Origin of the sequence: Streptosporangium sp. NPDC049078 (assembly GCF_040648855.1) — a bacterium.
GTDB lineage: Bacteria > Actinomycetota > Actinomycetes > Streptosporangiales > Streptosporangiaceae > Streptosporangium.
The window spans coordinates 1-54732 of record NZ_JBEZEL010000030.1 but is presented as its reverse complement, the minus strand read 5'-3'; the positions used below and the strand labels follow the sequence as shown (position 1 = coordinate 54732).

The following is a 54732-nucleotide window of genomic DNA, read 5'->3' as shown; positions in this document are numbered from 1 at the left end:
CCTGGCCGGTCGAGATCCGTCCGACCGCCCACACCTCCGACGGCGAGACCTGCCAGACCGCGCTGAGACGACCGCCTTGGACCGGCGGCGTCTCCAGGCTCTCCCACGATCCGGCGGTGCCGCGCCAGACCAGCGGGGTGCGGGTCTCGCTCGTTCCCACCGCCCAGACGTGTCCCTGCCCGGAGGTGATCGCCTCGAAGGTGCCCTGCGTGGTCAGCACGTTACGGAAACCGCCGTCCGCCCGCTCCAGGACGACCGCGCCCGAGGGGCCGTTCGCGGCGAACCACGTGCCGCCGCCTGTCGCGACGTCGGCCAGCCGGTAGTCCTCGGCCACCCCGAAGGGCCGGTGCGAGGTCCACGCCCGCCCGTTCCAGTGCGCGGCGAACGCGCTCGGGCCGTTGCCCACCACCCACACGTCGTCGGGTCCGGCCGCGCCGACCCCCTCCAGGTGGTGGACCTCGGCCTCGTCGCCCAGGGAGATCTCCCTCCAGCGGCTTCCGTTCCAGCGAAGGACGGCGGGCGTGCCCTCCCGGTCCTCCGCGCCGTCCTGGTATCCGACCGCCCAGGCGTCGCGGGGCCCGGTCGCCACCACGTCGAGCAATGCCGTCGCGCCCGACAGGTTCGCGCCCCCCACGGCCGTCCACTCGGCGGACGCGGCGACCGCCCCGGTCGCCGCCGGACTCGCCTGGCTCGCCGACGGGGCCCCTGGCGCCGGGCTCGGAGAACTCGGGGAAGGGGAGGCGGGGGCCGGCGAGGCGGTGCCGCCCGGTGCGACGGTGGGGTCGGGCGTCGCGGGGGCACCTCCGCACGCGGCGATCAGGAGCGTACCGACGACCATGACCGCCATCGGGCGCGCTTTCACCATGTCCCCATTGTTCCGCATGCCTTCGCGATCCGGTCGTGCTCCGCGTGATTAGACCCGCCTGGCCGGGGCACCGGGGACGTAAGCGGGAGAGGATGTCGATGGCGAAGGCTGAAGAGGGCGGCAGACTCCGTGTTCGAGCCGACGAACACCGTGATTTCATCGCCCTGCACGCGGTGGGGGCACTGGACTACGGGTCCTCGCCACTGCTGAAGGAACAGGCCGACGTCGCGTTGGGAGCGACGGATCACCCTCGCCTGGTGATCGATCTCACCGAGGTCACCTTCTGCGACTCCACCGGGTACGGCGTGCTCATGTACGCCCTCGACCGGGTTCGCCGGCTGGCGGGCTCGCTCGTCCTCGTCGGCCTCTCCGCCGTGATGCGGCAGCGGCTGGGGCGCCTCGGGGTGGCCGATCTGTTCGATACCTGTCGCACGGTCGAGGAGGCGGTGGAGGCGTTTCCCGAGGTGACATGAGTGGTCACGTTTCTCCGCACTAGAGCGATCCGCGCCGTATGAGACAGTTATGGTTGCTTGGGCAAAGGGTCGGTTCAGAAGGTTGGTCATGTTCGTGGGAGATGAGCCGGAGTCGGTTTTCACCGCCACATCCGGGCTGCACGGTACGACACTCGTCGTACGGGCGAGCGGAGAGCTTGATCACTACCACACGTCGGTGCTCCGCGAGGAGATGGGAAGGGCCTGGGGCTCCCTGCCCTCACCGAGGCTCATCCTCGACCTGTCCGCCCTGACCTTCTGCGACTCCTCCGGGATCGGCGAGCTGCTCCAGGTGCGTCACCAGGGGCTGAGCAGAGGGGTGCGGGTGATCCTCACCGGCGTTCAGGGCAACCTGGCCCGGCGTCTCAACCTCGCCGGCCTGACCCAGGTGTTCGAGGTGCTCCCCTCCGTGGCCGACGCGCTCGAGGTGGCCTGAGCCCTCGCGAACGGCCCCGGGGCGACGAGAAGACCGGCGCGGAGGAGCGCCGGAGGATCGGCCCGATCCCCGGCGGGTCAGACGGCGGCCTGGGTGGCGTGCTCCTGCCGCAGCCGGACACCGTCGACGCGTCCCTCGCGCTCGCGGAGGATGGTGCGGAGCACCCGCAGGCCGTCGCGGACGGCGTGCAGGTTGCTGGCGCCGTGAATGCGACTGCGCTCGTGGCTGGGAACCTCGCGGATGACGAGACCGGCCTGGGCGGCGCGGATGTTCATGAGGGTCTCGATCTCGAAGCCGTCGCAGTCGAGGTCGAGCGCGTCGAGGTGGCGGGCCCAGAAGGCGTTGTACCCGTAGCACAGGTCGGTGTAGCGGGTGCCGTACAGCAGGTTGGTCACCTTGGTCAGCATCGTGTTGCCGAGCGAGCGGATCGGGCTGATGTCGTCCGAGCCTCCGCCGGGGGCACAGCGAGACCCCTTGGCGAAGTCGGCTCCCTCGACCAGCGCGGTCACGAAGGAGTGGATCTCCCGGCCGTCGGTGGACCCGTCGGCGTCGATCATGACGATGATGTCACCGGTCGCGGCGGCGAACCCCTCGGTGAGAGCGTTGCCCTTGCCCTTGCCCGTCTGGCTGACGACGCGCAGCCCGGGCCGCAGGGTTCTGGCGACGGCGACGGTGTCATCGGTGGAGTTGCCGTCGACCAGGATCACCTCGTCGATCCAGGACGGCAGGGTCGCGAAGACGTGCGGGAGGTTCTCCGCCTCGTTCATGGCGGGGACGACCACGCTGACACTGAAAGGAAAAGGGGCGCTGTTCATGGCCACAGGGTTGAACACACCACCTGCAGAACACTTGAAAGCCTCTTGCAAGCCCTCACGTGACAGAGGATCGTGCCTTTTGACCTCCCCTTGGGGGTAGCGGGAGGGTCTCTTCGCCGACCGTTCCAAGGGGAGGCACGACCCGATGCGGATCGTGAGGGCTGTCAGAAGGGGAGCGTGCGACCCGAAGGGCTGCGCAGGTCGAGTGGCACCGGCTCACGGGGTGGACGCGGACGTTGTACGAGCAGGATCCTTTTCACGGTGCCGCTCCATTCTGGGCTTGATCACCGGGTGTTACCCACGCCAGGCCCAAGAATCACCTATCTCCGTATCACATGAAGAACACTGGCCACACGTTCCGCGGCCGTCGCGACGTCCTCCGCGTGGCCGATGCGCCCCGCCCAGGACAGCCAGAACCACCACTCGCCGTCCTCCTCGTGGGCGGCGAGCACGTCCTCGGTCCTGGCCGGGGCCATGGGGTTGATCACATGAAGTCGTGGATAAAGCCCTGCGGCCGACCTCAGGCGCACCTGAAAGGCGTGCGCCTCCAACTGGGTGGCCAACCGACGCAGGTGGTCGATACCTTCGCCGCGCTCTGTCATCATCCGGATCACTCCTGGCGGACACTGGTGACTTGCCTCTCTGCAGAGTGCGGTTTTGTGGCACTTGAGGCAATCGGTCCCTCCGCAACCCCCTCCGGGAACAGTGGAATAGACCGGAAAGTCATGGATGTTCCGTGGGGAAACCGCGAATAAACGGAATGCCGCGCACAGCTGCGTTTACGTTGAGGTGCGTGCTTGTTAATGTTGTGTAAACAGCAAGTGGGAGGGGCGCCGTGGCCCGAGGTGAGCATTCGCCGGCATGCGCGCGACGCTGGCGCGAGCAGGCGGCGTCCAGGCAGTGGACCCACTGGCAGACCGCGCAGGCCATTCACGGCTGCTGCGGGGTGAGCCTGCTCAAGGCACACCGGCTGGCCAGGGGCTGGTCGGCCAGGCAGTCCGTTCAGGAACTGGAGGAGCTCTGTGAGCGCCAGGACCTGGGCGAGGCGCGGGCCAGCATCGACCTGCTCAACGCCTGGGAGAACAACCGGGCACGGCCGCGCCCGCAGACCATCGATCTACTGGCTCGACTTTACCGTGCGAACGCCGTCAGGCTAGGCCTGGCCGGAGATTACTGCGAGGACGGCGGGGGCGCCAAGGTCGTGGTCGTCTCCGGTGGCGAGGGCCGCACGCCCTACCAGACGGAGGAGCGGGAACGGTCCGAAGACGACATCGAGCGGCGCGCGCTGTTCCACCACGCCCTGCTCGGCTCACGGTCGGTGATGACCGGCCGGCTGCTCGCCGAGGTCGAGCGGACCCGTCAGGACCTGGACCGTACGCTCGCCGTCTCCACCGTCTCCGAGGAGCAGCTCGACCGGCTCGACGAGCAGGTGCTGCGCTACCGGCGCGAATACATCAGCAGCGCGCCGGTGCCGATGCTCTACCGGCTGATGCTGGAGCTGTCGGACGTGCGGACGCTCTCGCTGGCCCGCCAGCCCGCGATGGCCCAGCGCCGCCTGCTCAACGCCACCGTGATGCTGGCGCTGCTCTCGGCCGACGCGCTGATGAAGCTCGGCGACACCCGCCAGGCCCACGCCTGGTACGGCACCGCGCGCAACGCCTCCGACGACATGGGCGACGTGCGGCTGCGCGCCCTCGTCCGGGCACAGCAGGCGATGCTCCCCTACTACTACGGCGACCTCGCCGAGACCGTGCGGCTCGCCCGCGAGGCCAGGATGCTCGCCGGCAGCGCCCCCAGCTCACCGGCGGCGCTCGGCGCGGCGGCGGAGGCGCGGGCGCTGGCACGGATGGGCGAGCACAAGGCCGCGAGGGTCGCGCTGGCCGAGGCGGAGCGCATCTTCGCCAAGATGCCTCCCGAGGGCCACGACCACCTGGCTTTCCGCTTCTCCGAGCGGCGGCTGCAGTTCTACCGGATCGGCACCCTGATCGAGCTCGGCGAGGACGTCGACTGGAACCCGGGACCCGCGGGGCCCTCGGTGCCGTACGCGATCGACCCGGTCCTCCTCCTGCTCGACCAGGCCGCGCACCTGGTCCGCGACGGCAAGGTCGAGGACGCCTGCCACCTGGCCGAGAAGGCCCTGCTCCAGGTTCCGCCGGAGCACCGCACCTCCATCGTGCTCAACCGAGCGAAGGCGCTGCTGTCGGAGGTGCCGCAGACCAGAAACAGGGCGGCGGCGGTGCGACGTCTGAACGACCTGGTCACCGGCGCGGCGCCGGTCAGCTGATGAACTCGCTCGCCGAGGAGGCGTTCACCGTCTTGCGGGAGGTCTGCGAGAACCTCGGCATCGACCACAGGGACGCGGAGCTGCTGAGGGTGCGCAGCAACGCCGTCTTCAAGCTGCGCAGTGAGATCGTGGTCAGGATCGCCACCGCTCCCAACGCGCTGACCCGGCTGCCGCTCGTCCTCGCGGTGGCCCGCTGGCTCGCCGAGCAGGGGTTCCCCGCGGTGCGCCCGGCCGACGAGATCTCCGAGCAGCCCGTGGTGCACGAGGGCAGGGTCGTCACCTTCTGGCACTACGTCCCGGCGAGCGGCCGTCCCACCACCACGGAGCTGGGCGAGATCCTGCGCAGCCTGCACCTGCTGCCGGTGCCGCCGGTGGCGTTGCGGCGTTTCGTCGACCCGCTGTGCGAGGTGCGTCGCGCCGTGGACCGCTCCGAAGAGCTCACCGCCTGCCAGCGGGCGTGGCTGCGCGACCGCATCGCGGAGCTGACGGAGCGCTGGTCGGATCTCGGCATGGACGACTCGCCGGTGCTGCTGCACGGCGACGCGTGGATCGACAACCTGCTGCGCTGCACGGACGGGCACGTGGTGCTCTGCGACTGGGACGGCGTCGCGGTCGGGCCTCGCGAGTGGGACCTGGTCCACACCTACCACGGCCAGCGGCGCTTCGGCCTGACCGCCGCCGACGTGGACGCCTTCGCCGACGCGTACGGCAGTGACCTGCGCTCCTGGCCGGGATACTCCACCCTCATGGAGGTGAGGGACATCTACGCGGTGGGAATCCACATCCGCAACGCCGCCGCCGACCCCTTCTCCCGGCGCGAGCTTCCCCGAAGACTGAATTCCCTCACCCGAGGTGAGCAACATGCCCGGTGGTACATGGCCGAACCCGTTAGTGTCTCCCAGTAAAAATCTTCAAACGGGGGCACAAGATGCCAAAGGTCACACTGCGCAACACCTTCCACGTACAGAACACCGCGGCGGCGGTCCGTGCCCACCTGAGCCAGCCGCAGAGCTACGTGGGCCTCTCGCCGATGGTGGTCGCGGTCAAGGACGTCGAGCAGGGGGAGTCGGAGACCCGCTACACCTCGGTGGAGCGGTTCAGGTTCTTCGGCCTCGTCAAGTACGACAACATGATCAAGGTGACGCTGCGGAGCACGCCGCGGACCGTCGAGGGTGAGGTCGACAGCCCCGGCGGGGTGCGCCTGGACTACCGGTTCACCCTCAGCGAGAAGAACGGGGGCACCGAGGTCGAGGACATCCTCGTGGTGCACGCCTGGGCGAGGCCGATGCTGGGCTACGCCGCGAAGAAGGCCCGCGAGGTGCAGCTCGCCCGCGCCGGGATCCTCGCCGCCCGCCTCGCCTCCGCCTCCTAGGCTCGCCTTCACGATCACCGCCGTGGGGGCGGCGGGTGAGGATCTAGGGTGGGAGACGTGAGGGCGCCCACGGTCACCGGGAAGGTCATGGCCATCCTCGGCGCGTTCCTGCCGGGAGACGTGCGGCTGACACTCACCGAGATCTGCCGTCGCGCCGAGCTGCCTCCCGCCACCGGCCACCGGCTGGTCAAGGAGCTGGCGGAGGGCGGGTTCGTGGAACGGCTCCCCGACGGCTCCTACCGGATCGGGATGCTCCTGTGGCAGATCGGCGCCCAGGCCGCGGAGCCGAGGGAGCTGCGCGAGCTCGCCCTGCCGTACATGGCGGACCTCTACGCCGCCACCCGCGAGAACGTGCAGCTCGCGGTGCTCCGCGACGACCGGGCACTGTACGTCGAGCGACTGCGCGGGCCCACCTCCGTGCCGGTCGTCTCGCGCGTGGCGGGGGAGTTGCCGCTGCACGCGACCGGGGTGGGAAAGGTGCTGCTCGCCTTCGCGGATCCGGAGACGGTGGAGCGGGTGCTCGCCGGAGGGCTCACCTCGCACGCGCCGAACACGGTGGTGGACCCGGCGCGGCTCCGCGGTGAGCTGGAGGAGGTCCGCAGGACCGGGATCGCCTGCACACAGGAGGAGATGTCGGTCGGCACCTGCTCGGTCGCGGTGCCGGTACGGGGCGCGGGCGGCCGGGTGGTGGCGGCGCTGTCGCTGGTGGCCTGGCGGCACACCGCCGATCCGCGACGGCTGGCACCGGCCGTGCTGACCGCGGCCGCCGCGCTCTCCCGCGACCTCGTCGCCGCGTTCCGCTGAGCGTCCGTCCTCGCCTCACGCCTCCCCGGTTCCCCCTCCCTCCGCCGAGTGCGGCGTTCCTCCCGCCGAGCGGAGCTTTCCTCGTCGCTTTCCGCTGAGCGGAAGGGGGCGGTATGCGCGGGCGGACGGTACGCGATGCTCGACGCATGCGAACTCAGGTCGGGATCGTCGGCGCGGGACCCGCCGGGCTGCTCCTCTCCCATCTGCTGCACCTGCGGGGCATCGACTCGGTGGTCCTGGAGGCGCGGAGCAGACAGTACGTCGAGCAGCGCGTGCGGGCCGGGGTGCTGGAGCAGGGCACGGTGGACGTGCTCAACGAGGCGGGGGTCGGCGACCGGATGCGCGCCGAAGGGCTGCCGCACCACGGCATCGAGCTGCGCTACGGCGGAGCCGGGCATCGCATCGCGTTCGAGAAGCTGGTCCCCGGCAGGGCCATCACCGTCTACGGGCAGCAGGAGGTCGTCAAGGACCTCATCGCCCGGCGGCTCGCCGACGGCGGGAAGATCCTCTTCGACGTCCCCGACGTCGCGCTGCACTCGCTGGAGAAGGACCCCTACCTCACCTTCGGGGGCGAGCGTCTCGACTGCGACGTCATCGCCGGGTGCGACGGCTTCCACGGGGTCTCACGGACGTCAATCCCCGAGGGCGTCCTGTCGGTCTTCCGGCGTGACTACCCGTTCGCCTGGCTCGGCATCCTCGCGAGGGTCCCGCCGTCGTCCGAGGAACTGATCTACTCCCGTAACGACCGGGGTTTCGCGCTGCACAGCATGCGCTCCGAGGAGATCAGCCGCTTCTACCTCCAGGTGCCGCCGGACGCCTCGCTCGACGACTGGCCGGACGAGCGGATCTGGGCCGAACTGCGGGCACGCCTGGAGACGGTACCCGGGTTCACACTCGCCGAGGGGCCGATCATCTCCAGGGACCTGTCGGCGATGCGCTCGTTCGTCGCCGAGCCGATGCGCCACGGCAACCTCTACCTCGCCGGGGACGCCGCCCACATCGTGCCGCCCACCGGGGCGAAGGGACTCAACCTGGCCGTCGCCGACGTCCGGCTGCTGACCAGGGCACTGGACGAGTTCTACACCAAAGGCTCCACCGGGCTGCTGGACACCTACTCCGCCGACTGTCTCAGGCGCGTCTGGCGTGCCCAGCACTTCTCCTGGTGGATGACGACGCTGCTGCACACCTTCGACGCCGACGACCCCTACGGGGGACGCCTGCAGACCTCCCACCTCGACTACGTCACCTCCTCGGAGGCCGCCGCGACCACGCTCGCGGAGAACTACGTCGGCCTGCCCTTCGACTCCTGAGCCGTCCGCGCCCCTCACGGATCCGCGCCGCCTCACCGCAGGTAGCCTGCTCCGTGCTCCCGCCGGTGCCCCCGACGGTGCGACCCGTCGCGGTCCGGAGGGGGAGCGGTCCCAGCGGTTCGACGTCCGCCTCCGGGGTGACGCTGAGAGGGCGTTCCCCGCCCCGGCGATCTCAGCGCTCGCCGGGGCGGACCAGGCCGTGCTCGTAGGCGTACCTGACCGCCTCGGCGCGGTCGCGCAGGGCGAGTTTGGCGAGCAGGCGGTTGACGTGGGTGCCGACCGTGGACTCGGCGACGAAGAGGGTGGCGGCGATCTCCGAGTTGTTCAGGCCGCGGCCGATCAGGGTGAGGACCTCCCGCTCCCGCCGGGTGACGGTCGGCGGAATCGGGGAGGTGCCCACGTAGCCCGCCATGACCCGGGCGGTGACGGCGGGGTCCAGTGTGCCCAGGCCACTCGCCGCCATGCGGATCGCGGTGAACAACTGCTCGGGCGGCGAGGTCTTGAGCAGGAAGCCGCTCACCCCCGCCCGCAGGGCCCCGTCGAGGTTCTCGTCGGTGTCGTACGTCGTCAGGATGAGGACCTTGGGCGGGTCCTGGCCGGCCAGGAGCTCGCGGGCCGCGGCGATGCCGGACAGGCGGGGCATCGAGATGTCGAGCAGCACCAGGTCGGGGCCGAGGCGTCTGGCCGTCTCCACGGCCTCGCGCCCGTCGGCGGCCTCGCCGATCACCCGGATGTCCGGCTGGGTGCCGAGGATGAGCCGGAGCCCTCGGCGGATCATGGCCTGATCGTCGGCGAGTACGACGGTGATGGTCATTCGGCCCTCCTTCACGGTCTCCCGCTCAACCGGCGGGTTCCTCCCCGCCGGCCCGCACCGCGAGCGGGAACGAGGCGCTGACGCTGTAACCGCCGTCCCTCAGCGGCCCGGTGGCGAGTCGCCCGTGGAAGAGCGCGACCCGCTCCCGCATGCCGATCAGGCCGTGCCCGGCGCCCTGGGGGCCGGTGTGGCCGTCTTTGGGGCCGTCGTCGACGATTTCCAGTCTGAGCGTACGCGGCAGGCGGGAGACGGTGACCGTGACGCGTGTCGGGCCCGCGTGCCTGAGCGTGTTGGTCAGCGCCTCCTGGATGATGCGGTAGGCCGACAGCTCCAGCCCCGCAGGGAGTGGCCGGGCCTCGCCCCGCACGGTCAGCTCCACCTCAAGCCCGGCGGCGCGTACCTGTTCCACCAGGTCCTCCAGCCGGGCCAGGCTGGGCTGCGGGGCCAGCCCGTCCTCGCCGGAGTCGGTGCGCAACAGGCCGAGCATGCGGCGGAGCTCCTCGACCGCCTCGCGGCCGGCCTCCTCCACGACGGTGAGCGTTTCGCGCTCGACCAGCTGGTCGGGGCGGAGCATCAGCCTGGCCGCGCCGGCCTGCATGACCATGACGCTGACGCTGTGGGCGACCACGTCGTGCAGCTCGCGGGCGATCCGCGTGCGCTCCTCGGACACGGCCCTGCGGGCGAGCAGCTCGCCGCGCTCTCGCGCCTGGACCGCGACCTGCCGGTGCCGCCACACGGCGAAGCCCGTTCCGCCGGCGATCGAGGTCATCACCACGGCCACCGCCATGTCCCCGGGGCCGGAGGGGTGGTCGACGGCCAGCATCATCGACCCGACGAAGAGCCCGGTGACCACGAGCCCGAGCACGGTCCTGGGGTCTCGCAGGGGAACCTCGCTGACCAGGGTGAACAGCAGAATGAGCTGGGTGTAGAACTGCCAGGCGGCGGCGAGGTCGCCGAAGTACGCGAAGCTCACCGCGCTCGCCAGCGAGTAGACGGTCAGGACCGTGAACGGGGCTCGGCGCCGTACGAGCACCAGGGCCGCCACGACCACCACCGCGACCAGCCACAACGGGGACTGCTCGTGGTCGAAGGCCGACGTGCGCTCACTGAGCTCCTCGGCGAGCCCGAACAGGGCCATGACCGCCGCGATCAGCCAGTCGACGGCGGTGGGCGGGAAACGGCGGCTCATGACACGGAGGGAGGGGGGTGCGGCATGGCGTGAGGGTACGGCGTGGGGAAGGAGGTTGACATCCGCCTTGGTGGTGATTGCGGGTCAAGGCAGGCCTTGACGACGATGAGCGGTGCGGTGCGTAGTTTTCCGGCCATGTTCACTCTTACCAATCCTGACGCGTTCCGTCGCGGGGTCGCGGGCGTCAGCCTGATCCTCGCCCCCCTCTGCCTGCTGCTGGGCATGATCGTCGATCCCCTGGAGTTCGGGGTCGAGGACACCCTCGGCTACGCGGAGAGTCCCGGCGCCGCCGGAGTCAGCGCGACGCTCCTGCACTACGCCTGGGTGCTCTGGGTGCCCGGCGTGGTCGGCATGGTTCACCTCGTCCGGCGCAGAGGGGTCGTCCTCGCCCACCTGGCCGGGGTGGCCGCCGTGATCGGTCTGATCAACTTCTCCTCGCTGATGATCTCCGACTTCTTCGACATCGTGCTCTACCAGCAGCTCCCCGAGGAGACGGCGACGAAAATCCTGCAGGACGCCGCACAGCCTGCGCTGATCTTCGCCTGGCAGATCCCGGGCATGGTCGGCTCGTTCCTCGGTCTGGTCCTGGTGGCCGTGGCGTACGCCCGTGCGGGCCGGGCCGGGTGGTGGTTCCCGGCCGGTGTGTTCGTCGGGCTGGTGGTCTGGGTGATCGGCGCACGGCTGTGGAATCCGCTGCTCGGCTACTCGGGCCCGCTTCTGCTGCTGGTCGTCTTCGGCGCGGTGGGCGTGGCGATGATCCGGATGAGCGACGAGGAGTGGAGTCCGTCCCGCGCGCCGGTCGTCGCGTGACCGCTTCCCCGCGTGTGGCTTCCCCGGGTGCGGCGGACCCGGACGCGGCGGGAGCGACCGCTTCCCCACGGGCGGCGTCCCCGTGGGGAAGCGGGCCTACCCCGAGGGCGCCCCTGATGAGGGCCGCCCTACCATCGCGGGTTTTCGCGCAGGTCAGGCAGGTGGCGCGGAGCCGTGCACGGGAGGAGGGCACTACCTGGCCCGGAGGTCCCTACGGGATCGTTCAGGGATGTCGGGGGGCTGTCTCCGATATTCCGTGATCTTTATCGTCGCCATCGTTGAGGCATGGGAAGTCAGGCGTTCACGGGGTCGGCGATGGTCTTCGGTGGTTACGCGGCGATCGGCGCCGGGGCCGCCGCGATGCTCGGGCTGCACGTGGTCACCGGCCTCGATCCGGTGCACACCGTGATCAGCGAGTACGCGTTCGAGGCGGACGGCTGGTTGCTGCCCCTGTCGCTCACGCTCTTCGCCGCCGCGGCGACGATCATCGGGGCGGTGCTGGCCCGGCGCGGGGAGGACCGTGCGGTGGCGCTGCTGGTCGGAGTCTGGGGCCTGTGCATGCTGCTGATCGGAGCCTTCCCCACCGACGAGCCCGGCGTGCCGCTCTCGATGTCGGGTGGCATCCACAGGTACGCGGCGTTCGTGGCCTTCCTCACCATGCCGATCGCGGGGCTGCTCCTCGCCAGGCGGTACGCGACCAGTCCGTACGCCCGCGCGGTCCGGTTGCTCAGCCTGGCCGCGATGGGGGTGCTGGTCCTGGTGGTCCTCCCGTACGCGGTACGGGTGTTCGGCGTGGACCTGACCAACGACGACATTCCCGCGGGGGTGACCCAGCGGCTGGTGGTGGGCTTCGAGGTGGCGGTGCTGGCCATGCTGGGGATGGTGGCCGGTGCCCGGCGCGGCCGCGTCCGCCGTCCGCTCCCGGCGGCCGCCCGAGCCTGATCGCGTTCCCGGTTTGTTCCCGGTTTGTCGTACGGCTGCCCTACGCTCCCGGAAAGTCGATCGATCGAGAAGGTGGAGCATGGCCGCGCGGAGCACTTACCTGGAACTGTCCGAGGACGGCGGAAGCTCGCACAAGTTCTACGAGGTCGTGGTCGACGGGACCGAGGTGACGATCAGATACGGCCGCATCGGCGAGTCCGGCCAGTCCAAGGCGTCGGCGTTCGCCAATGAGGCGAAGGCGGAGGCGGCCGCCGCGAAGAAGATCAACGAGAAGGTCCGCAGAGGATACGCCCCCGCGGTCCGGGGGGTGCGCCAGCGCCGCGCGGTCACCCGGCGCAGCGTGGAGAGCACCCGCTCCACCGCCACCCAGGCGCCGGTGCTGTGGCGCTTCGCCAGCGGCGCGGCGGCGTTCGGCATCTTCGTCGACTCCGAGCGCTGCTGGGTCGGCAACCAGCGCGGCGACGTCTACACCGTCACCCACGGCGGCACCGTCACCGGCCGCTTCAAGCTGCCGGACGGGGTCAAGTGCATCGTCGGCGACGACTTCTGGATCTACGCGGGTGCCGACGACGGCAAGGTCTACGACCTCGGAGGCAAGGTTCCCAGGGTCGCGTACGAGATCGCCGAGGACGTCGACATCTACTGGCTGGACATCCACGACGGTGTGCTCGGTGTCTCCGACCGGGCAGGGCGGATCACCACCATCGACCACGAGGACGAGTTCCAGTGGGCACGCAAGGGCAGGGGCGACTCGGCCTGGATGGTCCGCTGCGACGACGAGGCCGTCTACCACGGCCACTCCACCGGTGTGGCCCGCTACGACGCCGCCGACGGAGCGCCGGTCTGGGAGACGCCCCTCACCGGCGCGGTGCTCTTCGGCTGGCAGGAGGCCGACTCGGTCTACGCGGGAACCTCGCGCTCCACCGTGCACCGCCTGCGCAAGTCCGACGGCGCCTCCCAGGCGGTCTACCGCTGCGACGCCACCGTCTTCTCCTGTGCCACCGCCCCCGGCGGCCGGTACGTCTTCGCCGGAGACAACCACTCCTCGATCTACTGCTTCGACCAGAGCGGCGAGCGCCTGTGGAAGCTGGCCACCGGCTGCGGTTCCGCCTTCTCCATGCAGTATCTCGACGACCGCCTCTACATCGTCACCACCGACGGCACCCTGGCCTGCATCGACGCGACCGAGGAGGCGATCAGGGCGGCCCAGGACGGCACCCTCCCCGAGGCGGTCGACGTCAAGGCGTCCGCCGGGCTGGCGGTGGTGGAGCCCACCGCCGTGCTGGAGACCGTGGTGTTCGACGCCGTCCCGGACACCGGCGACGGCGTGGTGCTCGAGTGCTTCCGCGAGGGCGAGCGGCTCCGGGTGCGGGTCGTCAGCGAGGGCTACGACGTGCGGCGGAACGTGCAGTTCCCCAAGGAGGTCAGAGAGGCCGGGGCCCGCTACCTCGTGGAGGGCGTCCGCTTCTCCGAGCGGGGTGGTTTCTACCGCGCGTACGGCGACATCAGGCGCCTGCTCTGATCTTCCGTCGGGCAGGCGTTCACCACGTCGACGAGATCTTGTCATGGTGCCGTGAGGCGCCGGGCCGCCCCGGCGTATCCGGGGAGCTTCTCCCACCCGGGAATGTCGGTACCGAGCATGCCTCCCGAGGCGTCTCAAGCGGATCGGAAGGACGGGGAGAACCTGTCGCGGGCGGCCGGTGACAGCGGGACAGGCCCGGCGCGGGCCGGAACCGAGGGGGACGGTTCCGGTCCGCGCCGGAGCGGGTCAGGACGGGACGTTCCACTTCTGGTTGGCGGTGCCGCCACAGGTCCAGATCTGCAGGCGGGTGCCGTTCGCGCTGGACTGGCCGGTGGCGTCCAGGCACTTGTTGGCGGCCGGGTTCACGAGATCCCGGGCCCCGCTGTAGGTCCACCGCTGTGCCGCGGTGCCGTTGCAGTCGTACAGCTGGATGGGCGTGCCGTCGGCGGTTCCGGCGGCGGTGACGTCCAGGCACTTGCCCAGGGCGCGCACGGTGCCGTCGGTGCCCATGGTCCACTGCTGTGCGCCGGTGCCGTTGCAGTCGTAGAGCTGGATGGGGGTGCCGTTCGCGGTGTTGGCCGCGGCGACGTCGACGCACTTGCCGCCGATGCCGGTGATCTGTCCCGTACGGCCACCGCCGGTGGGCGGGGCGTAGACGCGGACGTAGTCGATGGTGAGCTGCTGGGGGAAGGTGGTCGAGGCGTCGGGCGAGCCCGGCCAGTTCCCGCCGACGGCGAGGTTGAGGATCATGAAGAACGGGTGGTCGTAGACCCAGGGGTTGCCCCGCGTGTCGGCGGGGGTCTTCCTGGAGTACTGGACGCCGTCGACGTACCAGGTCACCGCGCCGGGCTCCCAGTCGACGGTGAAGGTGTGGAAGGCGTCGGCGAAGGCCTGGCCCGCGGGGAGGTTGTAGCTGCCGCTCAGCGGGTTGCCCCCCGAGTAGCCGGGGCCGTGGAGGCTGCCGAGCACCTGCCCGGGGACGCTGCCGACGTTCTCCATGATGTCGATCTCACCGTTGGCGGGCCACTGGGCCCCTCCGGTGCCCAGCATCCAGAACGCGGGCCACATGCCCTTGCCCCTGGGGAGCTTCATCCGCGCCTCGAAGCGGCCGTAGGCGCGGGTGAAGGTCGCGGCGGTGGTCAGCTTGCCGGAGGTGTACTCGCACGAGCCGTACCAGCAGCCGTGTCCGGCGGGGTTGCCCTTGCGGGCGGTGATGACCAGGTTGCCCGCGCCGTCGTGGGCGATGTTCTCGTTGCCGGACGTGTAGTACTGCCGCTCGTTGTTGCCCCAGCCTCCGCCGCCGACGTCCCGGCGCCATTTGGCGTTGTCGGGGCCGGTGCCGGAGGCCGCGTTGAACTCGTCCGACCATACGAGGGGGCCGGGGGCCGGGGCGGCGAGGGCCTGCCGGGTGGCGGTCTGGGCGGCGGTGGCCTGTGCCCCGGCCTGGGAGGGGACGAGCGTGGCGGAGCCGAGGGCGAGGAGTGTCGCGGCGAGGAGGCCGCCGATCCGCGCGAACCGCGTCCGCGCGGGGCGAGGGCCGGTGGGGGGTGCCGGGCTGGTGACGATCATCGGCTGTTCCTTTCTAACCGGTGTCCGCTGGAGGGAGGTCACGGTCTAGAAGCCGGCCGTGATGCGGGTGAACTCCCAGTTGGGCTGGGAGATGCCGCTGCACTCGGAGGAGGCGTTGCCGCCGGGGCAGGGACGGTCGCGGTTGACCGCCCAGTAGGCGAAGCGGGTCAGCCCCTTGGACCTGGCCCAGTCGCGGATCTGGGTCCAGGCCTGGGTGGTGGTCAGCTCACCCTGGTCCGACAGGCCGTTCATGCCGGAGATGCCCATGCGGGCGTACGCCTGCGCGTCGGTCCAGCCGTTGGCTGCCTTGAGCGCGTTCTTCAAACCCTCCGAGGAACTGACGGTGGCGTTGTAGATGTTCGAGGCGCCGAAGTTGAACGGCATGATCGTGTAGTTGTCGATCGGCACGGCGAGCGCCTTGGCCTGGTTGATCAGGCGGACACCGGCCGAGGTGGGACCGTTCACCCCGGTGCCGAAGGTGACGGCGATCTTGACGTTCGGGTTGTTCTGCTTGACGATCTTCAGGCCGTTGAGGATGCGGTCCTGGACGGTGTAGTTCTCGAACTCGTCGGTGTTCTCGATGTCGAAGTCGACGACCGCGGGGCCGACGGCGTTGATCACCTGCTGCACCGCTCCGGCGTAGGCGGCCGGGGTGGAGCAGTTCGGGCCGAGCTTGTTGCCCGACCATCCGCCGAAGGAGACCTGGACGCTGCCGCCCGCGGCCTTGATCTGGTTGATCGCGGCCTGGTCGGCGCCGCCGGTGAGCGGCCTCGATCCGTCCCAGCGCGGAGTGCAGCCGCCGCCGGACAGGATGAACGCCATGGTGAAGGACTTCACCCCGGTGGTGCTCATGATCGTCGCCGGGTTGGGCGGGTTGCCCCAGCCCATGTAGAGGTAGGGGGCTCCGGCCATCTTGCCGGCCGGCGGGGGCGTGGTGCCGCCGTCGCTCGGGGCGTTCCACTTCTGGTTGGCGGTGCCGCCACAGGTCCAGATCTGCAGGCGGGTGCCGTTCGCGCTGGACTGGCCGGTGGCGTCCAGGCACTTGTTGGCGGCCGGGTTCACCAGGTCGTTCGCGGCGCTGTAGGCCCACTGCTGCGCCGCGGTGCCGTTGCAGTCGTACAGCTGGACGGGGGTGCCGTCGGCGGTTCCGGCGGCGGTGACGTCCAGGCACTTGCCCAGCGCGCGCACGGTGCCGTCGCCGTTGCGGGTCCACTGCTGTGCCGCGGTGCCGTTGCAGTCGTAGAGCTGGATGGGGGTGCCGTTCGCGGTGCCGGCCGCGGCGACGTCGACGCACTTGCCGCCGATGCCGGTGATCTGCCCGGTGGCGGCGGCGGCCGGGGACGCGGTGGTCACGCCGGCGAGGGCGAGAACGACGACGGTGAACATCCCGCCGAGAGTGGCCGGGAGCGACATGCGACGGCGCCGGGGAGGCGGCTGTCCTGTGTCCATGCGCGGATTTCCTTCCGTCTTGGGAGGCGACGTGCGGGTGACGTCACGCCCGGGCGGGGACGTGACGTGCGCGTGACGTCACGACCCGGACGAGCGGGGGCATGCGGGCGGTGCCGGACGCGGAGAGCGTGCCTTTCGCGGGCGGCCGGACGGTGTCCCCGGAACGGATCGCCATGCGGCGGCACGCGCTGCTCGGCGCGTCCTGGGCCCTGCCGCGACGGATACGGCAGGGAGAACGGGAGCCCTCACGGGCAGGAGACGGTCGGTGTGCCTCCCGCCCGTGAGGGGGTGTCGTCAGGGTGGTGGAGCGGGGCGCGGCCACCGCGCCCGCCGCCACGCGGCGTCAGGAAAGCGAGTCATGGGAGTCCCTTCACGGCAGGCTTTCGCTTGCCCGGACCTTAGGACAGACTTCGTTCCTTGGTCAATACAAGCAGTAAAAAAAGCATCACAGCGCCGGTCTCATGTTCGTGCGGACCGATGTGAGCTCGCGGAAAAAATGGAAAGTTTGTTTACGGTAGAAGCCCTGGGAGGAACGGTCCAGAGCTCGACGTTGTCAGGATGTGCTGTCAGGAAATCTCGGGTCGCTGCCGGAGGGGGGCGAGAGACCCGATGCGGCGACGCTCCGGACGGGGCAGGGCGGCGTGCGTACTCCTCCGGTGCGCTCACGGACACCCGGGGTCGCGCCCCGCGGGGCAGCCGTCCGTGAGCGGGGCCCGTGCCGGTGAGGGGCAGCCGTCCGTGAGCCGGGTCCGTGCCGGTGAGGGGCAGCCGTCCGTGAGCCGGGTCCGTGCCGGTGAGAGGCCGCCGTCCGTGAACGGAGTCGCCGTCGCCGGTCGTCGGTCTCGCGCCGGGGACACGGCGTCGCGTGCCGGTCCCCGGCGATGTACCCCGCGGGTCCGCGGGCGCGGACGTCTAGCGTTTGCCGCCTGAGCCGTCGAGTCCCGCGCGACGCAGGGCGTCGGCCATCGCGCCGCTCGGCGCGTTGCGCTGCCGGTCGCCGCGTCCCTGATCGCGTCCCTGTCCGCCGCCCTGTCCGCCGCGTCCCTGGCCGCCCCCGCGCCTGCCGCCGCCGTCACCCTGGCGCTGCCCGCCGCCACCCTGCTGGTCACGCTGGTCACGCTGGTCACGCGGCCCCCGGGGCCCCGCGGGCTTGACCTCGTCCTCCAGTCGGAGGGTGAGCGAGATGCGCTTGCGCGGGATGTCGACGTCGAGCACCTTCACCCGGACGATGTCGCCGGGCTTGACCACCTCGCGCGGGTCCTTGACGAAGCTGTGCGACAGCGCCGACACGTGGACCAGGCCGTCCTGGTGCACACCGACGTCGACGAACGCGCCGAAGGCGGCGACGTTGGTGACCACACCCTCCAGCAGCATGCCGGGCTTGAGGTCGGAGAGCTTCTCCACGCCCTCCTTGAAGGTCGCGGTCTTGAAGGCCGGACGCGGGTCGCGACCCGGCTTCTCCAGTTCGGCGAGGATGTCGGTGACGGTCGGCAGGCCGAAGGTGTCGTCCACGAACTCCTGCGGGCGCAGGGCACGCAGCGCCGTACCGTTGCCGATCAGGGACGCGAGGTCGCCGCCGGTGCTCTTCAGGATGCGCCGCACCACCGGGTACGCCTCCGGGTGCACGCTGGAGGTGTCGAGCGGGTCGTCGCCGTCGCGGATGCGCAGGAAGCCCGCGCACTGCTCGAAGGCCTTCGGACCGAGCCTCGGCACCTCCTTCAACGCCTTGCGGGAACGGAAGGGGCCGTTGGCGTCGCGGTGCTGGACGATGTTCTCCGCGAGCCCGGAGCCGATGCCGGAGACCCGGGTGAGCAGCGGCGCGGAGGCGGTGTTGACGTCGACGCCGACCGCGTTCACACAGTCTTCCACCACGGCGTCGAGAGAGCGGGAGAGCTTGGTCTCGGCGAGGTCGTGCTGGTACTGGCCGACGCCGATCGACTTGGGGTCGATCTTCACCAGCTCGGCGAGGGGGTCCTGCAGCCGCCTGGCGATCGAGACGGCGCCGCGCAGCGACACGTCCATACCGGGCAGCTCCTGGGAGGCGAACGCGGAGGCGGAGTAGACCGAGGCCCCGGCCTCGGACACCACGACCTTGGTCAGGCCGGGGACCAGCTTGACCAGCTCGCCCGCGAGTTTGTCGGTCTCGCGCGAGGCGGTGCCGTTGCCGATCGAGACGAGCTCCACGCCGTGCTTCTTCGCCAGCGTGGCGAGGGTGGCCAGCGACTGGTCCCACTGGCGGCGCGGTTCGTGGGGGTAGACGGTGTCGGTGGCCAGCACCTTGCCCGTCGCGTCGACCACCGCGACCTTCACGCCGGTGCGCAGTCCGGGGTCCAGTCCCATGGTCGCGCGGCTCCCGGCGGGCGCGGCGAGCAGCAGGTCGCGCAGGTTCGCGGCGAACACGCGTACCGCCTCCTCCTCGGCGGCCTGCCACATGCGCGTCCGCAGGTCGATGCCGAGGTGGACGAGGATGCGGGTGCGCCAGGCCCAGCGGACCGTGTCGGCCAGCCACGCGTCGGCCGGCCTTCCCCGGTCGGAGATGCCGAAGCGGTGCGCGACGCGGCCCTCGTAGGTGCCGGTGGGCTCCTGCTCCGGCTCCAGGGTGAGGGTGAGGACCTCCTCCTTCTCGCCGCGGAACATCGCGAGGATCCGGTGCGAGGGCAGCTTGGTGAACGGCTCGGCGAAGTCGAAGTAGTCGGAGAACTTGGCGCCCTCCTCCTCCTTGCCCTCGCGGACCGCCGCGACGAGGCGGCCCTTCGTCCACATCCGTTCGCGCAGCTCGCCGACGAGGTCGGCGTCCTCGCCGAACCGCTCGACCAGGATCGCGCGGGCACCGTCCAGCGCGGCGGCGGCGTCGGCCACCCCCTCGCCGACGAACGCCTCGGCCGCGGCCCGCGGATCGACCGACGGGTCCGCGAGCAGGCCGTCGGCGAGCGGTTCGAGCCCCGCCTCCCTCGCGATCTGCGCCTTGGTCCGCCGCTTGGGCTTGTACGGGAGGTAGATGTCCTCCAGGCGGGCCTTGGAGTCGGCGAGGAGGATCTGCGCGCGCAGGGCGTCGTCGAGCTTGCCCTGGGCGTCGATCGAATCCAGGATCGCGGTGCGCCGCTCCTCCAGCTCCCGCAGGTAACGCAGCCTCTCCTCCAGCGTGCGCAGCTGCGTGTCGTCGAGCATCTCGGTGGCTTCCTTGCGGTAGCGGGCGATGAACGGCACGGTGGCCCCGCCGTCGAGCAGGTCCACCGCCGCACTCACCTGTCGCTCGCGCACACCCAGCTCTTCGGCGATCCGCTGATGAATAGACGTGCTCACGATCCCTCTTCCTTTGTGACGGCAGTCCAAAGTTACCGCCTCACCCCCTGGTGGTTCGGAGAGCCGGAGGGACGGATCGCCCGAGATCGGTAGGAGAACCGCACTTTCGGTGCGGCCGCACCGAGAGCCCGATGGTCAGGGAAGCGCCTCGAATCCCTTGGAAGCGTCGAGCGGACAGGACGCCCGGCACGCGTGGTGCCGGTGCTTTCGAGCCGGGGCCCGCCGGTGGAGGGCCGCGCGCCGCCACTCGGCGTCCCCCCTCGCGCTCCCCGTGCTCGCGCTCCAGTCGTCCGAGGCGAGGGGGCGCGGGATGGGAATGCCCGGCTAATGAAAACCGTTATCATCGGCGTCGGATAATCCGCCCTCCGAGAGGAGCAGACGTGGCCAAGAACGAGATGCGACCGGTGATCAGGCTGAGGTCCACGGCGGGCACCGGCTTCACCTACGTGACCCGCAAGAGCCGGCGTAACGACCCCGACCGGCTCACCCTCGTCAAGTACGACCCGATCGTCCGCCAGCACGTCCCGTTCCGAGAGGACAGATAGTCATGAAGAAGGGCATCCACCCCGACTACCGCCCGGTCGTCTTCCGCGATCCGAGCGCGGGTGTCGCCTTCCTGACCCGTTCGACCGTCAGCAGCCGCAAGACCGTCGAGTGGGAGGACGGCGCCGTTTACCCGCTGGTCGACGTCGACGTCTCCTCGGCGAGTCACCCCTTCTACACCGGGCGCGGCCGGGTCGTCGACACGGCGGGGCGCGTCGAGCGCTTCCAGCGGCGCTACGGCAGGAGCTGACCCCAGAACCGATTCCGGCCCCGGCCTCGGCCGGGGCCGTGCTGTTTTCCGGTGGCCGGGACTCGCGTCCCCGCCTCGCCGGGACGCGCGGCACCGCTCATCGGGGCGCGGGCCACCGTGCGCAGGCCGTGGACAGGCCGGGTCGCGTCAGCCGCAGGTGATCTCGGTGAAGGTCGGGGGCGTGGTGGCGGACCCCACGAAGCCGATGTCGGTGGCGGTCGCCCCCGGCGCCAGCGACGGCTTCTCGGTGGGGGCGTGGAGCATCGCGACGGGGCCGCTCTGCATGTGGGTGCCGTTCCACGACTGGGTGAAGGTCGCCTCGCGCGGTTGCATCCACTGGATGTACCAGTCGCGTATCGGCTTGTCGGTGGTGTTGGTGATCGTCGCGGCGCCTCGGTAGCCGCCGGGCCACGACTCCACCAGGGTGACCGTCGCCTGACACCTCTTGGTGTCCGGGGCAGGGGTGTCCATGTCCTCGTGGAGGGGCGCGGAGGACGATGATGCCGGGGGGTTGCCGTCATCGGACGGGGCCGCCGGGGGGTTCCCCTGGACGGACGGGGACACCTGGGTGACGTGCTGGGAGATCGGGTGCGCCGCGGTGTGCCCGCTCTCCTGTGTCCGGCCGGCGCAGGCGCCCGCGACCAGGGCCACCGCCGCTCCGAGCGAGACGAGGCCCAGCAGTGGCGCGATCTTCGTGCTGAACGGCACGGGACTCCCTTCCGCCCTTTTCACGAGGGCGCGGCGGCCGTGGGGAGGGGCGGTGATCCGGTGCGGTTGTGGCGGCCCGGCGGTCTGCCGGTCCGCTCATCCGTCGGTCTGTCGGTCTGTGGGGACGAACGGGGTGAGGGGGGAGACGGGTCGGTCCCCGCCGGTGGCACCGGCGGGGACCGCGTTACGTCAGGGGCTGGAGCAGGTGACGCTCGGAGAGCCGCTGGTGCCCGATCCGGTGAACCCGAAGGTGGTCGAGGCGCCGGGGGCTATCGTGCGGTTCCAGTCGACGTTCTTGGCCGTGACGGTGGATCCGGACGTGGTGTGCGTGGCACTCCACAGACTGTTGATGGCGCTACCGCTGCCGAGTGTCCACGTCGCCGTCCAGCCGTTGATGGTGGCCGATCCCGAGTTGCGCACGGTCACCTCGCCCTGGTAACCGCCCGACCAGGAGCTGACGGTCTTGTAGGTGGCGGTGCACGCTCCGTTGCCGGGGGGCGGCGTCACGGTCGGGGTCGGGGTCGGGGTCACGGTCGGCGTCGGGGTCGGGGTCGGGTCCGGGTTGTTGCCCGAACGGCCGACTCCGGTCACCTGGCCGTTGCCGCCGTCGAAGACGACGTCGGAGCAGTTGTAGAACGTCTCGGCGCTGTCGGAACGCTTCCACACCGAGTAGATGATGTGACGGCCCGACTTGCCGGACGGGAGCCTGGCGTTCCAGTAGTAGTTGGCGTCGTTGGTCCCCGGGTTTCCGACGCTCTGCGGGTGGTCGGCCGTGTGGAAGGGTTCCGACTCCAGGTCATCCCAGGTCAGAGCCCGGTTGGGGTTCCAGCCGTCCTTGGTGATGTAGAGGTAGAACCAGCCGGGGTGGGCGGCCCACTTGTTGTACTTGAACTGGATGTTCGCGCCCGCGGTCAGGTGCGTCACCGGCCAGTTGGCACTCGGCAGGTCGTACCCGCTGTAGCCGGGGTTGCCGCCGCTGCACGCCTGGCCGTCGGGGATGAACCCGCGGGTTCGCCCGGCTCCGTCGGACCGCAGCAGGCTGAACCAGTTGTACAGCGAGTTCGCCCCGCTCTGGGCAACCGCCGCCGAACACGCCGAGTTGATCGGCACGATGTTCCCCTGCGGGGAGAGGCCGTCCTGCCAGCAGAAATACGTCCGGCTGCCGGGCACCATCATCGCGCCGTGCGCCGAGGCCGGCAGGGGAACGAGAACGACGGCGAGCAGCGCGGTCATGAAAGTGACCACACCGGCGACAGCCATACTTCGCCATTTACTCACAGAATTACCATCCCTTTCGAGGGGGTGACGAGGCATTGATCAATGGCGGTGAGGCGCTCACGCGAGACGGACTCTAGGTCGCAGGTTGCGGGGGTGTAAACGGAGTGCTTCTTTCACCGTGAGGGAGCCGCTTGTTGTACCAGTTCAGGGGGTTAAGGGGTGATTTCACCCAATGAAAGGTTCACGGTTGGGGTGCCCTGTGGTGAGTCTTCGCGGGAAGGGTCGCGCCAGGTGGAGAGCGAAGGACTTGCGGATCTTCGAGGTGTAGGAGAAAACGGTGGGGAAAACGAAAGACCGGCCGGAGGATTTCCGGCCGGTCTTCGGTGAAGGGACGGGTCCTGGGTGAGACGCCTTTCCCCGCGGGGCCACCGCGCCTTTCCTGCGGGCTACCGCGTTCTTCCCGCCGCGACCTTCTCCAGTGCGGGCCCCGTGAGGCGGTACCTGTCCCACTCGTCGAGCGGTTCCGCGCCGATCGTCCGGTAGAAGTCGATGGCCGGGGTGTTCCAGTCGAGCACCGACCATTCGAAGCGGCCGTAGCCGCGCTCCACGCAGATGCCCGCCAGTTCGGCGAGCAGCCTCCTGCCGTGCCCGCCGCCCCGGTGGGCCGGATGGACGAAGAGATCTTCGAGATGGATTCCGTGGGTGCCGAGCCAGGTGGAGTAGGAGACGAACCAGATCGCGAACCCCGCGATCCTCTCCCCGTCGACGGCGATGTGGCAGAACACGCTGGGGGAGGGGCAGAAGAGCGTCTCGTGGAGCATGTCGGGGGTGTTCTCGACCTTGTCCAGCGCCTTCTCGTACTCCGCGAGTCCACGGATCATGTCGATGATCGCCGGGACGTCGTCCGGCGTTGCGGGGCGAATCATGCTCGAAGTCTAGGGCGGGGCCGCGGTCGGGGACGAGTTAGAAAAGGATTTTCGATGATAAAAGGTGTTATATAGGGTCGCGTGGCTGTACGGGAGACGCCTCCCGTAAGTTGTCTGCTGATCGAAGTGCGGGTCGTTGAGAAAGGCGGGTCACCATGTCGACAGAACCCCACGGGGAGCGGCTGGCGAAGCTCAGGGAGGCGTTCGCGGCCATCGACGTCGATGGCGACGGATTCATCACGGAGCGGGAGTTCGGTGAGCACTTTCCCGCCCTGCCCGCCGAGGCCATCGGATCGCTGAACCAGAACGGCGACTCCGACGGCGACGGCCGGCTCTCGTTCGAGGAGTTCGTCCGCCTGGTTTCCCGAGACTGACCGTTCCCCGTTCTTCGAGGGGGCCACCGGAACCGGTGGCCCCCTCGAAGAACGGGTGCCACCTCGCGCGACCTTCTCTTGACGTTCTCCCTCGGTGACGTCGGGCGCCACCGCGGGTCTGACCGCGCTCACCGGAGACGGCGAGGGTCAGCGCGGGACCGGGACGTGACTGTCGGAGACCTCGCGCAGTGACTCCTCGACGGTGGAGTCGATGGGGAACGCCTCGCGCAGCCTGGTCAGATCGAGCAGGCGGCCGAGGAATCCGTGCACGCCGACGAGGCGCAGCCAGCCTTTCCGCTCGTAGGCGCGTCGCAGGCTCGTCAGTAGCACCCAGATGCCCGTGGAGTCGCAGAATCCCACCCCCGTCGTGTCGACGACGAGGCAGACGTGACCGCGCCTCATGTACTCCGCGATTTTCTCCTCGAGCAGCGGTGCCGAGGACTTGTCCAGGTCGCCGACCAAGGTCACCACGGAGAAGTGCGGGTGCGCGTCCATGCTTACGGAAAGTCGAGTCATATCGCCCCGCTGTCTACGGCGGTTGGAGACAGCGCCCTGTCGGGAGCCGTACGAAGGACGGGTGCCGTTACCCCCACCGTACGCCCGTCGCTCATGACAGTTCAACAAGTGATTGCGAACCGTCAGCGGTCAAGGAATACGGAGGTAGATCGCCGCGCTCCGGTTTCGTTCTCGGTGCGGGACCTCACAGGACCGGGCCGTCGCGGTGAGACGAGGGGCGGCGTCCTCACCCCGGATACCCACGGGATACCCACGGATTCTCACGCACGGTGACGGACGGCGGGCCGCCGCGGGGCGCCGTTTGTCCCATCCGCCCCCGGGCACGTGAGGAAGATGGGAACCACTGATCCGGCGGTGCTCACCGTCAACGCGGGATCGTCGAGCCTGCAACTCCACCTCGTCCGGGACGGTCAGGTCCTGCGCACCGAGCACAGCGAGCAGAGCCTCGACCCCGGCACGGCCGAGCGGGCGATCACGGACTTCCTCGACGCCGCCCCCGGCACCGACCTCACCGCCGTCGGCCACCGCCTCGTCCACGGAGGCGAGGCGGTTCGGAAGCCGACGGTCGTCGACGACGGCGTACTGCGAGCGGTGGAGGAGTACGCCGATCTCGCCCCGCTGCACGTACCGCCCGCGCTCGCGCTCGTCGAGGCCGCCCGGAACAGGCTGCCCGACATCCCGCACGTGCTCTGCCCCGACACGGCCTTCCACGCCGAACTTCCCGACAGCGCCGCCACCTACGCGCTGCCCGCGGAGTGGAGGAGCCGCTACGGCCTGCGCCGCTACGGCTTTCACGGCCTGTCGTACGCCTGGACGCTGGAAAGGGCCGCGGAGATGCTCGACCGGCCTGCGGGCACCCTCCAGGTCGTGCTGACCCACCTCGGCGGAGGCTCCTCGGTGTGCGCCGTCCGCGACGGCCGCAGCGTGGACACCTCGATGGGATTCACCCCGCTGGAGGGGGTCCCGATGAGCAAACGGTCCGGGAGCGTCGATCCCGGCATGCTGCTGTGGCTGCTGTCGGACTCCCGGCTCACGCTCGACGAACTGCGTGAAGGACTGGAACACCACTCGGGCCTGCTCGGACTCTCCGACGGGAAGTCGGGAGACACCCGGGAACTGGTCGCCTCAGAAGATCCGGCCGCCGCGCTGGCCTTGGAGGTGTTCGCGCATCGGGTGAGCCGGGAGATCGCCGCCGCCGCGACGAGCCTGGACCGGCTCGACGCGCTCGTGTTCACCGGAGAGATCGGCTGGGACCAGCCGGAGGTCCGCGAGGCCGTCTGCGGAAGGCTCTCCCTGCTCGGCGTCGAGCCGCCCGCCCGCGGTGATCTCGACACGGACGGGACGGTCAGCGCGTCCGGCGCGTCCGTGCCCGTACTGGTGGTCAGGCCGAGAGAGGAACTGCAACTCGCCAGGGAGACCCTCGGCGCGCTCGGCGGGCATCCGTAGGTCCTGCCGCCGATCGACGAGGATCGGCCGGGACGTCAGGCGGTGATGGCCGCGGGCCACGTGGTGTACGACGCGATGCTCGCCCTCGCGGTGAACGGCCCCCGGCGCGAGACCTGACGGCCCGCACCCTCCGCGTCCCCGCCGGAATGGGCCGGGACGGGGAAGGCACGAGCCGCAACGATGATCGCGGAGCCGGTGGAACGGTTCCGTCCGGGGGATCCCGCTCCTGCGAACGGTCACCGAGGTGCTAGGAGGAGGCCACCGAGGCCGTGACCGGCTGCCCGGCCGAGAGCGTCTGCCGTATCGGCTTGCCGACCGCGGTGCGCGCCGCGCCTGGGCTCTCAGGAGCCTCCTGGACGTCGGCGGGGTTGATCCGGCCGCCGTGCTCGTCGTGGTGGTCGGCGTCCGCGTCGTCGAACCACACGCCGCCCTCCGCGAGATAGCGGAAGCGGATGGGCTGGTGGGCGGGAACCATCAGGCTCACCTGATAGGTGCCGTCGTCCCTGCGCCGCATGGGATGGGCGTAGGGGTCCCAGCCGTTGAAGTCACCGACCAGCGAGACCCCTCCGCGGGTCGGGCTCTCCACTATGGTGAAAGTCAGCTTGACCTGGCCGTTCTTGGTCGGCTTACCGCGCTTGATCACTGAAGTCCTCCTGACATCGCTGTCTCCGTGCGTAACGTGCCGTGATCTCGGTTGCGGAAAGACGTGAAGATCACGCCAACTACCGGATCGCGCCGACGTGAACGTGACGCGACCTGGAGGCCGACGCCCGGTCACGGCCGAGCCGTCGATCCATATGGATCGTTACCGCCCGTAGCGGCCGGACAACCCGGACAGACCGATATTTGATCGGCATTACGTTCGACCTTGACCCGACCGGGATGGTTGACCGGTCCCCGCCGGAGGCGGCGCGCGTCGGCCAGGATGGTGGGGTGGACATACGGCCTATCTCCCCTTCCTCGCTGGTGGAGGAACTCGCCGACCGGGTGGCCGCGGAGCCCCGCGACTCCTGGGTGCGCGTCGCGCTCGACGGGGCTCCCGCGACGCGGCCGGAGGAACTCGCCGACGCGCTGGCGGGCCCGCTCCGGCTGCGCGGCAGGGAGGTGCTCCGTGTCTCCACCGCCGACTTCCTGCGCCCGGCCTCGCTGCGTTTCGAGTACGGCCGGACCGACCCGGACTCCTTCTACACCGACTGGTTCGACTACGGAGGGCTGGTCAGAGAGGTGTTGGGACCGCTCGACCCGGGCCGGTCGGGAAAGGTGCTGCCCACGCTGTGGGACAGCGCCGTCGACAGGGCCACCCGCGCGCCGTACGTCACGGTCCCCCCGGGCGGTGTGCTGCTGCTGGCCGGCCCCCTGCTGCTGGGCCGGGGGCTGCCGTTCGAGCTGACCGTGCACCTGAGGCTCTCGCCGGGCGCGCTCTCCCGGCGCACCCCGGAGGAGCTGCACTGGACGCTGCCCGCCTACGCGCGCTACGAGGAGGAGGTCGCCCCGGCGGAGCTCGCCGACGTGGTCGTCCGCGTCGACGACCCGAGACATCCGGCCCTGGTCACCCCGTGACGGGCGAAGGCGGGGCGCGTCCCCCTGACGCGTCCCGCCTTCGATCCTCCGGTGACGGTGCTACACGCCCGCGCGGGAGGGCGTCCTGCGCTCGGAGTACGACTCGGCGACCGACTCCTGCCCCAGGAAGGGCCGCATCTCCTCGCGGGTCTCCTCCATGCGCAGCGCGATCCCCATCGCGAAGAAGGTCGGTGCCCACTCGCCGATGAAGATCCCCCAGTGGTCCGCCCGCTCGATCCCCGCCCTCTCCTGCGCGTTCGACGTGAACCACGCCGCGATCGACGCGCCGACCGAGGCGATTCCGGCGGCGTACATCATGTTGGACTTCACGCCCATCTTGTGAAGCATATTGATCATTTCATCCCCCTGATGATGGTTCGTCCTTATGGTTACCCAGCGAGATGGCGGATAACCGAATGTGGCGAACCGCAGGTGGGGCTGCTTCCAGCGGGTGAAGCCCGTCTCGCTACGTCGTGCCGCGCGTTTTCGAGGGGTCTCGCTCGTCGTCCTCGCCCAGGCGTTTGAGAAGGTCGTCGCGCCTGGCTTCGAGCTCGCCGACCAGGATCTCCTGCTCGTCGGCCTGATTGATCAACATTGCCCGCTCGACGGCGTCGGTGGGGCCGATCTCTCCCACCTGCCCACGCAGCTCCGCGACCTCGGCACGCAGTCTCTCCAGGTCCTCTTCGACCTGCCGCAGTTCTTCCTGAAGACTCATTCGCTGTCCATACCCCTGCTTTCGGCCTTGACTCCACGGCCTTGACCTCACGCTCCGGGCCATAGCGGCCCGGTGACCGGGAGACGCATCGCGCGGTGGCGGAACCTGATCGACTCGACCGGTGTATCTCCCGCATGAGAAGAATTCTTTTACTTCTGGCGCTCATCGTCCCCCTGCTGGCCCTGGGCGCCCCGGCGCGGGCGGGAGGCTGGGCACTCACCGTGATGGACCCGGTTCCGGTGACGAGCCCGGACACGACGTACACCCTCGGCTTCTGGCTGCTCCAGCACGGCACCCATCCGTATGAGGGTGACGACCTGGGGGAGGTCGCGCTGGAGTTCACCGACGGGAAGAAGACGCTCCGGTTCCCCGGCGTGGCGCTGAAGGAGCCCGCCCACTACGCCACCGCGGTCTCCCTGCCCAAGGGCACCTGGGAGGTGACCGCGATCCAGGGCTGGTTCCCGTCCTACCGGATCGGCACCCTGGCCGTGCCGGGACGGTTGGAGGTCGCCCCGGTTCCCCCGGACCTCAGGCCGGCGATCACCGGCCAGCAGCCGCCTGAGGAGGATCACTGGGGGGCGGTTCGCCCGCCGAGGATTCCCCTCGGTGACGGCACTCCCGGCTTCCTCCCGTACAGGTCCGCCACTCCCACGCCCGTCGCCACCCCGGCGGCGGCACCCGCCGGAGGCTCGCCAGGAGAGACGACCACCGTCGCGGTCGTGGAGCGGGGAACCTGGTGGCGGCCCGGGTACGCGGTGACGGCGCTCGCGGGGGTCGCGGGGGTCACGATCCTCGCCGCGCTCGTCCACCGGATGCGGCGGGGCCGGATCACCGGCGTTCCGCCTCGGTGACCCCCTCCCGTGTCCGGTGACCGCCGTCGCGTTCGGCCGGCATGGACAAGGAGCCCGTGACACGCGAGGTGTCACGGGCTCCTTGTCACTGTTCGTCTTTATGTCAGTCGTCGTCCTGGTCGTCATCGTCGTCGTCGTCGATGTCGTTGGCGTCATCGGCGGCGTCGGCGGCCCGTTCCGCGGCGGTCTCGGTCTCCTGCTCGTGCTCCAGGATCGCGCCGGTGGTGGCGTCGACGTCGAACTCGTGCTCGACGTCACCCTCATGGAACTCGATCTCCCACTTGGTGGGAGTCTCGTCGCCGTCGAACTCGGTCTTGACGAGCTTGGCGCCGGGAACCTTGTCCTGGGCGATCTTGATGGCCGCGTCCCGGCCGACCTTGGCCTCCGCCTCTCCGGGCGCGGGGGTCGCGGGAGCGGTGCCGCTCCCCGGCGTCTCGTTGACCGGCGCGGGAGTCGTCGCCGTACCGCTGGGGGCCGGAGTGGGCGTCGCGGTTCCGGCGAAGGCTACTGCGCTACCTCCGGTGACGACGGCGAGGAGTCCGGCGGCGGCGATGGTGAGTTTCGTCGTGTTTCGCATGTCCCAAAGCTTGCCGGGGTCGTCGTTAGCGGCACGCTGCGGCAACCCTAAAGGCAGGTTAAGACCGTCGAGCGGTTCCGGGCCTCGGATTTCGCCCCCCTGTCGGCCCTTTCCCGATGAACCGGCCATGCCGGTGCTGCGTACCTGCCGGTGAAAGCGACCTCGAAATCGACGGCGCGAGCCGGGGCCCGTCGCCTGGTCCGGCTCGGGTCCGGGCGCGATCCGCCGTCGTGCCCTCGCGTCGTCGATGACGCGGATCTCCACGCCGGAAGGACTGGGATGGACGACATCACGGCCTGGCGAGGAGTCCCTGCAGGGACTCCTCGCCTCCGCTCGGAGGCTTCGTGCCCCTCGTGGTGCGAGCGCGAGCATTCCACCACGTACGTCACTCACACGGCCGACATCGCCGAGCTGCGCAACCCCGACGGGTCCACGGTGACCGTCACGCTCTCCCAGCACGTCCAGCCGGGGTACGTGGGGGAGCGGGTCGTGCGTGTCTACACCTGCCTCGGTGCGGAGACCGGCATCGCCGACCTGTCACCGGACTCCGCGGAGGCCGTCGGACGTTCGATCGTCGCCTTCTCGCCCGACGGGTCCATGCGCGCGTACGGGCTCGCCCTGCAGCGGGCCGCCGCGCACCTGCTGCTTCCCGGGCTGGAGATGTCCCGCGACGGGCAGGGCGCGGCGGGGCCGGTCAAGGTGTCCGCCCCCACCGCCGTGTCGCCCTCGCAGGAGAAGCTGTTCAGGATCGCGTACCTGTCCGGGTACCTCGACGTGACCAGGGCGCCGGCGCCGTTGAGCGGGGGAGTGGTCGAGCGCCGTCTCAGCCGGGTGCTGTCGCCGAGGGAGACGAGCGAGTTGTGCGACATCGTGCGCGGCATGCTGTCGCGCCGTACCGCTGCGAACCGGGGAACCCTCCGCGACGACGCGTACGAGGACTCGGGTGACCTCGCCGCAGGGCTGTAGGGCCGAGCGGCTTTACCGGCGATTCCCTAGGGGTGATGAATTCACCGACATTCGCCTACAAAGGTAGATTTGTAGATATCTGCAGTCGCAGATGCAAGTGCAAACGCAAGTGCGTGTCCGGCGGAGCTGTGCGAAACACGCTGTATGTGTGAAACTGTGGCACCGTAGGAAGGCGCGACAGGGAGCCCGTATGGCCGGACAGACCGCGAAAGACAGCGGTGAGCAGGGTGGCGTTCTCGCGTACGCGGGTGGTGGCGGTCCCACGATCCTGCGGATTCTGCTCGGCGCCCAGCTGCGGAGGCTGCGCGTCGCCAAGGACATCACCCGCGAGCAGGCCGGTTACGCCATCCGTGCCTCCCACGCCAAGATCAGTCGGCTGGAGCTCGGGAGGGTCGGCTTCAAGGAACGCGACGTCGCGGACCTGCTGACGATGTACGGGGTGACCGACCCCGAGGACAGGGCCCCGCTGCTCACGCTGGCCCGCCAGGCCAACGCCCCCGGCTGGTGGCACAAGTACGGAGATCTGCTGCCCAACTGGTTCGAGGTCTACGTCGGGCTCGAAGAGGCCGCCTCGATCGTCCGGACCTACGAGGTGCAGTTCGTCCCGGGCCTCCTGCAGAGTCCCGAATACGCGCGGGCCGTCATCATGCTCGTGCACGGCGCCGCCTCCACCGACGAGGTCGACCGCCGCGTCTCGCTGCGGATGGCCCGCCAGAAGCGCCTGACCAGGCCGGACGCCCCGACGCTCTGGGCCGTGATGGACGAGGCCGTGCTGCGGCGGCCCATCGGCGGCCCCCACGTGCTGCGCGCCCAGCTCGACCACCTGCTCGACGTGGTCGAGCTGCCCAACGTCAGGCTGCAGATCATGCCGTTCGAGCGGGGCGGCCACGCCGCGGCCGGCGGTCCGTTCTCCATCCTGCGCTTCCCCGAGCGGGACCTGCCCGACGTGGTCTACATGGAGCAGCTCACCAGTGCCCTCTACGTGGACAAGCTCGAAGAGACCGACCACTACATGCAGGTCATGGACCGTCTGTGCATCCAGGCGTACTCCGTCTCCGAGAGCAAGCGGTTCCTGCGCGACCTCCGCGAGGAACTCTCGGTCTGATGCGGTTCGGCGTGGTTTCACGGGACCGGTGAGGTTCGCTGACCAGGGGAAACCACATTCGGTCATCAGACGAAATGTCGGTTCATGATCTGAAGGCGTCGATCACTCGTCTACCATTCGAGAAAGAGATGGTGAAGGCGAGGACATGACTGAACACGAGCAGGCTCCGCCGGGAATCGACCCTACGGTCCCGAGTGTGGCTCGTATGTACGACTACTACCTGGGAGGCAAGGACAACTTCGCCTCCGACCGGATCGCCGCCGAGAAGATCGTTGAACTCGTCCCCAACGTCAAGGACGTGGCGCGCTCCAACCGCGCCTTCCTCGGGCGTACCGTGCGGCATCTCGCCGCCTCGGGAATCCGCCAGTTCATCGACATCGGCACGGGACTGCCGACCCAGGAGAACGTGCACCAGGTCGTCCTGCGCGAGGCGCCGGACTCCCAGGTCGTCTACGTCGACAACGACCCCATCGTGCTCGTCCACGCCCGCGCACTTCTCGCCGACAACACGCGGACCGTGGTGATCCCCGGTGACCTGCGAGAGCCGGGGGCGATCCTCGACCATCCGGAGGTTCGCGAGCGCATCGACTTCGACCAGCCGGTCGCCGTCCTCATGGTGTCCATCCTGCACTTCGTCGCCGAGGACAAGGAGGTCGCCGACATCGCCGCCTCCTTCGGGAAGCGGCTGGTCTCCGGCAGCCACCTGGTGATCTCCCACGTCACCTCCGGCGACCTCACCGAGGAACAGGTCCGGCAGGGCCGCGGCGTCTACGGGACGACCACGGCGGGCGGCATCTTCCCCCGCACCCTCACCCAGATCCGCGGCCTGTTCGACGGGCTGGAGGTGCTCGAACCCGGCCTGGTGCCCGTCTACGACTGGAGGCCCGACGCCGGCGACGTCGTCATTCCGCCGGGAGCCGGCGCCGTCACCGTGGGAGCCGTCGGGCGGGTCCCGTAGAAGTCTCGTCACCCGTCCGCGTTCCTCGCCGGAGCGCGGACGGGAACCTCGGAAGAGTGTGAAATCCCGGAGCGCGGAACCTTGGCGGGGCCGTGGGACACCCGGAGCGGGGGCACGACGTCCTTTCCGGTCCCCGGGTCCCTCACGGGGCCCTCGATTCCGTTCGGGCGCCCTCGGCGCGAGACACGGTGACCGCGCTCCCGATCGGCGACGCCCGCGAACGGTGAACCCGCCGGGGCCGGTGAGCGTATCTGAAGGATGTTGACACATTCGCGCCGGACCGGTGTCGCCAGGAACCTCCGGGTGGTCGCCACGGTGATCCTCACCCTGTCCTTCTCCCTCGCCTGCAGCGCGGACCAGCCCGCGAGCGCCCCCGCCGCGGCCGGAAACGCCGTCCCCGCAGTCCCCGCGGGCCCGCCTCCGACCGTCGAGCAGCTCGCGAAGAAGGTCGACTGCAAGCCCAGGATCCAGGTCGACGCGGTCGACATCCGGACGGGAGCCTGCAAGACCTCCGTCGGTCGGTTCTTCATCAGCACCTTCGTCACCCAGTCCGGCAAGGACCAGTGGATGGACCAGGCGCCGGAGTACAACCCCCACCTCGTCGGAGAACTGTGGACCGTACTCGGCGCCAGGAAGGTCCTGGACGAGTTGCGCGTGACGCTCGGAGGAGAGCTGCACCTGACCGACCACCGGGTGACCCCGACCTCCACACCGCCCGCCGGGTGACATGTGCCCTCCTGCTCCGCACCGGGTGAGCGCCCGGTGCGGGCCGGGGCGCCGCTTGTCATAGCGATGCTAGATATGCGAGCGGCGTTATTAATAACAAGGGGCGACTTAATAGCGGTGCTAGCATCAGCGTGATGTCCACACAGGAGCGCCGTGAGCGCGAGCGGGCGCGGCGCCGTCGGCTGATCGTGACGGTCGCCCGCGAGCTGGCCGAGACCGAGGGGTGGGAGGCGGTCACGACGCGCCGTCTCGCCGAACGTATCGAATACAGCCAGCCGGTCCTCTACAGCCACTTCGCGGGCAAGGACGCCATCGTGGCGGCCGTCGCGCTGGAGGGTTTCGCCGAGCTCACCGCGGAGCTGGGAAAGGCCCGACTGAGGGCGGAGGATCCGCGCGAGGCCCTCTCCGCCCTGATCCACGCCTACGCCGACTTCGCCCGGCTGAACCCGTCGCTGTACGACGCCATGCTCACCCTCGCCGTCGACCTGCCCTTCGGCCGTCCCGACACGCCGGCCCCGCTCCAGGCCGCCTTCGCCGAATTCCGTGAGGCGATCGCCGCCTTCGCCGACGACCGCGACACCGGAGTCCTCGCCGAGATCGCCTGGGGGTCCGTGCACGGACTCGTCACCCTCACCCACAGCGGACGTCTCCCGGCCGCCCACCACGAGCGGCGGCTGGCGATGCTGATCGACCAGCTCACCGCGCCCGCCGGCGGTGGCCGTCCCGCGTCCGCCGCCGGCGGTGGGTGATCCCGCGTAGGCGTTTCCAGCCGAACTATCGGCGGGGGCGAACTTTATCCCTGAATGAAATGGACGCGGCATTGCCTGCTGATTCGCCGGTCCGTAGCATCCGTCCCATGTCCATCACGCGTGAGTTCGCCTACGCATCGTCCTCGCGTCCCGCCGACGGTGAATGTGTCTGGTATCGCTCAAAGGGCGATATTTACGACTTGATTCGCACGGGCAGCGACGGAGATTTCCGATACCACGCCTTCCACGCCCGCGACGGCCGCTATCTCCAGGCCTTCGCCTCCTGGCAGGACGGCCTGGAGTGGATCAGGGAGCGTGTCGAGGGCGAGTGAGCGGGTGGCGGGCGACGCGGGGTGGTCACGGGAGGGGAGGCTCCGCGAAGCGGTCGCGACGAGCGTCGCCGCACGGCGCGACCGGCGGCCGGTGCCGCGAAGGAGCGGTCAGGGCACCGGACGCAGCGCCGGGCGATGGTCGGGCAGGTCGGGCAGGTCGAGCAGTTCGCGCACCCGTGAGACGGGCCAGGCCAGCTGGGCGGCGAGCAGTTCCGTGGTCAGGCCGGTCTGCGAGGCGGCGAGCTCGAAGGCCCGGTGCAGCAGCACGGGCTGCTCGTCTGGGTGGCCGCCGATCGGCTCGGCGGCGAAGCCCGGCTGGTCGCGCAACGTCTTGAGCCGCCGGTGGGCGCGGCTCGCCGCGGAATCGGAGATCAGACCGGCCTCGCGGCAGCGATGCAGCAGGGAGTCGACCGGCACGCCCCAGGTGCGCTTGAGCTCGACCAGCCCGCGCAGGTCGAGGCGGTCCGGCAGCTCCGGCAGGATGCTGTCGCGCGGGGTGAGGAACTCGGCGGCGAAGACGTCGGCCTCCCGCTCCTGCCGGACGTCTCCCGAGGCCGCGTCGCCGTGCAGCACCAGGTGGCCGAGCTCGTGGGCGGCGGTGAACCGGTGGCGGTGAACGTCGTCGCACCGGTTGGCGGTCAGCACCACGATCGGGCGGGGCAGCCGGGAGGTGGAGAAGGCGTCCACCGTGACGGTGTCCTTGTCGTCCTCGTCGTCCTCGCCGGGTGGGAGGAAGACCACGACGATCCCGTGGGCCTCCATGTGCCGGACGAGGTGCGACAGCGGGCCGGTACCCAGCTCCCAGAGCCGCCGTAGCGCGCGGGCGGCCCGGGCGGGGTCGCCGGGCGACTCCACGCCGGAGTGGACCTCGCCGCCGGAGGGATTGGGAAGGACGACGGGGGGCAGCCCGACCTGACTCTCCAGCGCGTGGGCCAGCTCCCAGACCTGCTCGACGAAGGCCGCGGCCCTGGCCCGCTGGTACGCGCGGGCGGAGCGCGGGCTCCCGAAGTGCGCGATGGAGCCGTCCAGCCTGCCGTGCGGGCGGCCCAGCAGGAAGAACGCCGGCGGCACGCCGAGGGCGTCGGCCAGGCGGGGAACGAGGTCGGGCCGGGGGCGGCTCACGCCCGTCTCGTACTGTCCCACCGCCGCGGGGGTGACCCCGATCCGCTCGGCGAGGCCCTTCTTCGTCATCCCCGCCAGCTGCCTGGCCTGGGTGAGCCGCCCCTGGTCGAACGCGTCGGCGACGGCCTGCGGGCTCTGTGCGGAGTTCCGCCGGTCCATGGGCGACCTCCGCTCACGCTTCGCCCGGTGTCAGGCGATCACCGCCGACACTTCATTTCCGTGCATCGTACTCCCGCTGTGACCCTATTTGATGTTGTATGTCCCCGTATCACGGTCGGCGCCGCTCGGTGGGGGAGGCTCCGCCAGAATCCGCTCGGCCTCCTCGTCGGTGAACAGCCGGGAACGGATGAGGAAGCGCACCCCCTCGGGGGCCTCCAGGGAGAATCCGCTGCCACGGCCGGGAACCACGTCCACCGTGAGATGGGTGTGCTGCCAGTAGGCGTACTGGGAGGCGCTGATCCAGAACGGGGTGTCCAGGGCCAGCACGCCCAGCAGCAGGTCCACGCCGCCGACCCGGAACTCGCCCCGGGGATAGCACATGGGCGAGCTGCCGTCGCAGCAACCGCCCGACTGGTGGAACATCAACGGGCCGTGTCGCCGGTGGAGCACGGTCAGCAGTTCCTCGGCCGCGGGGCTGAGCCGCACCCGCTCCACTCGGAGCGGATGCGGCTCACCGGTGGGGCCGGTCGGCATCAGAAGAAGCCCAGTCTCTTGGGCGAGTAGCTGACCAGCATGTTCTTCGTCTGCTGGTAGTGGTCCAGCATCGCCCTGTGGTTCTCGCGACCGATGCCCGACTGCTTGTAACCGCCGAACGCGGCGTGCGCGGGATAGGCGTGGTAGCAGTTGGTCCACACCCGCCCGGCCTTGATCGCCCGGCCGAACCGGTAGGCGGCGTTCACGTCGCGGGTCCACACCCCGGCGCCCAGGCCGTACAGGGTGTCGTTGGCGATCTTCAAGGCCTCGTCCTCCGAGTCGAAGGTCGTCACCGAGACGACCGGCCCGAAGATCTCCTCCTGGAAGACGCGCATGTCGTTACTGCCCTTGAAGACCGTCGGCTCGATGTAGTAGCCGCCGTCCAGACCGGGAACCGTGCGCGGGCCGCCGCCGGTGAGCAGCTCGGCCCCCTCCTTCAGCCCGATGTCGATGTAGGACAGGATCTTCTCGTACTGGTCGTTGCTCGCCTGCGCGCCGATCATGGTGGCCGGGTCCAGCGGGTCGCCGCCGACGATCGCCCTGGTACGGTCGAGCGCCCTGCTCATGAACTCGTCGTAGATGGACGAGTGGATCAGGGCCCGCGAGGGACAGGTGCACACCTCGCCCTGGTTCAGGGCGAACATCACGAAACCCTCGACGGCCTTGTCCAGGAAGTCGTCGTCGGAGGCCGTGACGTCGGGAAGGAAGATGTTCGGGCTCTTACCGCCGAGCTCCAGCGTCACCGGGATGATGTTCTCCGAGGCGTACTGCATGATCAGCCGCCCGGTCGTGGTCTCGCCGGTGAAGGCCACCTTCGCCACGCGCGGGCTGGAGGCGAGAGGCCGGCCCGCCTCCGCGCCGAACCCGTTGACGACGTTGATCACACCGGGCGGGAGCAGATCGGCGATGAGCTCCATCACCAGCAGGATGCTGGCGGGAGTCTGCTCGGCGGGCTTGAGGACGACGCAGTTGCCCGCGGCCAGGGCGGGGGCGAGCTTCCACACCGCCATCAGGATGGGGAAGTTCCACGGGATGATCTGGCCCACCACGCCCAGCGGCTCGTGGAAGTGGTAGGCGACGGTGTCCTCGTCCAGCTGGCTGATCCCGCCCTCCTGGGCGCGGATCACCCCGGCGAAGTAGCGGAAGTGGTCGACGGCGAGCGGCAGGTCCGCGGCGAGCGTCTCGCGCACCGGCTTGCCGTTCTCCCAGGTCTCGGCGACGGCGAGCCGCTCCAGGTTCTCCTCGATACGGTCGGCGATCCGGTTGAGGATGTTCGACCGTTCGGCGGGCGAGGTCCGGCCCCAGGAGTCGGCCGCGCGGTGGGCGGCGTCCAGCGCCAGGTCTACGTCGGCCGCGGTGGAGCGGGCCACGCTGGTGAAGGTCTTCCCGGTGACCGGGCTCGGGTTGTCGAAGTACTCCCCGTTCACCGGGGGCACCCACTCGCCGCCGATGAAGTTGTCGTACCGGGCGGCGTAGGTGACGATGCTTCCTTCGGAACCGGGTGGTGTGTAGACCATGACTCCGCCTTCCTTCACATGGCTGTAACAGAGCCAACGATGGAGGGCCGAGGTTGGTGAAAGGTTGGCGTCCGGCCGATGCCGGGGGAGGGGCGAGGTCAGTCGCTCCGCGCCGTGCGGTGGCGGGCGAGCGCCACGGCCCTGCGCGGGTCATCGGCCCCGAGGACCGCGAGGGTCCGCTCGTGTATCTCCAGGTCGTACGGGTGCAGCTCGCCGAAGCGGAACACCGGTCCCGGGCCGGGCCAGCGCAGCACCGCCTCACGCAGCGCGACCTCGATGTGCTCGCGCCAGGTCCTGACCCCCGGCGCGTCCGACCACGGCAGCAGAGGGCCGCCGTAGAGCCGCGCCGCCGTCTCCACCCGCCCGGCGCTCAGCGCGGCGAGCACCTCGGCGGCGTCGCAGTCCAGGGGCGCGGTCAGCTCGTAGCGCCGGGTGGCCAGCGCGCCGGAGAGCGCCCGCCGCAGGTGGGAGACCTCCGCCTTGAGGGTGGTCGCGGCGACGTGCCGCTCGCCGTACAGCTCGTCCATCAGCCGCTCGGGGGACATTCCGGGCCCCTGCGGTCCCGAGAGAGCGAGCAGGGTGAGGATCTCCAGCTGGCGAGGGGGCAGTTTCAGGGGAACGCCGTCACGGGTCAGCTCGGCACCGCCGAGGGCGCGCAGCCGCAGGCCGCTCTTCTTGTCGGTACCTCCGGCGAAGAAGCCCTGAACGGAGGGTCCGCTCGCGGACGGAGGGCTCATCCGTTCGGCCAGCCGGCTCTCGATGGCGCCGACCAGGGTGTGCAGCGCGGGCATGGCGAGGGGATGCGAGCGCTCCCAGGTGCTCGACAGGTCGAGCACGCCGAGAACCCGGCCGCCGGGAGACCGGATCGGGGCGCAGTAACAGACCCACCCGTGCAGGGCACGCACCAGGTGTTCGGCCGAGAACACCTGGGTCGGGCGGCCGGTGCGCAGCGCGAGGGAGAGGGCGTTGGTGCCCATCGCCTGTTCGTCCCAGCGCCCTCCCGGGGCGAAGTTCACCGCCTCGGCCCGCCGTCGCATGACCCGGCCGCCGCAGGTCCACATGATGGTGCCCGTCTCGTCGGTGACCGCCGCGATGAAACCGCCGTCCTCGGCGATCCCGCGCAACTCGTCGGCGACCGTGTCCAGGGGCTCGCGCAACGGCGAGGCTCTCCAGCGCTGCGGGGCCTCACCCTCCTCGGGGGCGCTGTCCTGCTCGGGCCTCACCGTCGCGATGGACCGGCCCCAGGAGTCGACGATCTCCTTCCTGAGCCGCTCGCGGTCATGCGGACGCCCGCCCTGGACCCAGCGTGCCCACTCCAGCTCCAGGTTGGTGCGATGCCGGCGTAGCGCCTGGCTTCCTTCCATGCCTGCCTCAAACCCGTCGACGCCTACCGTGATGATGCCTCACCGTGCGCCGGGACGCACCCCTTCGGGACGCGCGTTCACGTGGACGATTCCCCGAAGGCGCCGTCCCCCTTCTCCCGTGAGGCCGGCCCAGGGCGGCTGGACGAGGGCTGGGTCGTGCGGGCGGTGACAGAGATCAGACGCCTGCGGTCGAAGGCGCCGGTATGCCGTTGACGAAAAGTATTCGAGCGGTTGGAAAGAGTTAAGTGGCCGTCATGGCCGTACAAGCCATCAGAACAGGACGACTCGTGTCAGGATCACATGCTGATCGTCTCGGTTGATCCGGTATTCGGCGATGCCGTATCCGTGGGGGATCAGAATTTCCCGCCAGTCAGGATCGGCGCCAAGCTGATTGCTTCCGAGCAGCCAGGGGTTCTCGCAGATCGCCACCGTCAGCGCGGCCACCGTGGAGAACACCTCGGCGGACACGGCGGGATCAGCGAGAGTGTCGGCCACCGTCTCGGAAGGGAGAACCGGCCACAGGTCGTCGTTCTCGCTCACGAAACGACGTGCTCCCGCCGACGGGCGACCTCTTCCATGGTCGATGTCCGCAACGTGCCTGCCTCGGCGGCAGCGTGAACTCGGTCGCGGTCGGGATCGGTGTCGAGCATCGCCCGGCCCCACCACGCGCTCAGGACACCGTCCAGCTCCGGCCCCTGTTGAGCTTCCAGCAATTCGGCGAAGAACTGGGCGCGGCGGCCACCACGTAGCGCGTCGGAGATCGCGCCGATGGTCCGAGGCACCCTCGGCTGCCTGGTCTCATGTCCGCCAACGGGCTGAGCGGTCATCGCTGTCACCTTTCCGTTCTTGCCACCAGCCTAAAACGGCGGCAGTGACTCCGCAGCCACTCGGACGACATCCGGCCACCGACGTTTCGCGACATGATGCTGCATGAGCAGCGAGGCGAGCGTGCCGTGTCTCTCTGACCGATCTTCCTGCCGAACGGCTCTCACAGCCATCCGCGCGATGTCGGCGGCGTTGACGCCTGCCTCGCCCCCTACCGTCACCGACCTCCGTTCTCCTGGGGCGGCTTGTTCGACATGTGGAAGGTGACTTGCCAACGACGTCGGCGAGCGTAAAAGGACCTGCGAATTGTCGGTGGGGCAGGGAAGGATGGCTCCATCATGGTTATCACCCCCTCCCTTCCTTTCGCCGCCACGACCTCCCCGAGCGGGGACATCGTGGTCTTCTACGTCGGCGTCGAGCCCCGCATGACACCGGAGCAGGCGCTCGCGTTCGCCGACCGGCTCCGCGACCTCGCGACCGCCGTGTCGCGCCCGGGTCGCGAGGAGCACCGGTCGGCGGGCGCCGGATGTCCTGATCGTGCCATGGCCTATTCGGGGTAATCCCTTTCACTCTCCGTGGTCGTTGCGTAGCGTTCTGCCTGTCGTGGCTCCCGGGTAAGGGAGCCGCCTCGTCGACTCGTCATGCCCCCTGATGCCCAGGGCGCTCCCGGACGCGTCGATATCGGATACGGAAGGACAGAACATGCAACCCTTCGAGCTTCCTGACTTCTATCTGCCGTATCCGGCCAGGCTGAACCCCCACGTGGAGACCGCGCGAGAGCACACCAGGGCCTGGGCGTACGACATGGGCATCCTCGACCCCGACCTCGGCATCTGGGACGAGCGCAAGCTCGACGCCATGGACTACGGCCTGCTGTGCGCCTACACCCACCCCGACGCCCCCGCCGCCGAGCTCGACCTCATCACCGACTGGTACGTGTGGGTCTTCTTCTTCGACGACCACTTCCTGGAGACCTTCAAGCGCAGTGGCGACCTGACGGGGGCGAAGGAATACCTCGACAGGTTGGCGGCCTTCATGCCGGTGCATCCCACGGGGCCGCCTCCCGAGCCGGAGAACCCGGTGGAGCGCGGCCTGGCCGACCTGTGGGCCCGGACGATCCCGGCGATGTCCGCCGACTGGCGGGCACGCTTCGTCGAGAGCACGAAGAACCTGCTCGACGAGTCCCTGTGGGAGCTCGCCAACATCAACGCGGGACGCGTCGCCAACCCGATCGAATACATCGAGATGCGGCGCAAGGTCGGCGGCGCCCCCTGGTCGGCGAACCTGGTCGAGCACGCCGCGGGCGCCGAGGTCCCGGCCGTCATCGCCGCGAGCAGGCCGATGCGCGTGCTGCGAGACACCTTCTCCGACGGGGTGCACCTGCGCAACGACCTCTTCTCCTACGAGCGGGAGGTCGGCGACGAGGGCGAGCTCAGCAACGGCGTCCTGGTCTTCGAGCGGTTCCTGGGCTACGACACCCAGCGGGCCGCCGACGCGGTCAACGACCTGATCACCTCCCGGCTGCACCAGTTCGAGAACACCGCGCTCACCGAGCTGCCCCCGCTCTTCGAGGAGCACGGCCTGGACCTGAAGTCCCGCCTCGACGTCCTCGCCTACGTCAAGGGGCTCCAGGACTGGCAGTCGGGCGGCCACGAGTGGCACATGCGCTCCAGCCGCTACATGAACGGGGCCTCGCGGGCCGACCCGGTGGCCCCGGCCCTCCTCGGCGGGCCCACGGGCCTGGGCGTCTCGGCGGCGCGCATCCGGCTGGCGCCCGGCATCACGGGCCCGGGGGGCCCGAGAAGCCACACCCACGTCCCGCTCAGGAAGGTGGGGCCGCTGTCGCTGCCCGAGATCTACATGCCGTACACGGCCCGGATGAATCCCAACCTCGACAGCGCCCGCCGCAACACGGTGGAATGGGCGCGCGAGATGGGGATGTTCGAGCAGCTGCCCGGCTTTCCCGGGCTGGCGATCTGGACCGAGCACAAGCTCGACACCTACGACTTCGCCATCTGCGCGGGAGCCATCAATCCGGACGCCCCCGGCCCCGAGCTGGACATCTCGACCTTCTGGCTCACCTGGGGAACCTACGCCGACGACTACTTCCCGGTCGTGTTCGGGTCCCGCCGCGACATGGCGGGTGCGAAGGTGTTCAACGAGCGGTTGTCGGCGTTCATGCCGCTCGACCTCTCGGCCACCCCGCCGCCGGTCAACCCGATCGAGCGCGGCCTCGCCGACCTGTGGTTCCGTACGGCGGCCTCCATGACGGAGAGCGCGCGCGCCAGGTTTCGCCGGGCCGTCCAGGACATGACGGAGAGCTGGCTGTGGGAGCTGGCCAACCACATCCAGAACCGGGTCCCCGACCCGGTCGACTACATCGAGATGCGCCGCAGGACCTTCGGCTCCGACCTCACGATGAGCCTGTCGCGCCTGGCCCACGGCGAGGCGGTGCCGCCCGAGATCTACCGCACCCGGACGATGCGCGGGCTGGACGACTCGGCCGCCGACTACGCCTGCCTGGTCAACGACCTCTGCTCGTACCAGAAGGAGATCCAGTTCGAGGGCGAGCTGCACAACTGCGTGCTCGTCGTCCAGGACTTCCTGAACTGCGATCCGCCGAAGGCGGCCGACATCGTCAACGACCTGATGACGTCGAGGATGCGGCAGTTCGAGCACATCGTCGCCACCGAGCTCCCCGCCCTCTTCGACGACTTCGACCTCGACGGAGAAGCGAGGAAGACGCTCGACGGATACGTGCGGGAGCTGCAGGACTGGATGGCGGGTGTGCTGCTGTGGCACATGAAGACCCGCCGCTACGACGAGGCCGAGCTGCACCACCCACCCGCGACGACACGTCCTCTCGTCCTCTCCGGGCTCGGCACCGCGGCCGCACGCGTCGGATCCCCGCTACGGGCGGTGCCGGCCTCGCTCTCCTGACGCGACAGGGGGTTCGGGGCCGGAGCCTTCCCACTGTCTCACCGGAGGTGTCGGCGGGTGAGGGGCGGCCGTCTGGGCTCGACGGTCCTCAGGAAAATCTCGGCTGCCCCTCGCAGAGGAGCGCGCCCGTCGCGTTCTGAAGTCGTACCTGCGTGGCACGGGTCGTGGCCGCACCCACGCCTGCGCTTCCGTCTCCCGTTTTGTTCGCGGGTCCGTCTGTGCCTCCGGGGTCGTCTCCTCGTCGTCCGTCCGCGGCTTCTCCTCCGGGCCCGTCTGTGCCGATGGCCCCGTCCTGATCTCGGGGATCGCCGGTGCGGTGACGACCTCGGTCCGTGGTTCGCCGACAGGTTGCCGCGTGGCCAGGTCGAGGACCGTGCCGTGGCGGCTGGTCGCGGCATGCGAGGCGGCGAACAGGATGAGCACGTTCACCAGTTTCAGGAAGAGCAACATGCCCACCGCGCCCGCGACCACCTTGTACGCGGGATTCGCTGAACTGATGTTGAAATAGACCTGTCCGATCGTCTTCAGCAACTCCAGGCCGATGGTGATGACGAGGGCCGGTCCGACGACCCGCCGTGGCGACAGGCGCAGCCGAGGGGGCAGCGTCATCAACGCCGTCGAGAGCAGGAAGTTCACGCAGATGCCGAGCACGAAGGTGGTCGTGGACAGGGCCCAGCGCGCCGGTAGCGCCTCGACCCCGATCGTATGCTCGGCCAGCCAGATGAGCGCGCTCTGGGTGCCGAAGGAGAGGGTGAGCGAGATCGAGAGCAGCAGCCCGAGCGCGACCATCACGGCCAGGTCGAGCAGCCACCGCAGGAAGAAACCGCCCGGATACTGCTCCAGGCCCCAGACCGCCCGGATGGAGGAGCGCATCGAGTCGATCCAGAACACGCCGGTCAGCGGAAGGCCGAAGAAGGCGATCAGCCCCGCCGTGTCCCGCGCGTCGCGCAGTGCCTGCACGTCCAGTCGCGGGAACGTGTCGCTCAGGTAGTCCTCCACCTGACCGAGCGCGGCCGGTGTGTCCAGCACATGGCCCATGATCACGAAGGACAGCAGCGCGAGCGCGAAGGTGGCGTAGAACGCGTAGTAGGTCATTCCCGCGGACAGGCGGCCCGCGTCGGTGCGGTCGTAGTGGACGGCCGCCCGGACAAGATGGTCGAACCAACCGCACCGGTTCCGTACCGCGGTCCATGCTCCGACGAACCCGCTGGTCCACCGGCTCGCCCCGGAGGTGGCCTTCATGATTGCGCACCCTACCCCCAAGCGGGCGTTTCACCGCTGGTGAGTCGGGTGACGTCGCGGGTCCTGTGACATCCGGAGCGGAGCGACCCGGCGCGCCGCCGCGGCGAACAACGCCGTCGGCACCCCATGCCCTGCCCGGGCCGGATCCTTGCCCCGGACCGGATCCTTGACGCGGATCGCGAACACGGTGAGCCGGTCCGGAGCCCTCAGGGCCGGTGTCCGTCATCTCTCCTGAGGCGGGGGCGCCTCTTTTCGCGGTCCGCGCAGCAGGAACCACAGCAACCAGGCCTGGACCAGCCCGGCGACGATGAGCAGGGCCAGGTGCGCGCCGACAGGAAGGGCCTCCCCGGGGATCATCATCACGAGCCACGAGAGCGGCAGGGTCACCAGGATCAACGTGACCGCCGACAGGCCCTGCTCGTCCGACCCGCTCATGCCGACCGTGACGATGACGAGCCCGACGACGACGAGCAGAACGTACAGGCCGCTGACGACGAGGGCGAGGGTTCCCCGCCTGTACCGGGAGGCGGAGCGGAACACGCCGCGAACTGATCTCATGACTTTGACTCTGCCCGGGAATCGCCACCGAGATCTCGGTACGGCTACCTGACCGGTCCCGGTACGAATACTCAGAAACCGGCGGCCCTACCGCGTTCGAGTGAGCGGCTCGTGCCGCGCCGAAATGCCTGCCGGACCCACTGTGCCTGGGTAACGTCCGGGCCAGAGGAGCGATCAGGCGCCAGGGGCGGTGGGGAATTGACGGTCGCTCTTGACGGCAGCAATGTTTGAGTTAACGCTTTGGGCGGAAACCTCCGCGAAATCCGCATGTGACTTTCGCGGATCGTCATCTGTTTCTTGTTAACGTTAACATCTGTGAGGAGACGCGAGCATGCTGCGCATCACCCCCCGCGCGGCGGTCGAGACCGTGACGATTCAGTGGGCGCGAGGCCGAAAGCTCCTGCGCCGCCCGTCGCGGTTGGCGGTGCCTGCCGCCATGGTCGTGCTGAGCCTGATCGCCACCCTGCTGACCGCTCCCGCCGCCCATGCCACACCGGCCGTCCAGTACACCAACCCCCTGGCCGCGCAACGAGCCGATCCCCACATCTTCCGGCACACCGACGGCTACTACTACTTCACCGCCACCGTTCCCGAGTACGACCGCATCGTGCTGCGCCGGGCCACCACCCTGCAGGGTCTGTCCAGCGCGCCGGAGACGGTGATCTGGCGCAAGCACACGAGCGGTGAGATGGGAGCCCACATCTGGGCGCCGGAGATCCACTTCATCAACGGCAAGTGGTACGTCTACTTCGCCGCCGGCCGCGCCGACGACGTCTGGCGGATCCGGATGTACGTCCTGGAGAGCAGTGCCGCCAACCCTCTGACCGGCAGCTGGACCGAACGCGGCCGGATCGTCACCCCCTGGGACACCTTCGCGCTGGACGCCTCGACGTTCGTCGCGGGCGGCGTCCGGTATCTGACCTGGGCGCAGCAGGAACCCGGCATCGCCACCAACTCGAACCTGTACATCGCCCGGATGGGAACCAACCCGTGGACCATCACCGGGCCGACGACCCGGTTGACCGTGCCGACCCTGGCCTGGGAGACGCGCGGATACAAGGTCGCCGAAGGGCCGTCGGTGATCCAGCGCAACGGCCGACTCTTCCTCACCTACTCCGCCAGCGCCACCGACGCCAACTACTGCCTCGGCATGCTGACCGCCTCGGCCTCGGCCGACCTGCTCAACGCCTCCTCCTGGACCAAGAGCCAGAATCCGGTGTTCGCCACCAACGCCGCGACCGGTCAGTACGGGCCGGGGCACAACTCCTTCACCGTCTCCGAGGACGGGCAGAGCGACATCCTCGTCTATCACGACCGCAACTACCGGGACATCTCCGGCGACCCGCTCAACGATCCCAACCGGCGTACCAGGCTCCAGAAGGTGTACTGGAAGGCCGACGGCACCCCCGACTTCGGCATCCCGGTGCCCGACGGGATCTCGCCGGTGCGGCTGAGGTCCTACGACCAGCCCGACCGTTTCGTCCGGCACTGGGAGTATCGGGCCCGGATCGACGCCAACGTCGCACCGCTGGCCGACTCCCAGTTCAGGATCGTCCCCGGGCTGAACGGTGGGACGACGGTGTCGCTGGAGTCCACCAATTTCCCCGGCTACTACCTGCGGCACCGTAACCACCAGGCGTGGGTGGAGCGCAACGACGGCTCGGCGATCTTCCGCGCCGACGCCACCTTCACCCGCAGGACCGGCCTGGCCGACGGTTCGGCGGTGTCGCTGGAGTCCGTCAACTTCCCCGGCTACTACCTGCGCCATCGCGACCTCCAGATGTGGGTGGAACGCGACGACGGCTCGGCGACCTTCCGTGCCGGTGCCACCTTCACCCTGGAATGACCCGCACCGTCGTCAGCGTCTGATCACCTGACGGCCGACGGCCGGCATGCTCGCCTTCGAGCACAACCTGTTCCTCGTGGCGGTTCTCTTTCTGTGCCGGTGCGCTGAGAACCTCCACCCGGGTAAGCGGCGCCCATGGACGGCGAAGAGTTCCTGTCACACCTCATCGTGATAGGAGCTCTTCGCCGACGGCACCGCCGGCCACGCCCCGGCGGTGCCGTCATACCCGTGTCAGGAGAGCGGACGCACGTCCACGCCGTAGCTCAGGCGGTCGGTCCACGTTGGTCCGCAGCTCGCCATGCTCCACTGACCGCTGTTGGTCGTCACCCATCCGCCGTCCCTGCGGCCGTTGCTGCACTGGACCCACGCGCGGAACTCGTAGGCAGGGCCGATCGTCGCGCATCGGGCGGAAAACGAGTTCTGACCGAAGGTGTAGTCACAGCCGTCGGCCCCTGCCGACGCCGGGCTCAGCGCACTCGACCCGACGGTAACGGCTCCCACCGCGAGCACGGTCGCGGCGAGGACACGCAGGATTCTTCTCATACTCTCTCCTGAACACTGGTGACAGCTGGCCGTTCAACGTTCCGTACAACCCGGTTCGCGCCTTACTCCGGGGATGTGCAACAGAGGGAGCTCTTAGGAAACTTTCCTAAATAAAAGATACGTCCAAGCCGGAGCGCGTCAACCCCGCGCGTACCGGCAACCGCATCCGTCCGGTGAGTGCCGGAAGAAGATCACGCCATTCCGTTGAACGCTCTTGACGCAGTGAGCAGCTGACCGCTCAGGCGAGTTCTGTGAGGTGCTTGCGTCGGCGGCGGGAGGGGCGGGTGATCTTCACCGTGAGGGGGATCCACGCATGTTCTGGATCTTGAAAAAGGTCCGCTTCGATGAGGACTCTCGACACTGTGGGCCTGTACGTTTCTGGCGGTCCGGCGATGTCCAGAGTGTTGACGGTTTACATGGCCACCTCGAAAGCGCTCTGACCAGTAGGCATGCGTTCTCGAGAAGTGATTTCAGCACGTATTCGACGCAGCTCTACTACGTCAAGGGTCATACGATGTTTTGTCGCGTGGGAAGTGTTGTCCTGCTGAAGCGACCTGTGGACACCTGCGCTCCACTGCGCTGAGCTTGCTGCCGAATCGGCAGCTTCGGTCGTCACCTATCATCGCCGGCCCACCTCGGACGACCTGTAAGCAACCCAGATCCGAAAGGCATAGGCCAGGCTGTCAACGCTACAATCCAACGATGAGATCATCTGCGTTAGCCGTCAGATGGAAAGCGAGGATATCGGGTCGGAACTGGCCATGGACCGTTGGTCAGATAACCGGAGTGGGGCTCGTGGGTGCGTTGTTCGGCCCCGGCCTTTACGCCGTCGCTGTCTTCGTACTTGGGTTGGGCCCGATCGTCCTGGTCTTTGCCGCGCTTTTCGGGATGGCCGTTCTGTATGCCGTGGCCCAAATGACACCGCGCGGTTCGCCGATGACGATGACCAAGAGGGGCAGGGTGCTGTGGGCGGGCGCGGTCTTGGCTCTTGGGGTGATGAACTGGATTGTCGGGGTGTCGACCCTCTCCAAAATGGGATTGGTGGTGGGCGCGACCCCGCTGTGGTGGTGGTTGCTGAGCGCAGTCCCGTTCGCGCTGGCGGCAGCGCTCTGCGTGGGAGGGTGGACGTCGATCGTCTCGATCATCCTGACCATGGCGCTGATCCTTACCGGCTGCTCCTGAGAACAGCCCGCAGGTTTGGCCCACGCCCTCGACTCTGAGCGGAGATCAGCCGACATCAGGCGATCGTTCTATGTTGTTGGTGTGGTTCGAGCGCGTTCTATGGCGAAACTCGCCACCAGGACCACAGCTAGGCCGACTGAGGACACCTCAAGCGCCATCCAGAAGCCGGCTTCAATGAACCGCTGATGGGCTATGAAGGCCACCAGGAGGAGCAGGGCAACCTGAGTAATGACTCCGACCCATCTGCCGTTCTCGACTTCCATGTGGCCTATTCCCGCTGCGACGGCCAATACTGCTCCGACGATCGCTGTGATCATGAATGCATACATGGACGCAGGGGTTCCGATAAGCCAGGCGAGCACGAAGAGCCACATAACAAAGGATGAAACCATAAGAGACACGGATGACTCGTGGCCCTTCAACTGAATCCACGTGGCAAGACCTGCGAGGAGAGTGAAGGCGGAGAAGACAACGACTATCCGCAGATCGTTACGGCCTGTGTTCCACAGGGTTACCAGAAGGCTGACCAGAACCAGAGCAGTCAAGCCGGCGGAGATGACATCTCGTCGATGCATGAAACCAATGCCTCCGTATATGGGAGGAAGGGCAGACTGGATGGTCAACCGTAGGTTATCGAACTTCCACATCGTGCTCCGAGCGGGTGTCGTTAATGCGAAGCATCCGAAGCGGTTCACCGACTCGAGGGAGACCCACGACGAACGCGGTCTCAAGCACCGGGACGAGAAGGAGACGCGGCCGGCGCCGATCCCGCCGGAGCTGGTGGCCGTCCTGCGTGATGACATCGACTGTCACGGCGTCGCCGCTGATTGTCGGCGTGAGGTGGCCAACCAGCGGATTCTGGATGCCCTTGCTGTGTGAGACGTCGCAGGGACACCAGGAAGTCGCATGGGACACCAGGAACGCATGGGACACCAGGAACAGGAAGGGCCCCGGTTCGCGCCGAGGCCCTTCGCCATGTAGGAAACCGATCACCGTTCGTAAATGCGGTGGTACCACCATCCGCCGAAGAAGCCTGGTTGTCGATGTGGCCGGGGATCGGGGAGTGTTCGGCGGTAGAACTCCTCATCCATCCTCGCCACGAGTCGTGAGAACTCTGCCTTGGTCGAACGTCTGAGGCGCCTCAGTGCGTATTCCAGGGTGTCCCGGGCTTCTGTGGGGTCGCAGCAAGGACAGGCCGGTTCGGGCAGGTAGAGGTGGCGGCCTGGCTGGCGGAGGAACCATTGGTACTCGGCGAAGGCTGCGGCAACGGATCCGGGCCCCAGCCAGTTGTGCTGGAACTCGATTCGTGCGATGGCCGCACGGGTCCGGCTGGAGAGGCCGGGAATCTGGGGAGTTGGGCGGTAGCGTCGGCGGTTCGCCCACACTTGCGCACGGAGGACGCTCGGCCGTCTACGCGGCATCGGCCTTTCGGGTCGTCATGATCCGCATCGTGCCACACCTCGACATCACGAACCACCCCGTAGCGTGCCACAGAAGGCTCGGAATCCTTCCGCGAGCCTCCGGAACCGTCGGTCCTACCTGGGAAAGCGGGGGCCGGTCCATTCCGTGTATGTTCCGCGATGGCATACGGCTGCATGAGGGGGCCGGGCCGCGGGCAAGCAAAAGACCAGGTCAGCGGCTAGATGACCTGGTCTTGGCAGCGCACCCTGCAGGATTCGAACCTGCGACCGTCGGATTAGAAGTCCGGTGCTCTATCCAGCTGAGCTAAGGGTGCTCCCGCTTAATTGTGCATGATCCGGGGAGTGCTCATGTATCGGTTTCCTGGCTGTGTCGTGAGGATCACCCCGTGAATCCTCCGGATCCTGTAGGGAGCGTCGCGGATGCCGGGTGTGGGCGAGCGGGGCCGGGAGGTCCAAGGGTGCGCCCAGGGAAGGCCCGAGGGCAGGCTTTGCCTGGTTATGCTCCTGCTTCGGGGTGGATGGCCCCGCGCATCGAAGTGATGATCCTCGCTCGGGATTCCACGATTCGCACCCTTGCCGGGCCGGACACCAAATCTATGCTGGTCGGCATGCCGTACCTCGAAGAGCGCGTAGACACCGTCGAGACCGATCTCGCCGAGATCAAAGGCGATGTCGCGGCGATCAGGGCCGGGCAGAGCGGTACGGAACTGAAACTCAACCGCGTCGCCCAGGATGTCGCCGAGTTGAAGGCCGGGCAGATCGAGATCCGTGACCTGCTCGCTCGTGTGGTGGTACGTCTCGAAGGCGTGCCAGGCCAGACCGTCCAGATCAGGGCGCGAAGCGCGGTCGGCGACCGGGCAGGGGCGCGAACGGCCGACCGGCTCGGCGACGGTCGATCGGTGAGAACGGCTTCCGGCTGTCCCGGCGTGTGAAGATCGGTCTGTCCGAATCGTTCTCCTGAGGAGACGGGGCGGTCTAGGCTCGTATGCCATGTTCGTCGCGACGGCCCAAGAGGAGATTCCCCTTCTGGGCGGTGATGTCACCGACGGGGTGGTGCGGGTCGGGGACACCGTCCGGCGGCCCTGCAGGGCCTCCACGGCTTCGGTGCACGCACTCCTGCGTCATTTGGAGCGTTCTGGGTTCGAGGGGGCTCCCCGGGCGCTGGGGGTGGACGAGCGGGGCAGGGAGATCCTGAGCTATGTCGAGGGGGAGTCCGCGGCGAGGCCGTTGCCTTCGTTCGCGCTCACCGAGGAGTCTCTGGCCGGGCTGGCGCGGCTGCTGCGCGCTTTTCACGACGCGGCCGAGGGGTTCGTCCCGCCGCGGGAGGCCGTCTGGGAGGCGGGGTCCAACGACGACGCGGCGCCGCGGCTGGTCGGGCACTGCGACGTCAACCTCGACAACGTGATCTTCCGTGACGGGCTTCCCGCCGCGCTGATCGACTTCGACATGGCCCGGCCGACGACCCGGCTGTTCGACGTGGTGACCACGCTGCGGCACTGGGCGCCGATCGCCGATCCCCTCGATCTGGAGCCGCTCCAGCGTCGTCTCGACGTCGGTCCCCGGCTGCGCCTGTTCTGTGACGCGTACGGCCTGGAGCCCCGTGATCGCCGTCGGCTGCTGGATCTCGCCCGGCTCCGCTTCGACCGCTCCTACCACGCGATGCGGGCCAAGGCCGAGGCGCAGGGCGGGAACGGCGGGTGGGCCCGGATGTGGGCCGGTGGGGCGGGGGAGCGCATCCGGCGGGCCTGTGTGTGGCTGGAGACCCACCAGGATGAACTCCATGAACACCTCGTTTAGCCGACTGATCGCCAAAGTGGGACCGAAGAGACCTGGAGTGGCCGAAGGGGTGGGGATGCTCGCCGGGGTCGCGATCGACGCCGTGCTCGCCGATCCCCGGCGCGGGCATCCGGTCGCGCTGTTCGGCACCGCCGCCGCCGGGATGGAGGGGCGGGTGTACGGCGACAGCCGGGCGAGAGGCGTGCTCCATGTGGCCCTGTGCGTGGTCCCGGTGGCGCTGCTCGGTCACGCCGCGACCCGGCCGCGCAACCCGGTGGTGCGGGCAGGGCTGAGCGCGGCTGCGACGTGGGCGGTCGTCGGCGGTACGACGCTGGGCCGCGAGGGTGCGGCGATGGCCGGATTCCTGGAGGACGGCGATCTCGCGGGGGCGCGGGGGAGGCTGCCGCACCTGTGCGGGCGTGACCCGTCGGGGCTCGGGGAGTCCGGGCTCGCCAGGGCGACCGTCGAGTCGATCGCGGAGAACACCTCGGACGCGGTGGTGGCGCCGCTGTTCTGGGGTGCGGTGGCCGGAGTGCCCGGTCTGCTCGCGTACCGGGCGGTCAACACGCTGGACGCGATGGTGGGGCACCGGAACGCGCGCTACGAGCGCTTCGGGTGGGCCGCCGCCCGCCTCGACGACGTCGCCAACTTCGTGCCCGCCCGGATCACCGGGCTGCTCGCCGCGCTCGGCGCCCCGCTGGTGGGCGGTTCGGCGCGGCGGGCGGCGGCGGTGCTGCGCAGGGACGGCCACCGCCATCCCAGTCCCAACGCGGGCCGCTGCGAGGCCGCCTTCGCGGGGGCGCTGGACCTCACTCTGGGAGGGGTGAACGTGTACGGCACCAGGGTGGAGCACCGGCCGGAGATGGGCGAGGGGCCCGCGCCCTCGGTCGCGGACATCCGCAGGTCGGTACGGCTGGCGCGGGCGGTCGGCCTGGCGGCGGCGGGGCTCGCCGTCCTGGCCGCCGTTCGGGGCTCGTACGGGCGAGGTTCACGCGGGCCAGGTTCACGCGGGGCGGGCTCGTATGGGAGGAAGGGGTGAAGGGGGCGTTGCTGGTCGCGGGGACGACCTCCGACGCGGGCAAGAGCGTCGTCACCGCCGGGATCTGCCGCTGGCTGGCCAGGCAGGGGGTGAGGGTCGCGCCGTACAAGGCGCAGAACATGTCGCTCAACTCCTTCGTCACCGCGGACGGCGCCGAGATCGGCAGGGCCCAGGCGATGCAGGCCGCCGCGTGCGGGCTGGAACCCAGCGCCGACATGAACCCGATCCTGCTCAAGCCGGGCAGCGATCGGCGCAGCCAGGTCGTGGTGATGGGCAGGCCGATGGCCGAGGTCGACGCGATGGAGTACTGGGACGTCAAGGAGCGGCTCCGCCAGGTCGCGGTCGACGCGCTCGAGCGGTTGCGGGGCGCGTACGACGTGGTGGTCTGCGAGGGGGCGGGCAGTCCGGCGGAGATCAACCTGCGCAGGGGCGACATCGCGAACATGGGCCTGGCCCGTGCCGCGAACCTGCCGGTCGTCGTGGTCGGCGACATCGACAGGGGTGGGGTCTTCGCCGCGCTGTACGGGACGGTCGCGCTGCTGGAGCCCGCCGACCAGGCGCTGATCGCCGGGTTCGTGATCAACAAGTTCCGCGGGGCGCCCGAGCTCCTCGAACCGGGGCTGGACATGATCAGGGAGCTGACCGGCCGCGAGGTGTACGGGGTGCTGCCCTGGCTGGACGGCCTCTGGATGGACGTCGAGGACTCCCTCGCCCTGGACAACCGGCCCGCGTCCGGGACGCGTGTCCCGTACGGTCGGCAGACCCTGCGGGTGGCGGTGGTGCGGCTGCCGAGGATCTCCAACTTCACGGACGTGGACGCGCTGGCCTCGGAGCCCGGGGTGGTGGTCCGCTTCGTGACCTCCCCGGGCGAGTTGGAGGACACCGATCTGGTGGTGCTGCCGGGCTCTCGGGCCACGGTCTCCGACCTGGGGTGGCTCCGTGCCACCGGCCTGGCCGCCGCCCTGCCGGGGCGGGCGGTGCTGGGCATCTGCGGCGGTTACCAGATGCTCGCCAGGACCATCCGCGACGACGTCGAGTCGGGGGCGGGGCTGGTCGAAGGGCTGGGGTTGCTGCCCGCGTCGGTGGAGTTCGCCGGGGACAAGACGCTGGGCCGTCCGGTCGGTGCCGCGTACGGCCACCCGGTCTCCGCGTACGAGATCCACCACGGCGTGGTGACGGCCGACGGCGGCGAGCCCTTCCTGGACGGCTGCCGTGCCGGTTCGGTGTGGGGTACCACCTGGCACGGCGCCCTGGAGAACGACGGTTTCCGCCGGGCCTTCCTCGCCGACGTGGCCGCCGTCTCCGGCCGCGACTTCACCCCGGCGCCGGATGTGTCGTTCGCCGCGCTGAGGGAGGAGAGGCTGGACGCGCTCGGTGACCTGATCGAGCGGAACGTCGACACCGCTGCCCTGCTCCGGTTGCTGGAGGGCGGGGCTCCCGCGGGGCTGCCGTCGCTGCCGCCCGGCGGGGTCTCGCGTGAGGCTCCGGATTTCTCGGCGGGCGCTTCCTCCGTCGGGTGAGGTGCACCGGAGGCGACCGGCGAAGCGATCGGAGCCGGGGGTTCCCTCCGTCGGGTGAGGTGCCGGTCCTTCCGTGGGCTGAGACCGGTGTCCGTTCCAGCGAGGCGACAGGTGATTTATCCCCTGTACTGCCTCTTTTGAGGGGAGAAGACGGATAAATCAGTTCAGATGGTGAAAAAGGGGAAGGTCTTCCGCCGGGTAAACTCGATGGATCCCCGGCGAATCCGATGGGGAGGTAGGGGAGGCCGACGATGTTCCGCATCCTGGTGTTGCTCGTCGTCATCGCGGTGATCGTGGTGGTGATCCTCGGCGTGACCAGGAGGGTACGTGCCGCCGTGGCAGGCGGGGTGAAACGCGAGCCCGTCGCCGACAGTCCCCGCGAGATCCTCAAGCGCCGCTACGCGGCCGGTGAGATCGACGAGGACGAATACCTCCGCCGGATGTCGGGCCTCTCCCAGGACTGGTAGTTCCACCGGCGTCGCGCGTCGGGCTGCGGTCAGGTTGGTGCCGTTGGACCTCAAGATCCAGTCTTCAAGGTGTCCACATTCAATGGGGAGCGCCCAAGGCCGGGTAGTTAGGGTTTCTGGCCTGCTGGCAAGGGGCCGGGCGAAGCCGTGGTCGCGGTGTAGATGCCGTGGCCGATCTTGCG

Annotated in this window: 58 protein-coding genes and 1 tRNA gene (1 of these 59 only partly in view); 32 read left to right on the top strand and 27 right to left on the bottom strand. The window is 69.4% G+C overall.

Annotation, left to right across the window (positions count from 1 at the left end; genetic code table 11):
- A protein-coding gene (locus AB0B90_RS37160) for a hypothetical protein (protein WP_362926578.1) crosses the window boundary here: on the bottom strand, positions 1-865 show its 5' portion. 377 nt of this gene lie to the left of the window's left edge; 865 of the gene's 1242 nt are visible here — the first part of the coding sequence; the start codon lies at positions 863-865; its stop codon lies off the left edge, out of view.
- A 98-nt stretch (positions 866-963) separates the two neighbouring features.
- On the opposite strand from AB0B90_RS37160, the gene AB0B90_RS37155 reads away from it, so the two are divergent.
- Both AB0B90_RS37155 and AB0B90_RS37150 read left to right on the top strand, forming a co-directional pair.
- Positions 964-1338 (top strand): STAS domain-containing protein, encoded by a 375-nt coding sequence (locus AB0B90_RS37155; protein WP_350945282.1) that lies wholly within the window; start codon positions 964-966, stop codon positions 1336-1338.
- An 88-nt stretch (positions 1339-1426) separates the two neighbouring features.
- Positions 1427-1792, top strand: coding sequence for an STAS domain-containing protein (locus AB0B90_RS37150; protein WP_350945283.1), 366 nt, complete (start codon positions 1427-1429; stop codon positions 1790-1792).
- Positions 1793-1869: 77 nt separating this feature from the next.
- Here the strand turns inward: AB0B90_RS37150 and AB0B90_RS37145 are convergent, their stop codons facing one another.
- On the bottom strand, positions 1870-2607 hold the full coding sequence (locus tag AB0B90_RS37145) for a glycosyltransferase family 2 protein (RefSeq protein ID WP_350945284.1): 738 nt from the start codon (positions 2605-2607) through the stop codon (positions 1870-1872).
- A gap of 320 nt (positions 2608-2927) precedes the next feature.
- Entirely contained in the window at positions 2928-3212 is a 285-nt protein-coding gene (locus tag AB0B90_RS37140) for a hypothetical protein (RefSeq protein ID WP_350945285.1), read from the bottom strand.
- 230 nt (positions 3213-3442) lie between these two features.
- Between AB0B90_RS37140 and AB0B90_RS37135 the strand changes: the two genes are divergently transcribed.
- The 5 genes from AB0B90_RS37135 to AB0B90_RS37115 all read left to right on the top strand — a co-directional run bounded on the left by AB0B90_RS37135 (position 3443) and on the right by AB0B90_RS37115 (position 8377).
- Positions 3443-4891: a helix-turn-helix transcriptional regulator gene (locus AB0B90_RS37135; RefSeq protein WP_350945286.1), complete on the top strand. Its 1449-nt coding sequence runs from the start codon at positions 3443-3445 to the stop codon at positions 4889-4891.
- Entirely contained in the window at positions 4891-5796 is a 906-nt protein-coding gene (locus tag AB0B90_RS37130) for an aminoglycoside phosphotransferase family protein (protein WP_350945287.1), read from the top strand. Before AB0B90_RS37135 ends, AB0B90_RS37130 begins: the two co-directional genes overlap by 1 nt.
- Positions 5797-5819: 23 nt before the next feature.
- A complete protein-coding gene (locus tag AB0B90_RS37125; protein ID WP_350945288.1) occupies positions 5820-6263 on the top strand; it encodes an SRPBCC family protein in 444 nt (147 codons plus the stop codon).
- A gap of 57 nt (positions 6264-6320) precedes the next feature.
- Positions 6321-7067, top strand: a complete 747-nt coding sequence (locus tag AB0B90_RS37120; RefSeq protein ID WP_350945289.1) for an IclR family transcriptional regulator — start codon at positions 6321-6323, stop codon at positions 7065-7067.
- 146 nt (positions 7068-7213) lie between these two features.
- On the top strand, positions 7214-8377 hold the full coding sequence (locus AB0B90_RS37115) for a 4-hydroxybenzoate 3-monooxygenase (protein WP_362899817.1): 1164 nt from the start codon (positions 7214-7216) through the stop codon (positions 8375-8377).
- 172 nt (positions 8378-8549) lie between these two features.
- Here AB0B90_RS37115 and AB0B90_RS37110 read toward each other — a convergent pair whose 3' ends face one another.
- Positions 8550-9191, bottom strand: a complete 642-nt coding sequence (locus tag AB0B90_RS37110) for a response regulator transcription factor (RefSeq protein WP_362926577.1) — start codon at positions 9189-9191, stop codon at positions 8550-8552.
- Between the two features lie 25 nt (positions 9192-9216).
- Positions 9217-10380: a sensor histidine kinase gene (locus tag AB0B90_RS37105; RefSeq protein WP_362926576.1), complete on the bottom strand. Its 1164-nt coding sequence runs from the start codon at positions 10378-10380 to the stop codon at positions 9217-9219.
- A 135-nt stretch (positions 10381-10515) separates the two neighbouring features.
- Between AB0B90_RS37105 and AB0B90_RS37100 the strand changes: the two genes are divergently transcribed.
- The 3 genes from AB0B90_RS37100 to AB0B90_RS37090 all read left to right on the top strand — a co-directional run bounded on the left by AB0B90_RS37100 (position 10516) and on the right by AB0B90_RS37090 (position 13654).
- A complete protein-coding gene (locus tag AB0B90_RS37100; protein ID WP_362926575.1) occupies positions 10516-11190 on the top strand; it encodes a hypothetical protein in 675 nt (224 codons plus the stop codon).
- Between the two features lie 285 nt (positions 11191-11475).
- Positions 11476-12132, top strand: coding sequence for a DUF998 domain-containing protein (locus AB0B90_RS37095; RefSeq protein WP_350945291.1), 657 nt, complete (start codon positions 11476-11478; stop codon positions 12130-12132).
- Between the two features lie 79 nt (positions 12133-12211).
- A complete protein-coding gene (locus AB0B90_RS37090; RefSeq protein ID WP_362899825.1) occupies positions 12212-13654 on the top strand; it encodes a WGR domain-containing protein in 1443 nt (480 codons plus the stop codon).
- A 246-nt stretch (positions 13655-13900) separates the two neighbouring features.
- On the opposite strand, the gene AB0B90_RS37085 is transcribed toward AB0B90_RS37090, so the two are convergent.
- The 3 genes from AB0B90_RS37085 to AB0B90_RS37075 all read right to left on the bottom strand — a co-directional run bounded on the left by AB0B90_RS37085 (position 13901) and on the right by AB0B90_RS37075 (position 19975).
- Positions 13901-15223: a family 16 glycosylhydrolase gene (locus AB0B90_RS37085; protein WP_350945293.1), complete on the bottom strand. Its 1323-nt coding sequence runs from the start codon at positions 15221-15223 to the stop codon at positions 13901-13903.
- 45 nt (positions 15224-15268) lie between these two features.
- The gene (locus AB0B90_RS37080; RefSeq protein ID WP_350945294.1) at positions 15269-16672 is read right to left on the bottom strand and encodes a ricin-type beta-trefoil lectin domain protein; all 1404 of its coding nucleotides are present in this window, start codon (positions 16670-16672) and stop codon (positions 15269-15271) included.
- Between the two features lie 912 nt (positions 16673-17584).
- Entirely contained in the window at positions 17585-19975 is a 2391-nt protein-coding gene (locus AB0B90_RS37075; RefSeq protein ID WP_362926574.1) for a Tex family protein, read from the bottom strand.
- 380 nt (positions 19976-20355) lie between these two features.
- Here AB0B90_RS37075 and rpmG point away from each other — a divergent pair, with 380 nt between their 5' ends.
- Together rpmG and AB0B90_RS37065 are read left to right on the top strand one after the other, a co-directional pair.
- Positions 20356-20520, top strand: coding sequence for a 50S ribosomal protein L33 (gene rpmG, locus AB0B90_RS37070; protein ID WP_350945296.1), 165 nt, complete (start codon positions 20356-20358; stop codon positions 20518-20520).
- Positions 20521-20522: 2 nt separating this feature from the next.
- Entirely contained in the window at positions 20523-20768 is a 246-nt protein-coding gene (locus tag AB0B90_RS37065) for a type B 50S ribosomal protein L31 (RefSeq protein ID WP_350945297.1), read from the top strand.
- Positions 20769-20915: 147 nt separating this feature from the next.
- Here the strand turns inward: AB0B90_RS37065 and AB0B90_RS37060 are convergent, their stop codons facing one another.
- From AB0B90_RS37060 to AB0B90_RS37050, 3 genes are all read right to left on the bottom strand, one after another.
- On the bottom strand, positions 20916-21476 hold the full coding sequence (locus AB0B90_RS37060) for a cellulose binding domain-containing protein (RefSeq protein WP_350945298.1): 561 nt from the start codon (positions 21474-21476) through the stop codon (positions 20916-20918).
- Positions 21477-21665: 189 nt separating this feature from the next.
- Positions 21666-22736, bottom strand: coding sequence for a lytic polysaccharide monooxygenase (locus AB0B90_RS37055; protein WP_350945299.1), 1071 nt, complete (start codon positions 22734-22736; stop codon positions 21666-21668).
- A gap of 404 nt (positions 22737-23140) precedes the next feature.
- Positions 23141-23620 (bottom strand): GNAT family N-acetyltransferase, encoded by a 480-nt coding sequence (locus AB0B90_RS37050; RefSeq protein WP_362926573.1) that lies wholly within the window; start codon positions 23618-23620, stop codon positions 23141-23143.
- Between the two features lie 155 nt (positions 23621-23775).
- Here AB0B90_RS37050 and AB0B90_RS37045 point away from each other — a divergent pair, with 155 nt between their 5' ends.
- The gene (locus AB0B90_RS37045; protein WP_350945301.1) at positions 23776-23994 is read left to right on the top strand and encodes an EF-hand domain-containing protein; all 219 of its coding nucleotides are present in this window, start codon (positions 23776-23778) and stop codon (positions 23992-23994) included.
- A gap of 147 nt (positions 23995-24141) precedes the next feature.
- Here AB0B90_RS37045 and AB0B90_RS37040 read toward each other — a convergent pair whose 3' ends face one another.
- Positions 24142-24489, bottom strand: coding sequence for an STAS domain-containing protein (locus tag AB0B90_RS37040; RefSeq protein WP_350945302.1), 348 nt, complete (start codon positions 24487-24489; stop codon positions 24142-24144).
- 354 nt (positions 24490-24843) lie between these two features.
- On the opposite strand from AB0B90_RS37040, the gene AB0B90_RS37035 reads away from it, so the two are divergent.
- Positions 24844-25956 carry an acetate/propionate family kinase gene (locus AB0B90_RS37035; RefSeq protein WP_362926572.1) on the top strand — a complete coding sequence of 371 codons (1113 nt, stop codon included), beginning with the start codon at positions 24844-24846 and terminating at the stop codon, positions 25954-25956.
- A 247-nt stretch (positions 25957-26203) separates the two neighbouring features.
- Here AB0B90_RS37035 and AB0B90_RS37030 read toward each other — a convergent pair whose 3' ends face one another.
- The gene (locus tag AB0B90_RS37030; RefSeq protein ID WP_350945304.1) at positions 26204-26599 is read right to left on the bottom strand and encodes an isoamylase early set domain-containing protein; all 396 of its coding nucleotides are present in this window, start codon (positions 26597-26599) and stop codon (positions 26204-26206) included.
- 290 nt (positions 26600-26889) lie between these two features.
- On the opposite strand from AB0B90_RS37030, the gene AB0B90_RS37025 reads away from it, so the two are divergent.
- Positions 26890-27516, top strand: a complete 627-nt coding sequence (locus tag AB0B90_RS37025) for a uridine kinase (protein WP_350945305.1) — start codon at positions 26890-26892, stop codon at positions 27514-27516.
- A gap of 60 nt (positions 27517-27576) precedes the next feature.
- Here the strand turns inward: AB0B90_RS37025 and AB0B90_RS37020 are convergent, their stop codons facing one another.
- Together AB0B90_RS37020 and AB0B90_RS37015 are read right to left on the bottom strand one after the other, a co-directional pair.
- Positions 27577-27873, bottom strand: a complete 297-nt coding sequence (locus tag AB0B90_RS37020; protein ID WP_350945306.1) for a hypothetical protein — start codon at positions 27871-27873, stop codon at positions 27577-27579.
- A gap of 109 nt (positions 27874-27982) precedes the next feature.
- A complete protein-coding gene (locus AB0B90_RS37015) occupies positions 27983-28231 on the bottom strand; it encodes a hypothetical protein (protein WP_350945307.1) in 249 nt (82 codons plus the stop codon).
- 134 nt (positions 28232-28365) lie between these two features.
- Between AB0B90_RS37015 and AB0B90_RS37010 the strand changes: the two genes are divergently transcribed.
- On the top strand, positions 28366-29082 hold the full coding sequence (locus tag AB0B90_RS37010; protein ID WP_362926571.1) for a hypothetical protein: 717 nt from the start codon (positions 28366-28368) through the stop codon (positions 29080-29082).
- 103 nt (positions 29083-29185) lie between these two features.
- Here the strand turns inward: AB0B90_RS37010 and AB0B90_RS37005 are convergent, their stop codons facing one another.
- Entirely contained in the window at positions 29186-29659 is a 474-nt protein-coding gene (locus tag AB0B90_RS37005) for a PepSY domain-containing protein (protein WP_362926570.1), read from the bottom strand.
- Positions 29660-29938: 279 nt separating this feature from the next.
- Between AB0B90_RS37005 and AB0B90_RS37000 the strand changes: the two genes are divergently transcribed.
- From AB0B90_RS37000 to AB0B90_RS36975, 6 genes are all read left to right on the top strand, one after another.
- Positions 29939-30625, top strand: coding sequence for a hypothetical protein (locus tag AB0B90_RS37000; RefSeq protein WP_350945310.1), 687 nt, complete (start codon positions 29939-29941; stop codon positions 30623-30625).
- A gap of 190 nt (positions 30626-30815) precedes the next feature.
- The gene (locus tag AB0B90_RS36995) at positions 30816-31730 is read left to right on the top strand and encodes a helix-turn-helix transcriptional regulator (RefSeq protein WP_350945311.1); all 915 of its coding nucleotides are present in this window, start codon (positions 30816-30818) and stop codon (positions 31728-31730) included.
- A 145-nt stretch (positions 31731-31875) separates the two neighbouring features.
- Positions 31876-32688: an SAM-dependent methyltransferase gene (locus tag AB0B90_RS36990; protein WP_350945312.1), complete on the top strand. Its 813-nt coding sequence runs from the start codon at positions 31876-31878 to the stop codon at positions 32686-32688.
- A 258-nt stretch (positions 32689-32946) separates the two neighbouring features.
- Positions 32947-33414, top strand: coding sequence for a hypothetical protein (locus AB0B90_RS36985; RefSeq protein WP_350945313.1), 468 nt, complete (start codon positions 32947-32949; stop codon positions 33412-33414).
- A gap of 134 nt (positions 33415-33548) precedes the next feature.
- Positions 33549-34163: a TetR/AcrR family transcriptional regulator gene (locus AB0B90_RS36980; RefSeq protein ID WP_362926569.1), complete on the top strand. Its 615-nt coding sequence runs from the start codon at positions 33549-33551 to the stop codon at positions 34161-34163.
- A 107-nt stretch (positions 34164-34270) separates the two neighbouring features.
- Positions 34271-34495: a hypothetical protein gene (locus AB0B90_RS36975; protein ID WP_350945315.1), complete on the top strand. Its 225-nt coding sequence runs from the start codon at positions 34271-34273 to the stop codon at positions 34493-34495.
- Positions 34496-34603: 108 nt separating this feature from the next.
- On the opposite strand, the gene AB0B90_RS36970 is transcribed toward AB0B90_RS36975, so the two are convergent.
- The 6 genes from AB0B90_RS36970 to AB0B90_RS36945 all read right to left on the bottom strand — a co-directional run bounded on the left by AB0B90_RS36970 (position 34604) and on the right by AB0B90_RS36945 (position 40018).
- A complete protein-coding gene (locus AB0B90_RS36970) occupies positions 34604-35776 on the bottom strand; it encodes an XRE family transcriptional regulator (protein ID WP_362926568.1) in 1173 nt (390 codons plus the stop codon).
- A gap of 84 nt (positions 35777-35860) precedes the next feature.
- Positions 35861-36310, bottom strand: a complete 450-nt coding sequence (locus AB0B90_RS36965; RefSeq protein ID WP_350945317.1) for a DUF779 domain-containing protein — start codon at positions 36308-36310, stop codon at positions 35861-35863.
- A complete protein-coding gene (adh, locus tag AB0B90_RS36960; RefSeq protein ID WP_362926567.1) occupies positions 36310-37827 on the bottom strand; it encodes an aldehyde dehydrogenase in 1518 nt (505 codons plus the stop codon). The genes AB0B90_RS36965 and adh overlap by 1 nt, the downstream gene beginning before the upstream one ends.
- Before the next feature lie 98 nt (positions 37828-37925).
- Positions 37926-39191, bottom strand: a complete 1266-nt coding sequence (locus AB0B90_RS36955) for a GAF domain-containing protein (RefSeq protein WP_362926566.1) — start codon at positions 39189-39191, stop codon at positions 37926-37928.
- A 270-nt stretch (positions 39192-39461) separates the two neighbouring features.
- Positions 39462-39731: a hypothetical protein gene (locus AB0B90_RS36950; RefSeq protein WP_362926565.1), complete on the bottom strand. Its 270-nt coding sequence runs from the start codon at positions 39729-39731 to the stop codon at positions 39462-39464.
- Positions 39728-40018 (bottom strand): hypothetical protein, encoded by a 291-nt coding sequence (locus tag AB0B90_RS36945; protein WP_350945321.1) that lies wholly within the window; start codon positions 40016-40018, stop codon positions 39728-39730. The genes AB0B90_RS36950 and AB0B90_RS36945 overlap by 4 nt, the downstream gene beginning before the upstream one ends.
- A gap of 336 nt (positions 40019-40354) precedes the next feature.
- Between AB0B90_RS36945 and AB0B90_RS36940 the strand changes: the two genes are divergently transcribed.
- Positions 40355-40576, top strand: coding sequence for a hypothetical protein (locus tag AB0B90_RS36940; protein ID WP_350945322.1), 222 nt, complete (start codon positions 40355-40357; stop codon positions 40574-40576).
- Positions 40577-40718: 142 nt separating this feature from the next.
- The gene (locus AB0B90_RS36935) at positions 40719-42956 is read left to right on the top strand and encodes a family 2 encapsulin nanocompartment cargo protein terpene cyclase (RefSeq protein ID WP_350945323.1); all 2238 of its coding nucleotides are present in this window, start codon (positions 40719-40721) and stop codon (positions 42954-42956) included.
- Here AB0B90_RS36935 and AB0B90_RS36930 read toward each other — a convergent pair.
- Entirely contained in the window at positions 42927-44198 is a 1272-nt protein-coding gene (locus tag AB0B90_RS36930) for a YihY/virulence factor BrkB family protein (RefSeq protein ID WP_350945324.1), read from the bottom strand. The genes AB0B90_RS36935 and AB0B90_RS36930 overlap by 30 nt on opposite strands.
- 222 nt (positions 44199-44420) lie before the next feature.
- On the bottom strand, positions 44421-44756 hold the full coding sequence (locus tag AB0B90_RS36925) for a hypothetical protein (RefSeq protein ID WP_350945325.1): 336 nt from the start codon (positions 44754-44756) through the stop codon (positions 44421-44423).
- Positions 44757-45087: 331 nt separating this feature from the next.
- On the opposite strand from AB0B90_RS36925, the gene AB0B90_RS36920 reads away from it, so the two are divergent.
- Positions 45088-46602, top strand: a complete 1515-nt coding sequence (locus AB0B90_RS36920) for a family 43 glycosylhydrolase (RefSeq protein WP_350945326.1) — start codon at positions 45088-45090, stop codon at positions 46600-46602.
- Between the two features lie 231 nt (positions 46603-46833).
- On the opposite strand, the gene AB0B90_RS36915 is transcribed toward AB0B90_RS36920, so the two are convergent.
- Entirely contained in the window at positions 46834-47145 is a 312-nt protein-coding gene (locus AB0B90_RS36915; protein WP_362926564.1) for a hypothetical protein, read from the bottom strand.
- Between the two features lie 795 nt (positions 47146-47940).
- Here AB0B90_RS36915 and AB0B90_RS36910 point away from each other — a divergent pair.
- The gene (locus AB0B90_RS36910; RefSeq protein ID WP_362926563.1) at positions 47941-48327 is read left to right on the top strand and encodes a hypothetical protein; all 387 of its coding nucleotides are present in this window, start codon (positions 47941-47943) and stop codon (positions 48325-48327) included.
- A 68-nt stretch (positions 48328-48395) separates the two neighbouring features.
- Here AB0B90_RS36910 and AB0B90_RS36905 read toward each other — a convergent pair whose 3' ends face one another.
- Entirely contained in the window at positions 48396-48950 is a 555-nt protein-coding gene (locus tag AB0B90_RS36905; RefSeq protein ID WP_350945329.1) for a hypothetical protein, read from the bottom strand.
- Between AB0B90_RS36905 and AB0B90_RS36900 the strand changes: the two genes are divergently transcribed.
- Positions 48943-49206, top strand: coding sequence for a hypothetical protein (locus AB0B90_RS36900; RefSeq protein ID WP_350945330.1), 264 nt, complete (start codon positions 48943-48945; stop codon positions 49204-49206). The genes AB0B90_RS36905 and AB0B90_RS36900 overlap by 8 nt on opposite strands.
- Before the next feature lie 782 nt (positions 49207-49988).
- Here AB0B90_RS36900 and AB0B90_RS36895 read toward each other — a convergent pair.
- Positions 49989-50062 (bottom strand) — tRNA-Arg (locus AB0B90_RS36895).
- 204 nt (positions 50063-50266) lie between these two features.
- Between AB0B90_RS36895 and AB0B90_RS36890 the strand changes: the two genes are divergently transcribed.
- The 5 genes from AB0B90_RS36890 (at position 50267) to AB0B90_RS36870 (ending at position 54550) form a co-directional block, all read left to right on the top strand.
- On the top strand, positions 50267-50680 hold the full coding sequence (locus AB0B90_RS36890; RefSeq protein WP_362926562.1) for a hypothetical protein: 414 nt from the start codon (positions 50267-50269) through the stop codon (positions 50678-50680).
- Between the two features lie 58 nt (positions 50681-50738).
- A complete protein-coding gene (locus AB0B90_RS36885; protein ID WP_362926561.1) occupies positions 50739-51545 on the top strand; it encodes an aminoglycoside phosphotransferase family protein in 807 nt (268 codons plus the stop codon).
- Between the two features lie 49 nt (positions 51546-51594).
- Positions 51595-52563: a cobalamin biosynthesis protein gene (locus AB0B90_RS36880; protein WP_362926601.1), complete on the top strand. Its 969-nt coding sequence runs from the start codon at positions 51595-51597 to the stop codon at positions 52561-52563.
- On the top strand, positions 52560-54083 hold the full coding sequence (locus tag AB0B90_RS36875; protein WP_362926560.1) for a cobyric acid synthase: 1524 nt from the start codon (positions 52560-52562) through the stop codon (positions 54081-54083). The genes AB0B90_RS36880 and AB0B90_RS36875 overlap by 4 nt, the downstream gene beginning before the upstream one ends.
- Before the next feature lie 251 nt (positions 54084-54334).
- Positions 54335-54550 (top strand): SHOCT domain-containing protein, encoded by a 216-nt coding sequence (locus AB0B90_RS36870; RefSeq protein ID WP_350945335.1) that lies wholly within the window; start codon positions 54335-54337, stop codon positions 54548-54550.
- Positions 54551-54732: the final 182 nt, after the last annotated feature.

Excerpts from the sequence above, each read along its gene's own strand:
- AB0B90_RS37155 (WP_350945282.1), top strand. The coding sequence starts at position 964 with ATGGCGAAGGCTGAAGAGGGCGGCAGACTCCGTGTTCGAGCCGACGAA.
- AB0B90_RS37150 (WP_350945283.1), top strand. The coding sequence starts at position 1,427 with ATGTTCGTGGGAGATGAGCCGGAGTCGGTTTTCACCGCCACATCCGGG.
- AB0B90_RS37145 (WP_350945284.1), bottom strand. The coding sequence starts at position 2,607 with ATGAACAGCGCCCCTTTTCCTTTCAGTGTCAGCGTGGTCGTCCCCGCC.
- AB0B90_RS37140 (WP_350945285.1), bottom strand. The coding sequence starts at position 3,212 with ATGATGACAGAGCGCGGCGAAGGTATCGACCACCTGCGTCGGTTGGCC.
- AB0B90_RS37130 (WP_350945287.1), top strand. The coding sequence starts at position 4,891 with ATGAACTCGCTCGCCGAGGAGGCGTTCACCGTCTTGCGGGAGGTCTGC.
- AB0B90_RS37125 (WP_350945288.1), top strand. The coding sequence starts at position 5,820 with ATGCCAAAGGTCACACTGCGCAACACCTTCCACGTACAGAACACCGCG.
- AB0B90_RS37115 (WP_362899817.1), top strand. The coding sequence starts at position 7,214 with ATGCGAACTCAGGTCGGGATCGTCGGCGCGGGACCCGCCGGGCTGCTC.
- AB0B90_RS37110 (WP_362926577.1), bottom strand. The coding sequence starts at position 9,191 with ATGACCATCACCGTCGTACTCGCCGACGATCAGGCCATGATCCGCCGA.
- AB0B90_RS37105 (WP_362926576.1), bottom strand. The coding sequence starts at position 10,380 with ATGAGCCGCCGTTTCCCGCCCACCGCCGTCGACTGGCTGATCGCGGCG.
- AB0B90_RS37100 (WP_362926575.1), top strand. The coding sequence starts at position 10,516 with ATGTTCACTCTTACCAATCCTGACGCGTTCCGTCGCGGGGTCGCGGGC.
- AB0B90_RS37095 (WP_350945291.1), top strand. The coding sequence starts at position 11,476 with ATGGGAAGTCAGGCGTTCACGGGGTCGGCGATGGTCTTCGGTGGTTAC.
- AB0B90_RS37090 (WP_362899825.1), top strand. The coding sequence starts at position 12,212 with ATGGCCGCGCGGAGCACTTACCTGGAACTGTCCGAGGACGGCGGAAGC.
- AB0B90_RS37085 (WP_350945293.1), bottom strand. The coding sequence starts at position 15,223 with ATGATCGTCACCAGCCCGGCACCCCCCACCGGCCCTCGCCCCGCGCGG.
- AB0B90_RS37080 (WP_350945294.1), bottom strand. The coding sequence starts at position 16,672 with ATGGACACAGGACAGCCGCCTCCCCGGCGCCGTCGCATGTCGCTCCCG.
- AB0B90_RS37065 (WP_350945297.1), top strand. The coding sequence starts at position 20,523 with ATGAAGAAGGGCATCCACCCCGACTACCGCCCGGTCGTCTTCCGCGAT.
- AB0B90_RS37055 (WP_350945299.1), bottom strand. The coding sequence starts at position 22,736 with ATGGCTGTCGCCGGTGTGGTCACTTTCATGACCGCGCTGCTCGCCGTC.
- AB0B90_RS37050 (WP_362926573.1), bottom strand. The coding sequence starts at position 23,620 with ATGATTCGCCCCGCAACGCCGGACGACGTCCCGGCGATCATCGACATG.
- AB0B90_RS37045 (WP_350945301.1), top strand. The coding sequence starts at position 23,776 with ATGTCGACAGAACCCCACGGGGAGCGGCTGGCGAAGCTCAGGGAGGCG.
- AB0B90_RS37040 (WP_350945302.1), bottom strand. The coding sequence starts at position 24,489 with ATGGACGCGCACCCGCACTTCTCCGTGGTGACCTTGGTCGGCGACCTG.
- AB0B90_RS37035 (WP_362926572.1), top strand. The coding sequence starts at position 24,844 with ATGGGAACCACTGATCCGGCGGTGCTCACCGTCAACGCGGGATCGTCG.
- AB0B90_RS37020 (WP_350945306.1), bottom strand. The coding sequence starts at position 27,873 with ATGATCAATATGCTTCACAAGATGGGCGTGAAGTCCAACATGATGTAC.
- AB0B90_RS37015 (WP_350945307.1), bottom strand. The coding sequence starts at position 28,231 with ATGAGTCTTCAGGAAGAACTGCGGCAGGTCGAAGAGGACCTGGAGAGA.
- AB0B90_RS37010 (WP_362926571.1), top strand. The coding sequence starts at position 28,366 with ATGAGAAGAATTCTTTTACTTCTGGCGCTCATCGTCCCCCTGCTGGCC.
- AB0B90_RS37005 (WP_362926570.1), bottom strand. The coding sequence starts at position 29,659 with ATGCGAAACACGACGAAACTCACCATCGCCGCCGCCGGACTCCTCGCC.
- AB0B90_RS37000 (WP_350945310.1), top strand. The coding sequence starts at position 29,939 with ATGGACGACATCACGGCCTGGCGAGGAGTCCCTGCAGGGACTCCTCGC.
- AB0B90_RS36995 (WP_350945311.1), top strand. The coding sequence starts at position 30,816 with ATGGCCGGACAGACCGCGAAAGACAGCGGTGAGCAGGGTGGCGTTCTC.
- AB0B90_RS36990 (WP_350945312.1), top strand. The coding sequence starts at position 31,876 with ATGACTGAACACGAGCAGGCTCCGCCGGGAATCGACCCTACGGTCCCG.
- AB0B90_RS36985 (WP_350945313.1), top strand. The coding sequence starts at position 32,947 with ATGTTGACACATTCGCGCCGGACCGGTGTCGCCAGGAACCTCCGGGTG.
- AB0B90_RS36980 (WP_362926569.1), top strand. The coding sequence starts at position 33,549 with ATGTCCACACAGGAGCGCCGTGAGCGCGAGCGGGCGCGGCGCCGTCGG.
- AB0B90_RS36975 (WP_350945315.1), top strand. The coding sequence starts at position 34,271 with ATGTCCATCACGCGTGAGTTCGCCTACGCATCGTCCTCGCGTCCCGCC.
- AB0B90_RS36970 (WP_362926568.1), bottom strand. The coding sequence starts at position 35,776 with ATGGACCGGCGGAACTCCGCACAGAGCCCGCAGGCCGTCGCCGACGCG.
- AB0B90_RS36965 (WP_350945317.1), bottom strand. The coding sequence starts at position 36,310 with ATGCCGACCGGCCCCACCGGTGAGCCGCATCCGCTCCGAGTGGAGCGG.
- adh (WP_362926567.1), bottom strand. The coding sequence starts at position 37,827 with ATGGTCTACACACCACCCGGTTCCGAAGGAAGCATCGTCACCTACGCC.
- AB0B90_RS36955 (WP_362926566.1), bottom strand. The coding sequence starts at position 39,191 with ATGGAAGGAAGCCAGGCGCTACGCCGGCATCGCACCAACCTGGAGCTG.
- AB0B90_RS36945 (WP_350945321.1), bottom strand. The coding sequence starts at position 40,018 with ATGACCGCTCAGCCCGTTGGCGGACATGAGACCAGGCAGCCGAGGGTG.
- AB0B90_RS36940 (WP_350945322.1), top strand. The coding sequence starts at position 40,355 with ATGGTTATCACCCCCTCCCTTCCTTTCGCCGCCACGACCTCCCCGAGC.
- AB0B90_RS36935 (WP_350945323.1), top strand. The coding sequence starts at position 40,719 with ATGCAACCCTTCGAGCTTCCTGACTTCTATCTGCCGTATCCGGCCAGG.
- AB0B90_RS36930 (WP_350945324.1), bottom strand. The coding sequence starts at position 44,198 with ATGAAGGCCACCTCCGGGGCGAGCCGGTGGACCAGCGGGTTCGTCGGA.
- AB0B90_RS36925 (WP_350945325.1), bottom strand. The coding sequence starts at position 44,756 with ATGAGATCAGTTCGCGGCGTGTTCCGCTCCGCCTCCCGGTACAGGCGG.
- AB0B90_RS36920 (WP_350945326.1), top strand. The coding sequence starts at position 45,088 with ATGCTGCGCATCACCCCCCGCGCGGCGGTCGAGACCGTGACGATTCAG.
- AB0B90_RS36915 (WP_362926564.1), bottom strand. The coding sequence starts at position 47,145 with ATGAGAAGAATCCTGCGTGTCCTCGCCGCGACCGTGCTCGCGGTGGGA.
- AB0B90_RS36900 (WP_350945330.1), top strand. The coding sequence starts at position 48,943 with ATGGTCAACCGTAGGTTATCGAACTTCCACATCGTGCTCCGAGCGGGT.
- AB0B90_RS36890 (WP_362926562.1), top strand. The coding sequence starts at position 50,267 with ATGGCCCCGCGCATCGAAGTGATGATCCTCGCTCGGGATTCCACGATT.
- AB0B90_RS36885 (WP_362926561.1), top strand. The coding sequence starts at position 50,739 with ATGTTCGTCGCGACGGCCCAAGAGGAGATTCCCCTTCTGGGCGGTGAT.
- AB0B90_RS36870 (WP_350945335.1), top strand. The coding sequence starts at position 54,335 with ATGTTCCGCATCCTGGTGTTGCTCGTCGTCATCGCGGTGATCGTGGTG.